Genomic DNA, 57,671 nt, shown 5'->3' with positions numbered 1-57,671 from the left:
AACCAAGCCCAAGCCAATAAGACCATTCACTTAAGCGGTTTTGCTTGAGCTCCCCCCTTTTTCTAAGGGGAAAGCAAAATCGATCCCTTAAGTGAACGTCATTAGCCAAAGCCTAGGTATTTTGCTTAACCCGGCCTGAACTGTTGATGGCAACGGATACAAGCATCTTCGACTGCCTTATACGACGCACGGATACGATCTTCCTGCCCGGTTTGCGCCGCAGCTTTTAAAGCGTTGCTCTGCTGCTGCATATTGTCTGCGGCGGCATGAAAATCAGCAGAGTCCGATTTTTGCTTGGCATCAGACTGATTATTTACCGTGAATTCTGCAAAATAAGCCCATGGTTTTGTTGATTTTTCTTGCAGCTTAATTGCTTCTTGCAACACGCTATCCGCTTTATAAGGCTTCGCCCCTGTCAACATGGCATTAATCGCCTCACGCGATTTAAGCATTTCTTTGAAAGTCGCTTTTCTAAGGGAAACCGGGGAGTGAGGATCGCCGCGCTGGCACGCGGTTAAAGCCAGTAATGTGAGTAAAACAAGTGTAAATCGTTGCATAGCAGCCAAATCATCAAGAGCAAAAGGGGAGCATGATACTCCCCTTTGCCCGACTCAAAATACGCATAAATAATTGAAAATGAGCTTGGAAGCAGGCTTGGCGCAATTTCACCAGCCCACTCAATACATCCATAGGGCATGATCTATCATCATGCCCACATACCCTTAATCAGTAATGGTTAAATCAAGGCTTCCCGCTTTTACCTTAATTGTTTTAACACTGCTTACGGCTTTTTGCGGTGCAACACTGCCTTCTAAACGACTGATTTTTCTAAACTCTGCCTTCAAGCCCTCAGCCGTTAACTCAAGCACCGTGTAACCCTGTGCATCGGTATCGGCATATTTAATCCATGGATTATTCACTACTGGTGCGGTGCCTGCAGTCTGATTGGCAAAGGGATTGAGGCGTTTCACCACTTCGGCGGCAGGCACTTGTGCCGTGGTGATGCCCATTGCGCTGGCCAGCTGCTGGGCAATCATGCCATACAGTGTTTGCGCCGCCACCGAGCGCCCTGCGGCTGCAAGCGCGGCAATTTGCCCGCCAATCACCGTGCCCATATTGCCTGCCAGCGTTTCGTTAAAGGTATTCACTGCCGTCGCCGACAGGCCCGCCGTAGCTGTCACCGCTGCCGCTGGCAATTTACCCGCCGCAATCGCGCCCTTCACTGCTGCAGCAATCGCAGCGGTATTGCTTAAATCTGTAAGCCCCGCTTGCATGGCCACGCCTGCCGAGATCATTTGAATGGCAATCCCTTCTGCTGCGGCTTCCGAAGTAAACACGAGCGGCTGCACCGCGGCAAAGCTCTTGTCGCTAACCGCTTTTACAAAGTAGCTATAAAAAGAATCGCTACTGATGCCTGCGGTGACTAAATCGATCATCACCGGCTTGCCGCTGGCGTAATCGTCATACACTTGCCCGGCGTAGAAAGAATGAATATCGCCAGTAATCGCCACCACGTTTTTGATTTGATTGCTGCTCAAAAACTGCATCAGGGCTTTGCGCTCGGCGTTGTAGCCATCCCACTGATCGGCGTTCAGGATAATTTCGGTCTGGAAATCTTTAGGCGCGGCCGTGAGTGATTTGCCGTTTACACACATTTTAAGCAGCGATACTTCATTGCCCCACAGCTTCCAAGTGGCGGTTGAAGCCTTCATGGTGCTTTGCCACCAATCACGCTGGGTTTTGCCGAGAATAGACACTAGGGCCAGCTCATCACCCGATGGTTTAGCTGCGGCTATTTTTTGCGCTTCAGCGCCTGCCAGTACGGCGGTCGGCACCATATAGCGCGAACCAATCGAGCTGCCCGCAGCGGCTTCAGGAATCACATGGTCGGCGCGGTAAAGACGCTGATCGGTCATCACCAGATGCAGCAATTTACCAAAACGGAAATCCCGGTAAAGACGGATGTTCTGGAAGCCTTTATCCGTGATATCAAACTTTACATCGGCAGGCATAAATTCAAACCACGCCTGATTGGCGCTGCGGCGGCGCTCAGTTTCGTGCTTATTATCAGCTTTACCCGTTTTGGCATCGAAGCTGCCATTATCGTAAGTGGTGGAGTCCCCCCAACAATCATCAGAAAATTCGTGATCATCCCAGATTGCAATCATGGCAAAGCGCTCGTGCACCGACTGCAAGCGGGCATCTGAGCGATATTGCTTATAAAGCGTGCGGTAATCGGCCGTGGTATTGGCAAAGCGTGCGCCATCTTTACCATTTTTGAACGGGCCATCGGGTAGCTTAATCGCTGTGTGAGCAGCCTCTACTGCGCCCTTTTGGAAATCTTCACCGACGGTTTCGTAGATGTAGTCACCCAAATGCACTACAAAATCCAGCTCTTCACTGGCCAGAGAAGTAAAACCTGCCCAGTGATTAATACTCCAGTCCTGGCAGGATAAATAAGCAAAGCGCAGCTTGTTCACATCCGCATCCACCGCAGGAGCCGTCTTAAAGCGCCCAACACGGCTGATACTGCTGCCTGCAATAAACTGGTAGAAATAGGTCGTCGCAGGTTTTAAACCCTCAACCTTGTGGCGAATCGTGTGATCCCAATCGGCTTTTGCGCTTAGTGTGACCTCATGCACTATCGTACCTGCCAGCGGCTTATTGCTGCCCAGAAGCGCTGACTGATCGCTGCTGCTGATCACAAGGCGCACCGCAATATCCGCAGCCTTGGCAGAAACCACATCATCCGCATCGGCCGGCACAACACGGGTCCACAGCATAATGCTATTAGCAGCCGGATCGCCCGAAGCAATACTTTGCGGGAATTTACAAGGAAGGGAAGGAGTCAGTGGCAAGACAGCATCATCATCGCTGCTGTTACACCCTACAAGCAACGCAGGGCCTACAGTTGAAACAGTAACAAAGCCGGTCCACTTTAAAAACTGACGACGATTCATGCTGCGCATCCAAAAGAGTAAGGTGTGCAACATAGCCCAACAGTATGACAATCAAATTAAAACAATTGTTTTATATATAAAGCCAGTCATCATTTGTTGCCATTAAGGCACTTGAGTATCACCCACAATAAGCCGCGGATTCAGATCGTATTGCACAGGAATATCCTGCAATACCTTTCCCTTTTGATGCATTAAAATAATTCGCGCAGCCAATATACCTTGGGCACGGTAATCCCCTACTGTTCCTACGCTGCAATGATAAGGAATAAAAGCCTCAATACTGCAAATCGTTGCAATACGCGCATCATTAAGTGCCTGCATTAACTCCGGTGCAACTGAAATCAGATAACTATCTGCCGGAATAAAAACGACGCTCTCTTTAGCGACTTGCTGCAAACGGGCCAATTCAGTTTTAAGCAGCGCTTTATCAGGGTTGATTCGCCATGTTTCTAATGTCCATTGATAATCTGCCGCCACAGCCTTTAACTGCTCTCCAATTAATTGCGTATTTCTCTCTCGGGGATTCACTGGCAGCAACATTTTGCTGCCTTTAGGCAAAAACTTTCGGGCATTACTGATTTGCAGTGGCAGAAAAACCATATTACTCACCCCAGCCACCATTTTATTCTCTTCTTTAACGACAGAGACAATCCCCGCACCAATCGGATCTGAAACCACATTAAAAATCAATGGCTTGCGCCCAGATAAAAAGCTTTTACTCATTAATGTCGCTGTCGTACCAAAGCTGTATACATAATCATATGATGCAAGATGAGGCGCTAATTGGGTCCGTAACATCGTCGCTAATTTTGTCCGGTCCTGATTTGCATCAAAAACGACAATCACGGTTTTGAAACCCAGCTTTTTTAGCTCATCACGAAAGCCCTGCTCAGCGGCGGTTTCACCCCGCCACAGTACCATCGCAATTTTAAGTGCATGGGCAGAAACGGGCACCAGCATCAAGCAGCAACAAAACAAAATTCGCATCATCACAGGCACCCGAAAAAGCGCTTACACTCCAACCAACTTAGACCATATCCACCACATCACCCACCTGCACTTAATATTAAGTCAAGCACGACTTCCCCTGACCCCGTACGTTTTATCATGCAAAAAAAACCGCTCAGACTTTCATCTGAGCGGCTGATTCTGAGTTAAGCAAGTTACAAGGTCACTAGGACGCTGTCTGAATATTGCTGATTTTGTACACGTCCCCGGCCTTGCGGGATGGATGACAGCAATTTGCGGGTGTAATCGGCAGTAGGATTAAGATAAATGGCATCCGCATCGGCCTGCTCCACCACTTCGCCCTTATTCATCACCATCACCTGATCTGAAATATGCTTCACCACGGCCAGATCATGCGAAATAAATAAGTAAGACAATTTAAATTCATCTTGCAGATCTTGCAGCAAATTCAATACCTGCGCCTGCACCGATACATCCAAGGCAGAGACCGATTCATCACAAATCAGAATTTCCGGCTTCATCGTTAGGCAACGTGCGATGGCAATCCGCTGGCGCTGGCCACCCGAGAATTCATGCGGATATTTCGCCAGCGAATTCCATGGCAGGCACACTTTATTCAGTAAATCACGCGCCAATTTAATGCGCTCACTGTCATTTGCACCAATGCTGTGCAATTTCATGGGCTCGGTCAAAATTTGCTCAACCGTAAAGCGCGGATTTAAAGACGCATAGGGGTTTTGGAAAATAATCTGAATACGGCGTTTGTATTCATTAAATTCACGCGGGCTCATGGCAAATAAATCTTTGCCATTAAAAAACGCTTGGCCGCTAGTGGCTTGATGCAAGCGCACCAGAGTTAAACCTACCGTGGTCTTACCCGAGCCCGACTCACCCACAATACCCAGCGTTTTGCCACGCGCCAATTTAAATGACACATCTTTCGCAGCATGGAAAACACGCTTACCAAACAGGCCTTCACGCGATTCAAAAGATTTACCGAGGCCTTTCACCTCCAGCACAATCTCATCATCCGCTTTATAACCGCGCTCCCGATTTGCAGGCTCGGCATAGCCACCCGGTTTTAGGAAATCATCGATTACGGCAAGGCGCTCTGGGCGGCGATCCAAGTGCGGGCGGCAAGCCAGCAGCGCCTTGGTATAGCTATCTTTAGGCGCGTCAAAAATTTGCTCAACCGTACCCGCTTCACGGATTTCACCGTGACGCATCACCACTACATCATGGGCAAACTCGCCCACGAGACCCAAATCATGGGTAATAAACAGCACCGACATGCCGTGCTTTTTTTGCAGATCAGCAATCAGTTGCAGAATTTGCTTTTGAATCGTCACATCCAGCGCCGTGGTCGGTTCGTCTGCAATCAAAAGCTTTGGCTCGCAAGCAATCGCCATCGCGATCATCACGCGCTGCTGCTGCCCGCCCGACAATTCGTGCGGATAGTTTTTGGCTTTCTTTGCCGGATCAGGCAAGCCTACTTCGGTCAGCAACTCTACTGCGCGCTTTGCCGCTTCACGGCGACCTAAGCCAGCGTGCAGCATCAGGGTTTCTGCCACCTGATCGCCCACGGTAAACACCGGATTTAAAGAGCTCATTGGCTCTTGGAAAATCATGGCAATATCTTTACCGCGCATTTTGCGTAATTCGCTGCCGCTTAAGCCCAGCAGATTACGTCCTTCAAATAGAATCTGGCTGTCTTTGCTGACTTCGGTATTGTTGGGCGGCAACAACTGCATAATCGCCATCGAAGTGACAGACTTACCCGAGCCCGACTCGCCCACCAAAGCCACGGTGCGGTGCTTAGGGATATCAAAGCTCACACCCTTGATCGCGTTAAAACGCTCGCCGTCTTCCTGGCGGAAATTAACCACTAAATTACGTACAGACAGCAGTGTTTCAGTATTTTGGGACATGTCGCGCTTCCTTATTTCACTTTTGGATCAAGCGCATCGCGCAATGCATCCACCAACAGGCTAAACGCCGTCACCAGGACAGACATCGCAATCGTGACCGCCACCATTTGCCACCAGAAGCCTTGCACCAGCTCAGCCGGTGATTCAGCCAGCATCGAGCCTAGGCTTACCTGACGCACACCCACACCAAAACCTAAGAAAGACAAAATCGCTTCGTACTTAATCAGCGCAACCGTCATCAAAGAGAACTGCACCAGAAGTAAATGGCTGATGTTTGGCAGAATATGCACAAACATCCGGCGTGAATGTGAAGCGCCAATGGCATTGGCTGCCTGCACATACTCACGGTTTTTCAGCTTCATATATTCGGCCCGTACAAGGCGGTAAGTCCCTGTCCAGCTGGTCAGTGCCATCACGGTAATAATCGTAGTGATACCGCGGCCAGAAACTGCAGCGAAAGACAGCAGCAAAAGCATATCAGGCACAGAAGTAAAGATACTGTAAAACCAGGTTAAGAAGTCATCAACCTTGCCACCAAAATAACCTGACACCGCGCCAAGGGCTGTACCTATAGATAAGGCCAGAATGGCACCAAAAATACCAACAAAAATCGAGGTTGATGTGCCTTTAATGGTTTTTTCAATCACATCACGGCCACGTAAATCCGCACCAAAAGGCAAAGTTTCACGCTTAGGCGGGCTGTTATCTGCATACTTGCCCACATTTTTTTGCGCCGCAGCCAGCTCTGCGCCAATTGGGTCTTCTGCGGGCAGCATGGTTTGAATTTCTTTTCCTGCTGCTGCCACCGAATGTTTGCTAGGCGGCAGTTGCTCATCTTTGCTCTTGCTAATCCATGAAGGCGGCGCGTAAGGCACAGCCACTTCATCGGCCCAATGGCTGGCCACCACATTGACCCAGCCACCCACGGCAATCAGTAAATAAGCCACCACAACCCACAGCGCAATAAAACCCACCTTATTACGCTTAAGCCGCTGCCAGCCTAATGCCCACAAACTTTTAGAAGCCGTTTCTGTCTGCAGACCCGGCATTGCTTCAACAATTGCATTCATTTCCATACTCCGGGTTTATTTAAGCTGAACACGTGGATCGATTAATTTGTAAACCAGATCGGCCAGCAAATTAAAAATCATCGTGGCGATTGCAATATAAATGGTTACCGCTTTAATAACCGGGAAGTCACTTTTATTCACGGCCAGTAATACTTCATTACCCATACCCGGAATACCAAAGAAGCTTTCCAGAATCAGCGCACCCATCATTAAAAAGGGCAGCGACATCATGACCGTAGTCACCACTGGAATCATGGCATTACGCAATACATGCTTAAGCATGATTTTTTGCTCGGATAAGCCTTTAGCACGCGCAGTACGCACATAATCATTATTCATTTCTTCAATAAAGAAGCTGCGATAAAAACGAATATCCGGGCCAATTGAAACCAGCAAGCCCATTAATAATGGCAAAGGTACGTAAATCAATAAATTAGTAAACAGAGAATCACCCCAGCCCCGCACGGGAAACCAAGCTAATTCATAAGCCAATACATACTGCCCTACCACGATATACACTAGGGCACTAATCGACATGGCCACCGTGCACGCAATCGTCACCACGCGATCTGTTAATCCACCACGGAAATAAGCCACAATGGCAGCCAATGGAATAGACACTAATAAACTCACCACCAGCAAGGAGCCAGTTAAGGTAAGCGATGGCCCAATCCGGCTGGCAATCATATTTGAGACGGGCTGCTGTGTAGACCATGACGTACCAAAATCTAATGTCAGCACCTGCTTTACAAAGATAAAAAATTGCTCAGGCAAACTCTTATCTAAGCCCAGCTGGCTGCGAATATTATTTAATACTTCTTCGGTTAAATGTTTCCCCCCAAGAATCAGGCTTGGGTCTCCCCCTACGACAGAGAATAAGAAAAACACCAGCAGCATCACCCCGAATATCGTCGGGATCATTTGTAAAACACGGCGAATAATATAGGCAAGCATTATTTTTCCTTGGCCACAAAGCGATCAGTATTGGTCATCATTTTTTAATATCCAGATAGCGCCACAGGGTATTAAATTGTGGGTGAGGTTTATATCCCTTGATCCATTGATGCGTCAGATAGTTGTTAAATCGCGTATCGCCCATCACCCAAGGCGTATCCGCCATCATGATTTTATTCATCTGATCATAAAGCGCATTACGCTCCGGGCTGTCACCTAATTTTTGTGATGCCTCATAAAGCTTGTCGTAGCTAGGCGATTTGTAGCAGGCATAATTTTCGCTGCCAATATTTTTGCCATAAAGCATCATCGTGAAGTTATCACCATCAGGATAATCAGCCAGCCATGCTGCACCATCCATGCCATAAGTGCAGGTACGCAATGATTTAACCTGCTCATTCCATTGCATTTGTCTGAATGCTACTTTTACTTTGATCGAATCAAAGGCTTTTTGCCAGTATTCATTCCATTGTTTATCAGTACCGGTTGTACCCGTAATGAAATCAATTTCAAATGGCAAGCCACTTGGCAACAGGCGTTTGCCATCCTTGCCAATTTTATAGCCAAATTCATCCAGCAAAGCATTTGCTAAAGCAGGGTTATATTCAAACGCCGCTTTAAAATTCGGATTATGCCCAGCCACATTGGGTGGAATAATATACTGTGCTTTAACGGCCTGATTACGACGGATATTACGAATGGTGTCGCTTGTATTAAAAGACATAGCAATGGCACGGCGTAAAGCAATTTTATCCTTGCTTAAACCACCCACCACAGGGTTTTGCATATTAAATACGTAATAGGTAATTTCTTCACTCAAATCACGGTAAAGTTTAATGCCCCGCTTCTTTAAATCAGGCTTCAAATCCACACGCCATGGGTCGTTAGGATCTAATAACAAGGAGCCACGTACAAGCGGTTGCGGCAAGCTACTCAAATCTAAATCACCATTTCTGAAAGCCAGCCATTTCGGTTGCTCTTCCTGAATAATAGAAACTTCAACACGGCCAATTTCAGGCATCGTTTTACCATTCATTTCTTTGGCGATTAGCTGATCAACTTCATTATCACCGGGTTTGTAATCGATGACTTTTTTTCTGTAATTTGGATTGGCCGCCAACGAGATATGTGTACCGGGTTTCCATTCAGTTACCATATAAGGGCCCGTGCCTACCGGGTGAGACATCGTATTATCCGCATAGGCTTCCATCACTTCGCGTGCTACAGCACCCATATGCGGCATGGCCAGCACATACTGCAAAGCCGGGTATGGCTCTTTTAAAGTGAGCTGCAGGGTGTAACGATCAAGGGTTTTAATACCCTCAACTGTTTTATCGTAATCAAGTTTGCCATTTTTGGCCGATTTTACCCACTCATCTAAGCCAATAAACTTGCCTGCAATCAAATAGCCTGTCGGCGACCCCGTTACCGGATCAACCAGACGTTTAAGCGAATAAGCATAATCTGCAGCGGTTAATTCACGTTTTTGCCCTTTAAATACGGCATCAGGGGCAAAGTAAATCCCTTTTTTAATATGTAGGGTTAATACTTTGCCGTCTTCACTGAGCTGAGGCATTTCTGTCAGCGTATTCGGGACAAGCTTTACCGGCCTTGCCATAAAGTCATAGGAGAGCATTGGATCAAATACATTTTCTGTAATTGAGCTGGAATACACATCTGATATTTTGCCTGGGTCAAAGCCTGTTTCTGGCGCAGGGAATGCGACACGCAATACTTTATTCATATCCGCCGCCAATACTGGCTGGCTAAATAGCGCCCCCGCTATGGCGATGCTTAATAGTTTTTTCATCACCGTCTCCTCATTTAATTCTGTATATGGCTGTAATTAATGCATTTATTGTTTTGAATAAAAGCATTCACCTCAATCTAAATCTTGCTCAGCGGGCTATTGTTTAGCCGTTTTAGCCGCCGCGTCACGCTGGCCGGTAATTTCCTGAAAAAAAGCATCGGCATTAGGCTTGCGGCCGATAAACGCTTCTACTAATTCCATCGCCGGACGCTGGCCACCGTTTTCTAAGATCAATTCGCGGTAACGCTTGCCCTGCTTCACATCCATCACATTGCTGCCGTAAGCCGACAACATATCCAGCGCTAAAACTTCAGACCACATATAGCCGTAATAGCCTGCCGCATAGCCACCCACGATATGCCCAAAGGTGCCGGGGAATTCTGTACCTGCTACATAGCCCAGCGGTGTTTTGCTTTCCATGGCTTGCCATACTGCCTGCGGGTCCCCGGCATCTGCTGCAGCCAAGGCCATATCGTAAGCGGAGTACAGCACTTGGCGGGCATATTTGAGGCCACGGCCAAAGCGGCGTGCTTCATCCATTTTGGCGATTAACTTAGGATCAATGGGTTTGCAGCTTGGGCATGTATCGTTAAACAAGGCTTCAGCCTCAGGCCGACGCGCCCATTCTTCGTACATTTGTGATGGCGCTTCAACAAAATCACGCTTCACCGATGTACCTGCCTGCATGGTGTAACGTGTTTTAGACAGCACGCCGTGCATCACATGGCCAAACTCATGGAAGAGCGTTTCTAATTCATCCTGATTAAAGCCTTCACGACTAAAATTGGTGACTAAAACGCTGACCGGCGTTTGCCCGCTTAAAGTACTTACACCGCGAACAGGAAATGCCGCCGCGTGCTTATATTTGCCATCACGCGGGAAGAGATCAAGGTAAAAGCTGGAGAGGTATTTTTTGCTGCTGCGATCAAATACATCGTAAGCACGGACTTCTTTGTGCCATGTTTTTAATTGAGCATTCGGGCGGAAATCAACACCATAGAGCGTGCCGGTGACATTCATCATCCAGGCAATGGTCGGCTCAGTAGGGAACTGTTCACGCACTTGCTTTTGATCGAGCTGATAGCGGCTAGCTTTGAGCTGCTCTTCGTAAAACTGCACATCCCAGCGTTTCAGCACGCTATCAGCCTTGCCGGTAAAGCGGGTTTTTTCCTGGCGCAGCTCTTCGATATCTGATTTTTCTAAATCAGCAACTCGAGATTGCACATCGGCCAGAAAGGTATTAACCGCTTCTGGCGTGGCGGCCATTTTATTGCGGATTGCAAATGCGGCATAGCTTGGGTAGCCGGTAAGTTGTGCAATTTGTTTTCTTAATTCAACCACTTCTTTAAGGATTTGCAAATTGGCCGCACCGCCAATTTTCATCCGGCCACTGTAATAGCGCTCACGGGTCGCTTCGTTTTCTGCATAGCCCATCACGGCATCAATTTCGGGATAATCAAAGCCCAATACATACTGACCTGCCGCATCTTTTTTTGCAGACTCTAAAAAGCGGGCCGAAACACCTTTTAATTCAGCGGCAGTAAAGCTAATTCTGGCTTGGTTATCACGCATATTGCGCGAAAAATCCTGTTGCAGCTTTTCTATTTTATTAAAAATAGCGGCTAATTCTGTACGTTTTTCTTTAGATAAATTAACGCCTCGGTCTTCAAAATTGCTCAGCAAATCTGCCTGGGCTTCCGCATCAATGGCATCTTTTGGTTTTAAAGCTTTAAAACGGCTATATAAAGCCTCGCTTTGTAATACATCACTGATCAGAGCAGACAATTTTAAATTGCATGCATCAGCCGCAGCACGCACAGGCGCTAAAGGGCTGACTTCAGAAAGTAAACCAGCCGGTCCACCGAAGCGATCCATATCCTGATTAATTCTATTCCATTCACCCAATGTATTCGCCGCATTGACTTTAGCCAAAGGCAGTTTTTCTAAAGCAGCAATTTTTACTTTGGCATGGGAAATTGTTTGCTGACACTGGCGTGCAATATCGGCCGCATCAGGCAAAAGCAATGCGCCACCCTGCGCTGCAAATAGCGGTGCAGAAGAAAACAATACTGCGAGGCTCATGGCTATTTTTTTCAATTCATTCCCCAGCAAAGGTTAATTGGATATTACTTTGCAATTATTTTTTGATCTGCAGACGTAGCAAAACGGGCACACGCAAATGCCTGCTGCCATTTAGTTTTATCTTTTTTTTGGGTTAACGCAGAAGAGCTGGGCGCATATCGCCCAGCTTTAAATTACTTTATAAACTGCTCATGCCCGACAATACCAATCTTTTTCACACCTAAGCGCTGCGAGCTGGCCAGAACCAATGCCACAGATTCATAATTTGCATCTTTGTCAGGACGAATATGAAACTCTGGTTGCACAGCCTTGCTTGCTGCATCGGACAGATTTTTTTCTAAAGCAGCACGATCAGCCAAAGGAACACCAGCCCATGAAATGACATTATTGCTACCAATATCAATCTGAACTATTTCAGGCTTTTCTGTTGATTTAGAAGGTGAATTAACGGGCATATCCAGTTTTACGGCATGCGTTTGAATTGGGATAGTGATAATCAGCATAATCAGCAAAACCAACATCACGTCAATCAATGGCGTGGTATTGATTTCCATCATCATATCATCGTCATTACCACCGATTTGCATTCCCATAATCGTTCTCCACAGCGCATTTGCTTTTTATATCTGATGATTCAGTGAATCAGGCCAGTGATTTGAATAAATAAAACCACGGCCTAACCCATCGACAGCCATTAATTCCTGGCAGGCGGCTCGGTAATAAAGGCTATTTTTACAATCCCCGCCCTTTGCACTGCTAAAACAATCCGGCCTACCGAGCTATATTTAGAAGACATATCGCCGCGAATATGGACTTCCGGCTGCGGGTCCATTTTTGCAACTTTAACCAAACGAGCCAGTAATTCTTCATCTGACTTAATCTGGGTGATATTCCAATAAATATTGCTTTTATCATCCACGCCTAAAACAATGTTTTCTGGCTTGGTTTGCGTCGGAATATTGACCTCTTTAGGCAAAGTCAATTTAATCGTTTGCGTTACAACTGGAATAGTAATCAAAAAGATGATGAGCAGTACCAACATCACATCAACCAATGGTGTGGTGTTGATCGCAGACATGACCTCATCTTCATCGTGGCTGGAAGCCCTTTGTCCTGGCCGCAGATATCTCATAATGATTACTTAGGTGTGCTGAGCAAATTGGTGTGCAAACGGGCTGCTACGGTGTGAACCATTTCAACGACCAGCTTGTTACGACGCACTAACCAGTTGTAACCCAGTACCGCAGGCACGGCTACAGCCAGACCAATCGCAGTCATGATCAAAGACTCACCCACTGGGCCAGCTACTTTATCGATCGATGCCTGACCAGAAATACCAATGGCTGTCAGCGCGTGGTAAATACCCCAAACAGTACCGAACAAACCTACGAAAGGAGCAGTCGAGCCTACCGTTGCGATAACCGACATGCCGGCTTGCATTTTGCTGCTGGCGTGATCAGCGGCATCGTAAGTAGCCATCGAAACCCAAGTATTCAGGTCTACGTTTTTGCTTAACTCACCATTGTGCTCGCTGGCAGCCTGAGCACCTGCATGGGCTACCGAGCTGTAAATACCATCGTCTTTCAACGCTTTAGCCTTAGTCAGCAGCTCCGGGCCACGCGCTTTCAACAAATCACGGCCTAATTTAATCAGGCGGCGCTGATCAAGAATTTTAACAATACCCACATACCAGGTAGCAGCGGACATGGTCAGCAAAATCACTAAAGTACCTTTTGCAACGATATCGCCCTGTGCCCATAAAGCATCAATACCGTATGGGTTGGCGACAGCTGTCGTGGTATTTGCAAGCACTGGCAAAGCACACGCTGCAGCAGCGGCTGCGAACATAAAGAATTGGCGGGAGAACTTAGCCATGATTTACTTACTCCGTAATAAAAAGTGAGGGACTTACTTATTCTTCAGCAGATGCTGTAAAACCAAACTCTTGTTCAAGAGTTGCTTCACCCGATGCAGCTTTACAAACATGTTCTTTTAAAGCTTGTCTAATTGAAGCTTGAAACTGATTGCGATACCCCATAGGGATACTGCTTGCGTATTTAATATTGGTAATATCGCTCAGCTTACCTTCGGCATTAACCTTAAACCAAACGGTAACCACGCCACCAATACCATCCGCATCAGCTTTACGAGGATATTCTGGCTTGCCTAATTTAGAACAATTGCCAATGGCTGAAATCGGCCCTGCAGGCGCAGCAACAGGTGCAGCAGTTGCCTGAGGCACAGCAGGAGCAGAAGGTGCTTTTGCTTCTGAGGTAGCCTGAATCGTGTTTGTTGACTGGGTAGTCGGTGCAACCACTGGCGGAGGAACATAGGCCGGCTGCTGTTGCGGCGGCGGCGGTGCGGTATCCTTCACCACTTTTTCAATTTTTGGGGGTGGCGGCGGCGGTGGCGGTGGCGGCTCACTGATCACAGCAACTTCAACCTTCTGCTGAATCACCTTAACCAAATCTTTGCCCAAGCCGGTAACCAGCGCATAGACAACGAGCACATGCAAGGCAGCCACTCCCGCTAAGCCCACTGCACGACGATCACGTGCATTCTGGCCAAAAGCTTCCACGATGCTCTCCTTTAAATAGATTCACGAAATAACTTAATAAAACAATTAAGCAGCTACACCACTAAGATACGCTAGTAGAAAATTAATTTTTACTAGGGTTTACTCTAACTTTTAAAATAAAAATCTTAATTACCGGCCTTTTTTATGGGCTAATTTCTTTTATTAATAACTCAAAAGAAAAAACATAAAAATATCAAAGACCATTTATTCTAACCAACAAAAAAATGAGCTAAACATCAGCTAAAAAATAGCCATTTAAAATGACCACTTGCTAGCAACAAATACAATATCACAAGCAAGTAGTCATTTATAAGCTTTTACTTTATATCCTTATGCCAAAACACAGAGATATTCAGCAGGTTTCATACCCATTATTTAAATGAGTATTGAGCACCAACAGAGAAGAAACGACCGCGAACGTTGTACAGTTCTGCGAAGCCCATTTGTGAATGGTTATTCGTCTCTACATTACGCAAGCTAAACGGAGGCATATTGTCGAATACGTTTTTCACACCCGCATCCAGCTTCAAACCTTTAAATCCTGTGTAAGTAACAGAAAGATCTGTTTCAGTGTAACTAGGCACAGTCGGGATACCTGCAGGTACTTTCAGCGAATCTGTTTCACGAATATCAGTATCTAAGAAATCACCCGTAGTACGAACTGCTAATGCACTAGACCACACGCCATAATCAGCCTCGGCACGGAAAGTATTACGCCAAATTGGTGACGCATAAATTCCCTTCAGATTTTCCCACTCGCCAGAAACCTTGGTCTGACGCTGTTCTAGGTAATAAGTAGCTGAGTCACTGAATGTGTATGTTCCAAACGAAGTTGGGAAACGTAAGCGACCTTCGACATCAATCCCTGACGATTCAAACTTACTAATATTCTGTAGGTTCGTAAATACAAGTAAGCGACCATCCTTATCATAGCCAATCTTCTTTGCTTGTAACGCCTCTAAAACCGATGGTTTCCCGATCGTGTCTTCTTTTTGAATCTTCCACCAATCAACAGAGCCCGAGAAAATACCAACATCGGCAACAACACCTACGTTAAATGACGTCCCAGTTTCAGGAGTCAAGTTTTTATTACTACCGCTCACTTCATAAGCTGTAATCGCGCAGTTAGCTGGCTCACCAAGAGCCAAACATTCATCTGCAGTTTTGATATCCATTGCACCTTGATCCACACCACCATTTAATTGCTTAAGCGTTGGCATGCGGAAACTTTTTGCGTACGAAGCACGCAATAAAAGCTCCTTGAGTGGCTGGAATCGAATAGAAACTTTAGGTGATGCCTTAGACTCTGAGGAAGAGTTCTCTGATGAATAAGAGTCGTAACGCACCGCCCCCTGCACCTCTAAAGTGCTATGAATAGGCAAGGAAATTTCTGCAAAAAGTGCTTTATTATCTCTGCTTGCGTTCACACCAGCTTGTGCGATGCTCCCCACAACCAGACCTGCCTGAGTCAATGGATCAGGCGTATCTTTTAAAACTTCTTTCGTATATGACGCACCCACGGCAAACGCAACTTTCCCACCAGGCAAAGCTAAAGGGGTTTCACCACTAATTTTACTATCCACAAAATAGAGAGCATTACTTGCGTCACGTGTTGCTTTGACTTTTAGGCTATCCACTAAGGCTGGATTATTAGTTGTAACCGTTGCATCAATCAAACCGTTGGTAAGTGCGTCATCCCACTTATTTGCATCAAAATAATTACTATTCAGGCTATAAACTTGGCTCAAACCATGACCAGCAGCCACACTCCAATCAAAGCCAGCAACCGACCCTTCTAAGCCCATTACAAACTGACTCAATGAAGCCTGGCGATCTGTAATCCGTGGACCACCTTGCATAAAGCGTCCAGCATAGCTACTACCATCTGGCAGCTTAAAGAAATCTGGAACAGGGTGCGCTTCAAAATGATCCGTGCTGGTTGAGTAAAAACCTTGGATATAAGCCGTAGTCGTGTCAGAAACACGCAAACGAGCCACGCCCATCCCACTCATTCGATCCGCGCCATTAAATGACGTTAAAAGACTCGAACCAAAGTCATATCGGCAACGACCATCTACCAGTAAATCAGCAGGACAAGGCTTGACTTGTTCGCCAGTAAAGCGCCCTTTAGAATCCAGTTTATTACCATATGGCGAGTAAGAACTACGGCCATCTGGCCCGCCAAAACGACGGAAGTCTGCACTCTTAGTTAAATCGCGATCAGCACGATAAATAGGATCGCGCTTAAAAACATCAAAGCTGGCAAGCACATTAAAGCCATCTTCTTCGTAATCACCAAAACCAGCACTCATCCCTACGCTGGTTTCATTTGCATCACCGCGACTTGAAATGCCGGTTTTGGCACGGAGATCGCCACCCTGATAATTCTTCTTGGTTATAAAGTTAATTACACCTGCCACAGCATCAGCGCCGTAAATGGCTGAGCCCCCATCTTTTAGAATTTCAACTCGTTCAATAGCACTCAGTGGAATCAAATTAATATCAACAGCAGCACCTGCACCTGAGCCATCAGCCATTGCATTCACAGGTAAGCGTCGACCGTTCAGCAGCACCAGCAAGTCGGTTTCACCCAGACCCCGCATTTTGACGTTTGCTCCACCAGAACCGCTAGGGCTGTTGCTTGAGATCTCACCTTGGTCAAAGGTATCAAGTGAAGAAACGCTTTTCAACAACTCATTAACAGTTGTTGCACCCGTTTTTTCAATCTGCTTACGCGAAATTGTTTCAACCGGTGCCGCTCCTTCTTTTTGAACACGCTTAATGCTTGATCCCGTTACTTCAACGCGCTCAACTTTATTTACTTTTTCTTCTGCATGAGCATTGATTGCTGCACCAGCACCGATTAAAGCGATCGCAACCGCTAATTGTTTCATCCGCATGAAAGCCCCCTGATATTTAGACTTACAAATGCTCACTAAGAAGTGAGATCCCTCGCTCTGCATTGCCGCTGTCTTTTGTCCGCGGCTTTCGCTAAGTAAAAATTACCATAGGCGAATATTGCGAATGTAACGATATGTAACCAAACCAAGGCATCGGGTGGCGGGGTTTAAAACAGATATTTTTTGAATGGGCTTGATGCAAATCAAGAATTAGACGGCAAGCTAGGGATAATCCCAACTTGAGTGACTTACAAGAAAAAACGCGGCAGTTTTATTTTTTACGGAAAAAGGATAGCAATACAACAAAATACTTATATCAATAAAATCAATAAGATAGATAAAAACACTTTCGCTAATTGTATGCTCACTCTTTTATATCAAAAGTTGATTGTAAGCCAAAGAGGCAAGTACCACTCATCAACAAGCCTCCCTTGACCCTTATTCAAAAGAAAATGCAAACATTTTTATGCTTTTTTTACAGGAAGACTTGTAATATTACCGTGCTTTCCCTGATGAAAAGTGGGTAAAAAAACCCAAGAATTCATATTTTATTGTCATTAATTATTTATACATTTATGTATCACTATCATCACATTTGAGTGATATCTACCACACTATTTACTTATTGCACTGCACAACAAAAGCAACAAGAAATATTCATGTAATATTTATAGGTAAACAATTACAAACAGCATCATTTCACAGCAATGTAAGAGGGCTTGCCCCACTTTACCAATGCCCACAGAGCCGATAAGGTTTGCGCTTCCCCCTTTACCTCAGGTTTATTTATGAGCCCAGTTCTTTCTTATCAATTAGAAAATGGCATTGCGACACTTTGTTTAAACAATGGCAAAGTCAATGCAATTTCTATGGATGTTATTGATGCATTTAACCGTGCTCTTGATCAGGCAGAGCTTGATCAGGCGGTTGTCATTATTACATCAGGGTCGGGTGTTTTATCTGCTGGCTATGATCTGAAAGTCATGACTTCAGGTTTAGAACATGCGCTGCCACTGGTCACTGCAGGATCCAAACTAAGCCGCCGTCTGCTGTCACACCCCTACCCGGTTATTGTGGCATGTCCTGGCCATGCCATTGCCAAGGGCGCATTTTTATTGCTGTCTGCTGATTATCGAATTGGTGTGGCTGGCCCGTTCAGTATTGGCCTAAATGAAGTACAAATTGGGATGACCATGCCCTACGCGGGCATCGCAATTGCCCGCAATCGCTTAGGCCAAGCCGCTTTTGAGCGCTCTGTCATTAATGGGGAAATGTTTAATCCGCAAGGCGCGTTGGACGCAGGATTTTTAGATTTATTGGTTGAGCCGGAAGCGCTTGCCAGCACCGCACTAGCCGCAGCAGAATCATTAAAAAAAATCAGCATGAAGGCACATAAAAATACCAAGCTAAAAGTACGCCATGACTTTTTAGCCACCTTAGATAAGGCTATTGAGCTGGATAAAGAAACCCTGAGTCTTGATTAAATCAGTCATGCGGCAAAAAACGCAGCCCGCGTTTTTTGCCTGCCCCTGCAAAATACACCTGAATTTCAGGCTCACCTGCTAGCCAGCCCAGCGCTCATCCAATTGAGCTCGCTTATACCAAGCCAGCAAATCAGCCACTTTACTGCCGCCATCTAAAGGGCCCCAAGACGCAAAGTCTTGCTCTGCAATCGGCATATAAGGCCCATGCTTCACCTCAAAAATCACCCCACCCGGATCCAAAGACAATACGGCATGCCATACACCCGCCGGTGTTTCCAACACCGCTGCATCTTCACCCAGAATCTGGCGGGCAATCACTTCACCTGCATCATTAAAATGCAGAACCAGAAATCTTCCGGCCAAAGGGTAAAGCAGCTCCCATGTGTGCGGATGCCTGTGAGGACGGACCAGCGTATCCGGCTCCATTGCAATGGCAAGACGCTGTATCGGATCAGCCAGCTCTTCATGCAGATTATGATTTGCACGGCGGCGGGCAGATGCCTGCGCTTTTGCGGACAAGCGGGTAAGATCAGCGGGAGACATGATTTTCATTCTGATTTACTCTGCAGCAGCCACAACGCGGATTAATACGGATTCACCCACCTGCACAATCTGCCCGGCACGAATTTTGCACGCTTTACGCAGCTCCTGATGCCCGTCAACCTGCACATCACCCGATGCAACAATCTGCTTACCTTGGCCGCCAGAGCTGGCCACGTTCGTAATTTTCAGCAAATTATGCAGCTCAATAAATTCATTACTGAGTTCAACTTCAAATTCTTGCATTTCAATTTCTCTTTTTAATACTTCAATAAGGGGCGGATGATACCAGCTTCTCCGCCTCCCGAAAAATCAGCTCAAGCTGTATTGCAAACCTGCACGCAAGCGCCGCACAATGCCTTGTAAATCCAGATCATGTCGGGCTTCTAATTTGGATGCCAAAAATAAAAGCTTGATCCAGTTCATTTTAAAATGCTCATCATTACTTGCAAAAACAATCACGTTATAGCTGTTAAATGCGCGGCAATACCAAACCCGGCCATTAAAGACTCGTTTTAATCTTTCGATATAAATATTTAGTTTGGGGTCTGTGCCCCATAAATTAATCACCAGCACACCTTTTTCTGATAAAGCCATACGGCAATGATCATAATAAGATTCTGTTGCCAGAACAGCAGGCAAGCCTTCATCATCATATGCATCCAGCATGATCACATCAGCTTCTGCACGGCCATGCGTTATATAATCTACGGCATCGGTTTGAATAATACTGAATCGTTCATTATCATCAGGAATGAAAAATTCATGGCGCAAAGCAATGACGTCTTCATTGATCTCAAGCGTGGTGATTTTGCTTTCAGGCAAATAACGGTAGCAATATTTGGGCAAAGAACCACCACCCAAACCGACAATTAATACCTGCTTTGGGTCAGGCGCAAAAAGCAAAAAACCCATCATTGTTTGTGAATAACCCAAAGCCAGTGAATATGGATCATCTAAATGCATTGCGCTTTGAATAGAGTTACCGTCAAAGCGCAAAGATTTACATCCATTCTCTAAAGTAAGATAAAGCGCTTTATCAAGCGATGCAGAAAAAGTCATTACAATATGCCTAAAGAATTAACTAACACGCACAAGCCATGGTTTGTATACCTGATTGAATGTCAGGACTATTCAATTTATACAGGAATCACCGTGAATGTAGAAAAACGCTATGCAGCTCATTTAAGCGGCAAAGGCGCACGCTATACACGCATTCGCCCGCCGCTAAAATTACTAGCTGTAATTGAGTTTGCCGATAGGGCCACAGCGGCCAGTACGGAATACACCATAAAACAATGGACGGCAAAGCAAAAACGCGCATTTGCCGCACAACATGCTGTGATCTGATTATAAAAACCGGCTATTCCTGTGCACTTTGTTCTGCCCGATCAGCAATATGGCTGGATCTGGCCAGTAACATCAGCAAACCAGCCAAAACCATTAATGCAGGGATAGAAAGCTTTAAACCAACCCCATGGTAATCTTTAAGATAAAGAGCAAACCCTGTTGCGATCAACATTGGCGCGGTAACGACACTGGATTTATTAATCCCCTCCAATGCCAGCACGGCAATCCCCGCAGCAATCAGCCCCAGAATAATTAAAGTGCCCATTTGCGGCATTAATTGCAGCTCATTGATTAACCAGCCGCCCCCCACTGCAATTAAAACAACTGGCAAGACTGCACTCCGTTTTTTTTCTAACATATTGACCCCTTGTTTACAGTGCTTTTGCTCCGGACCTTAGTAGTAAGACAAGCCCATTGCTTCCCGAACGTCCCGCATGGTGTCTCTGGCGAGATCTCTTGCGCGCTCACAGCCATCTGCCACAATGCTTTTCACTAAAGTCAGATCTTCCAGATAAGGCTGAGCACGCTCAAACATGGGTTTTTGCTCTGCAAGTACGCCATCAATCACCGGCTGCTTGCACTCCAAACAACCAATGCCCGCGCTCTTACAGCCTTCAACCACCCATTTTTGAGCTTCAGGTGATGAATAAACCTGATGCAACTTCCATACTGGGCAACGCTCAGGCTCTCCCGTATCTGTACGGCGGGCACGGGCTGGATCAGTAGGCATTTGCCGGATTTTCTTTGCCACAGTATCGGCACTTTCACGCAAATTAATTGTATTTCCGTAAGATTTGGACATCTTTTGCCCATCCAGCCCAGGCAAACGCGGCGCCTCAGTCAGCAGCGGCTGAGCTTCGGGCAGAATCATTTTTCCGCCGCCCTCTAAATAACCAAACAATCTTTCTCTGTCGCCATGGCTCAGATTTTGTGTTTCCTGCAGCAGCGAGCGCGCGGCCTCCAGCGCTTCAACATCACCATCCTGCTGATATCGTGTGCGTAATCCATCGTAAAGCTTGCCTTTTTTACCGCCAATTTTCTTAATAGCGGCTTCTGCTTTTTCTGCAAAGCCCACTTCTTTACCAAACACATGGTTAAAACGACGGGCCACATCACGGGTAATTTCTATATGCGGCACCTGATCCTCGCCAACCGGCACTAAATTACTGCGATAAAGTAAAATATCTGCAGCCTGCAATAGCGGGTAGCCTAAAAAGCCAAAGGTATCTAAGTCTTTATGGCTCAGCTTTTCGATCTGATCTTTATAGCTTGGGGCGCGCTCCAGCCAGGACAGCGGTGTAATCATGGAGAGTAAAAGCTGCAATTCCGCATGCTCCGGCACACGGCTTTGAATAAAGAGGGTGGCTTGTGCGGGATCTACACCAGCAGCAAGCCAATCAATCACCATATCCCATACACTTTTTTCAATGACACTTACATCATCATAATTTGTGGTTAATGCATGCCAGTCGGCCACCATAAACAGGCACTGGTATTCACTCTGTAACTGCACCCAATTTTTTAGTACACCATGATAATGACCAAGATGCAGCTTGCCAGTAGGGCGCATGCCAGAAAGAACACGGTCGGGGAACATCGCAAATCCTATAAAAAACAATCAAAAGACAGGGCAAAGCCCTGTCCGGCAGCGTTTAAAAGCGTTGTTTAAACAATAAAATGGATCAGGCGATAAGCCAGCGCCATAAATGGAGCCATAATGCCGCCAAGTACGCCCGTAGCCAGCAAACCAATCAAAATAAACATGCCATAGGGCTCAACAAGTGCCAGCTTTGCAGCAAGATGATTAGGTAATACTGACAGCAGTATTCGTCCGCCATCCAGCGGGGGCAGCGGAATTAAATTCAACACCATTAAAGATACATTAATGCTGATCCCCGCTTGCGACATATAAGCCAGCGGCAATTGAAACGAGCTGCCGTCTAAGCCTTCAGCCAGCTTAAAGAACAAGCCCCAGATAATCGCCATCACAAAATTAGCCACAGGCCCTGCAGCAGCCACCCACAACATATCCTGCTTAGGTTTTTTCAGCCGCCCAAAATCAACCGGCACAGGTTTGGCCCAGCCAAATAAAAATCCACCCGGCAAAATAAGAAAAATCAAAGGCAATAATATGGTCCCAACCGGATCAATATGCTTTAGCGGGTTAAACGTAACACGGCCCAGTAAATATGCAGTTGGATCGCCAAATTTTTTCGCCACATAGGCATGGGCCGCTTCATGTGCCGTAATGGCAAACAAAACTGGCAAAGCCCAAATGGCGATTTTCTGAATCAGATTTAATTCCATTCATAATCCTTATTAATATGCCATACAACCATGCAGATCCTTTATAAACCCAAAGGAGCCAAGCTGCCTTTACCAGCCCGCATCAGCTCGGCTGTATCACCAGATAAATCCACCACCGTTGTTGGCTCCATACCGCAATAACCCCCTTCAATCACCAGATCAACCTCGTGCTCCAGCCTGTCCCGAATTTCCCATGCATCGGTTAAAGCTTCGTCATCTCCTGGCAAAATCAGCGTGGATGACAATATGGGCTCGCCCAATTCTTCCAGCATTGCTAGGGCAATCGGATGATCAGGCACACGCAGGCCAATTGTGGATTTTTTAGGGTGCCAAACCCGGCGGGGCACTTCCTTAGTGGCCTCTAGAATAAAAGTATAGCTGCCGGGTGTTGTTGCCTTCAGGATTCGGTAAACACGATTATCCACTTTGGCGTAAGTGCCGATTTGCGATAAATCACTACAAACCAGGGTGAAGTGATGCTTATCATCCAGCTGGCGGATGCGTCTGATCCGCTCCAATGCATCTTTTGAATCCAGCTTACAGCCAATGGCATAACAGGAATCGGTTGGGTAAACCACCACCCCACCCTTACGAATAATATCGACCGCTTGTTTAATTAAGCGGGCTTGTGGGTTTTCTGCATGAATAGAAAAAAACTGAGACATTATTTAACCTGCTGAAATTGAAGAGGGCATCGTCTCTGGCGGCAACCAGCGATGCCAGACGGGCTGGCAATCCATCGGTAAATCAGGATTCAGACCGGGCTCGCGTGCGCCTTCACCGGTTGCGTGATAATCCGTACCACAGGAGGCCAAAAAGCCAAATTCCTGAGCCAGCCGGCCAAATCGCGCTGCATCAGGAATACCGTGGCAGCCAGAAACCACTTCAATGGCTTCGCCACCAAGACGTTTATATTCAGTGAGTAATACACGTAAAGTTTCATTGCCCATTTCATAACGGGCAGGATGAGCCAGTACAGCCACACCGCCTGCGCCGGTAATCCACTCAATTGCTTCGTGCAAACGCGCCCATTCGTGCTCAACAAAGCCTGGCTTGCCCCGCACTAAATAGCGCTTAAACACTGAGCCCATATCTTTGCACACACCCGTTTTGACCAGATGACGGGCGAAGTGAGCCCGGCTCAGGATTTCCGGGTTATCTGCATACTGACGTGCACCTTCTAAAGTGCCATGAATGCCCACCTTATCTAGCTCGGCAGCCATACGCTCTGCACGCTCACCTCGGCCGGAGCGCACACTGGCCAACCCAGCCAGCAGGGCTTCATTATGGCGATCAAAGCCAAGACCAACGATATGCAAAATATGCTTGCCCCAGCTCACCGAGATTTCTACGCCATTAATAAACTTCATTCCCAATTGCCGGGCTTCGTCTTCCGCCTCGGCAAGGCCGCGCGTTTCATCATGATCGGTGAGTGCAAATAATTGGCAACCCCGGTCAAATGCTTTACGCACCACGTCACGCGCAGGAAGCAGGCCATCGGAATGGTTTGAATGGCAATGCAGATCGACAGGGGTCATGCTTGTTCCTTACAAATACATCTGAATGAATACTTCAAAGCGCCATTAGCCGGCGAAAAACAAACTCATCACGCAGGAAACACGCCGGTCGAAAGATAGCGGTCCCCGCGATCACATACAATGGAAACAATCACTGCGTTTTCTACTTCTTGCGATAACTGCAAGGCTGCGGCCAAAGCCCCTCCCGATGAAATTCCGGCAAATATGCCTTCTTCTCTCGCCAAACGGCGTGTGGTTTCTTCGGCAAGTGCTTGGTTGACTTCCATCACCCGATCTAATTTCGAAAAATCACAAATAGCGGGGACGTACTCAACAGGCCATTTGCGAATACCCGGAATTTGCGCCCCATCGCAGGGCTGTACGCCCACAATCTGCACCGCAGGGTTTTGCTGTTTTAAATAACGCCCCGTACCCATAATCGTGCCGGTGGTGCCCATACTGGAAACAAAGTGGGTGATTAAACCCTGAGTATCCTGCCAAATCTCTGGCCCTGTGCTTTCAAAATGAGCCAGCGGATTATCACCATTGGCAAACTGATCAAGCACAATGCCCTGCCCTTTTTCCACCATTGTTTGCGCCAAATCACGGGCGCTTTCCATGCTTTCTTCCAAAATTACTTCCGCGCCGTAGGCTTTCATGCTTTGCACCCGCTCAATACTGGCGCTTTTTGGCATGATTAAAACCATTTTATAACCCATCACAGCAGCGGCCATTGCCAGTGCAATACCTGTATTTCCTGAGGTGGCTTCGATTAAAGTATCACCTGTTTTTATATCGCCCCGTAGCGCCGCGTGCCGAATCATGGATAATGCGGGCCGGTCTTTAACTGATCCAGCGGGGTTATTGCCTTCAAGCTTCACTAAAATAATATTGCTGGTATTGCCGGGCATCCGTTTCAAACGCACTAAAGGCGTGTGGCCGACAAAGTCTTCTAGATACTTAAACATGCAGGGCTCCGTTATTGAGCAGCTTGCCGGGCTTAAGTACGGCAGGCTGCATGGCCGATTATACCCGCCCCAGCCCGAGCAGCACTCAACAAGTAAGCCATGTTGGGTGCTTAAGGCCGTGTAAAAGACATAAACAACGTTAATTTGCTTTCAAGAACAGGAAATACATTATGAGCAGTTCATCCCGCGACGGCTTTACCTCTACCTTTGGTGTGCTTGTTGCCACCCTAGGCTCCGCCGTTGGCCTTGGCAACATCTGGAAATTTCCCTACCTCACCGGGACTAACGGTGGTGCAAGCTTTCTTTTGGTTTACATTATTGCCACACTTTTAGTGGGCTTACCTGTCATGATTACAGAAATCATGCTGGGCCGCGCATCCAGAGCCAATGCAATTACAACCTTTGAAAAGCTAGTCCCCAAAAACCAGGGGTTCTGGAAATTAACGGGCTACATGGGCGTCGCCGCCGCGGTACTCATTCTGGCCTTTTATACTGAAGTGGCTGGCTGGGTGTTTGCATATATTTTCAAAGCCTTATCCGGCCAATTAAGCTCGGTTGACCCAAGCCATACAAAAGCGGTTTTTGGTGAATTAGTGGCCAATCCACAGTCCGCATTAATCTGGCAGTGGCTTGTACTGGGTTTTACCGGCACCATTATTATGTGTGGCGTATCCAAAGGCATTGAAGCGGTCAGTAAAAAACTGATGCCCATATTGTTTTTGCTGCTAATTGCACTTTGTATTCGCAGCCTGACTTTACCCGGTGCAATGCATGGCCTTGAATTCTTATTTACCCCGGATTTTAGTAAAATTAATGCCGCTGTTATTTTAACGGCAGTAGGCCTTGCTTTCTTTAAACTATCCATCGGCATGGGTACCATGCTCACTTATGGTAGCTATTTCCGTGCTGAGCAAAATATTCCACTGACAGCTACCCGGGTGATGTTTGCCGATCTGACCGTCTCCCTGCTTGCCGGAATTGCAATTTTCCCTGCCGTATTTGCATTTGGCTTTGAGCCTGCTGCGGGCCCGTCGCTTGTATTTATTACGATTCCAGCGGTATTTCACAGCATGCCTGGCGGCAGCATTTTTATGGCGCTGTTTTTTATCCTGACAGCCATTGCCGCAACAGGTGCCATTCTTTCCATTTTAGAAGTGCCAGTTGCCATGCTGATTGAACGCTGCGACTGGAGCCGTAAAAAAGCCACGGCCATCAGCATTCTAATCATCGCCTTCTTTGGGCTGCCTGCCGCATTATCCCAATCACTGACCAGTAATTTGAAGTTTTTCGGCCTGAATACTTTTGATTTATTTGACTATATCAGCTCAAATATTCTTATGCCGGTAGGCGGCATTTTAATTTGCCTGTTTGCGGGTTGGTCCTATGGATTACCTAAACTAAAAGAAGCCCTTTCTAACAGTGGCACATTAAATAATTCAACACTCATCAAGGTATTATTTATTTTGCTGCGCTATATTGCGCCTTTATTAATCGGAATTATTCTTTTAAATGGTTTTGGCTGGATTTAAAAACCTGATAAAAAAAGCATCGCGTGGCAATCAAGCCAGCGATGCTTTTTTAGTTTAAGCGGGCCAGGTTATTTTTCTCACCAATAGCGCAATCATCAACGCCCCAAACGCCACAAAGGCTAAGCCCCACCCCAGAGTGCTGATGTGCGCAATAAAGCCGATCACAGGCGGCCCCATCAAAGCACCAATCGACCCCATCGTCGTGACGGCAGCCAAAGCCACAGCCCCTTGCCTTGCTGCTGCCATATAAACACACGGCGAAACAGCGGCCACACCCAAGCCCACCAGTGCAAAAGCAATGAGCGCAGGCAGTACGCCACCCACAGCCAACCCCAGCAACAAGCCCAGCCCGGCAACACTACTTCCTGACAGTAAGAGTGTTCGCTCACCCCAGCGCGCACGCCAGCCATCACCAAACCAGCGGGCCAAAAGCATTGCACCAGAAAAGCTGGCCAGACCAAGCGGCGCAATCCATTGCTCAGCTTGTAAGTCGTTGCGTAAATACAGCGCTGTCCAATCCACCATTGAGCCTTCAACAATGGTACCGAACAAAGCAGTCAAGCCTAGCAAAACGGCCATTCCTGTTGGCAGAGAAAAACGTTTCCCGCCCGCTGACATCGCCTCTGTGCGATCCGCCAGTAAACGGGGCGAAGCCCACAGTACAGCCCCCCAGATCAATACGGCCACAATACAAAGGTGCAGAGGCAACTCAGGAGAAATCCCAGTCATTAAAGATGCAAACAAAGCGGCGGCTAAGCCACCTAAGCTAAAGATGGCATGGAGTCTGGACATAATCGGCTTGCCGTTTTCTAACTCTACCACCACACCCTGCGCATTCATTGCCACATTCAGGCAGCTGTGCGCTACGCCCTCAAAAACCATAATCGCCAGAGCAAAACCATAGCTTGGCGCAAAAGCCAAAGCAGGCAACACCAGCGGCAAGGCCAGCCCTGCCCCTAGGCATACTTTTTTAGATCCAAAGCGCTGTAAGACTGCGGTCGTCACCGGAAAAGAAAACACAGCACCAAGGCCCGCGGCCAGAAGCAAAAAACCAAGCTGTGCCGGATCTAAATTGAGTTGTGATTTAATCGCGGGCAAACGAGAGGCCCAGCTACCATAGTTAAAACCGAGGGCAAAGAAGAGCGCGGCAACCGCATAGGTTGCCGTTTTTAAATGATGGCGAAGCATGTATTTACTCTGGCTGATCGTCGACGAGGGGCGGTAAATCAAAAACAGGCGCGATCGCTGTTTCTCCGCGTTCCAGATGATAAACGAAGGCCAGCAATTCGGCGATGGCACGATACAGTTGCGGGGGAATATGTTGATCTAAATCCACTTGCATCAGCATGGCCACCAGCTCTGGTGACTCATGCACAAACACGCCTGCTTCCTGAGCACGCTCAATAATACGCTCGGCCAATAAGCCCTTCCCCTTGGCAACAACTCGGGGCGAACTATTACCCTGCTGGTAAGCCAGAGCAACGGCTTGCTGACGTGTACTAACGGGGTGTTTACGTGACATTCACAGACCCGGCATTCACGACCTGGCTTGAGACGAGGGTGAGCCCTGCGGCCTCAAAACGATTTTGTAATGACTTGGTTTCAGCACGAATTTTATCTGCCGTTTCAGCAGAGGCTTCAAAACGTAAAGAAAACTCACCATTACGTAACACAGCAACAATACCCACATCACCTAAGTTTGGAAGCTGCAAATCCATTCTGGATTGCCAGCTGCGCTGCATTTCTTCTTGCCTACCACTGGCTTCACGCTCATTTTCCGGTGCCACTTCCCAACGCACAGCCTGCCCAGGCCAAGCTTGCCCATTCCAGACAACCGGACGCTGCTCCAAAACATCAAGTTGCTGCTGTACTAAATGCCGCAGAGCAGCACTGGCATCAGGCGCCAATGCCGGTTTCTCTGTGCCATTTTCTTTAGGGGAAATGAGCGCCGTATTTTTTTCAGCACCATCAGAAGATGCGGCAGTGTTATGCAAGGGCTCTTTAAGTAAGCCCGCCTGCGGCTCCTTGAGCAAAGCCTGCAAAGGTCGTTCGCCATTCACCCACTCAGCCTGATGCGACTCATAAAACAAGCCGCTATCGGCCAGCTTTTGCGCAAGTTTATCGGCCAGCTTTGCCGTATCTGGCACTCCCTCAAACAGCGGCTGGGCCTGATTCAAAACAGAAGCAAGGCCATCCTTGCCTGCCTCACCCTTAGCCAAAAGCGAGGACAGAAAACGTGCGCCTTGGCTAAGAGCCATCTCCTGAGGCAACGCAGGTTGTTGCGCAGCGCCACTATTAATCGAAAAAGTGAGCTTGGGATTGCTGGTCACCACGGTCAGATCCAGCTTTTCACCCGGCTCAGTATTTCTGGGCAAATTTAAATCAAGCAGCTGATCTTTTATCAGAACAGCAAAGCGCCCGTTAGGAAGCAGGCTGGCCACCGTCGCATGCACACGCTCCCCTACGGTATAGCGCACATCATCCGCAGAAATACGCGTTACTTCAGCCACACCCTCTTGCGCTTTAAGGTAGTGCTGAACAAGGCTGATTGGACTGGTGCCGGGCAACATGATTATCTTTGTGTACTGGATCGGTAGAGGGCCACGATTAAATCGGCCTCACCACGCGATATGCCGCATTGATGCGCGACACTATTTGAATCAGCCCCTAGTTTGGCCAAGCGTATTGCGTGACTATAAGGGCTTTCCTGGCTGGACTCTAAAACCAGCTCAGCCGGCTGGCTCCATTCGGCCTGTGTTGCCACAAGGCGCAATTTAAGCGCATCCATTTCAAACCGAAGCTGAGCAATTTCCTTTCGAAGCGCATCCGCTTCAAAAGAATCAGGGCTAACTCCTTTATGCGCAGAAGCTTTGCGCATAAACAGAAGCAATTCAGCCACGTAAAATAAAATTAATACGAGGCTGATATAAAGCAACTGTACCCAAGTGATGACGATGCCATTCATAAGACGATCTCCCCTGCCGGGGCTGGCAGGTCATTATTAGACGTCATACGCGCGTTGTAGTTTTCCGGTGTTATGCATATTTTGCAAAAGCGCAGCCAACTCCCCACGTTGGCTAATCGCCCTTTGCTCCAACTCTTGCACGTCTTGATTGCATTCTTGCAACAGCTCAGCGAGTTGTTGCTGCTCCAAGCTAGTTAACGCGCCCCATTGAATAATAGGCAAATTCGAGCTTAATTCTGCAAAAAATTGCGACTGCAACAACATATTATCCCAATCTTCCGCCTTAGCGGCTGAAAGCATTTTTGTTGTGCACGCTTTCAAATCTGCATACACAGAAAAATCAGATACGCCCATAACTTAAAAGACTCCGGTCTTGTTCATCCCGCTCTGGGGCCGACACGGCTGATTCTACTTTACTAAACCCAATAGACAACCAAGCATCTTTCAGCTGATCAAGTAAACCCAGCATCTCATCCAAACGCTCAGGCGTATTATTGATATTAGCTTGCAGCAATTCAAAGCTGATGTAGTCGTACAAGGCATCCAAGTTTTCTGCCAACTCTCCGCCATTTTCCTTATCCAGAGCCAAACGCAGGCCGTCTTCAATAATCGCAATCGCTTTTGAAATGGCCGCACCTTTTTGCGCGATCAAACCTTGCTGCATATAGATTTTACCCAGCTGAATCGCTTTAATTGCCCCCTCATAGAGCAGCACAATTAATTGATGGGGGCTGGCAGACTCAACCACGGTATCTAAACTTGTTTGCCCATAGGCAGAAAGCGCTTTTTTGACAGCACTCATAAGAATAACTCTCTAAAATATGGCAATAAATACAAAAACAAACATCCGTGACACTATTTATTGGAGCCAGTAAAAGCACATACGAATAGGTGATCGGCCACTTAGACTACAAACCCACTGATGCAGTTTATTTGGGCAGATTAGCAAGCTGCGCCGTCAAATTGCTACTGGTATTTCGCATCGTGGCTATCGCAATATCCATCGCAGTAAACTGCTTTCTATACAGCGCCTCAGTGGCATCATACTGGCGATTCATCCTGACCCGTTTTTCTCCAAGCTGAGCGATACTGGCATTCACGCCATCCGTTTGCTTTGCAACCAGACCAGTACGATCCTTGACCATGCCATCAAGCAATTTATCTAATGCAAAAGCAACCCCGCGATTAAAGGATACAGAGCCATAATCCCCTGCCGTACTGGCAGTCACAATCAGACTTAACCCTTCACTCGCACCTGTCCCCGTTAAGGATTGCCCGGTACCCTTCGCTTTTTCACCACCAATCAGCCCCTCCACATCCGCACCTGCGGTGTAAGTATACCCAACCGTCGGGCCTGAAGGCGTATCCGAATAACCCCCAACCACAATGCCTAAAGTAGCAGCGGTGGTACTTGTTGCCGCATCGCCAACCCCGGTAATTTTAATTTTGGAAGCGCTGCCATAAAGACCTGAAGACAAGTCAAATTTACTTGTTGACTCGTTAAACGCTACACCAACCGTTTTTCCACCCCTTACCAGAGACTCATCGCTATTAATTTTTGACTGCATTTCAGCCGCCAAATCAGCCATCGTGGCATAGCTTCCTTTTGACAAGGTAACAGGCTGGCTGATCACCCCATCCACAGATACCATCAATGTTTTATTATTATCATCAATGGTAATTGGCTTGGGTGCAGAACTAATTGCCAAAGCCATTGAGTCTTTTTGCGTTGTTGGCGGAGCACCCGCAATCACTCTTTCCCGGCTGATATCAAAGTTTTTATTCAGCTTATTGTATTCCACCTTTACCGTATCGCTACCGGAGGTAAACAAAGTGGAATCTGCTTCAATTTTTGACTTAATTTGAGCCGCTAGGCTTTCCGTTGTGTAATCGTTATTATCAAGTGCCAGGCTGGCACTTACGCCGCCCAATGTAACATTTTTAGTGTTATTGCTTGAATCAACTTTAAAAAATGATAATGCAGAGCCGCTATATTTAGCCTGAGTTGCTGGTGTTGTCACCTCAATCGCATATTTACCCGATTGAGTTGCAAGTGAGCCGGATAAAAAAGTAATTTGATTGCTGCTGGCCACACCATTTACAGTAAACAGATTGGCTACATCGCCAGGATGGCTGGAAATAGCGGCTTGTAATTTAGCCTCATTCAGTGATAAATCGCCTTTAGGCGTTGCACCACCCACAATAGTGCCTTTCGCATCCGTCTGATAGCCCGTAAATGACACACCAATATCACTGAGTGATTTAAAATAACTGCCCTCACCCTGCATTTCATTCACAACTGAGCGCATTTGGTTTTGTATGGCACGAATAGCAGAATCGCCATTGAGCGGGGCGGCTTTAGCCGACGTTGTTGCATTTCCCGGCGTATAGCTGGACACATCTTTAAGCGTCTTATTTAATTCGTTATATGCCTTAATAAAACCTTTAATGGAATCTTTAAGGCCAGATAAATCAGCACCAATCGTAATCGTCGTTGGCGCCAGGGTTGTAGCCCCTGTACTGGTTGGGGATGATACCTTGGTTAAATTAATGGTTAAACCTTGGATGGCATCCGATACCGAATTTGTGGGTTTACTGACATTAATCCCGTCAATTTTAAACTTTGCGTCTTTTGCCGCCTGTGTTTCAATTAAATTTCGTGCTCCGGCCGGATCATAAGCTAGGGCAGAAAGGCCCGCTGTATCTGTACTGTTGCCATCAGAATCGGTAACCGTTAATTTAATTGAATTCTCAGCACCAGAGTCTTTACTCGTTAAAACTAAACGGCTGCCCGTACCATCATTCAGGATACTGGCACTGACCCCTTTATTCGCTAAATTAATAGCATCACGTACGCCAGCTAAACTATTGTTTTTATCTGTAATATCAATTGAAAAAGCCGCTTTTTTAGCATTGGCAGTAAAAGTATCATCGCCAGTTGCATCTGTGCCATGTGAATCTACTGTACCAAACTGCAAAGTCAGCGTGCCTGTTCCCAAACCGGTGTTAATACTACTGAACGCATTAGAAGTCAGCTTCTGATTTTGTGCCAGCTGAGAAACTTCCAAGCTATAGGATCCTGGCTGAGCAAGACTATTAGAATTAACCGTTGCAATCGACGAATCAGCCAGCGTGGCGGTCGTGCTTCTGAACGTTTGTACGCTTGAAAGACCTTTTAAAGAAGTCTGAAAAGCGGCCAAAGCACTTTTTACAGAGCCATAGGCGGATATCTTGGCTTGATATGACGCTTCTTTCAGCAATAAAGTTTGTAATGGTGCTTTTTCAGCAGTCATTAATTTATCGATCAGGCCGTTCAGATCCATTCCTGATCCTGAGCCTAAAGAAGCAATAGAAGCCATGATGCCCTCCCTTTTAATTTATCTATTCATCAGAGCGGCGAAATTACGCACGATCTTTTATCAGTAAGCCCTGAAAACGATCTATTGCTTTAGCAATTGAAATCGCCTCTTCACTTGGAAACTGCCGTATCACTTCTTTTGTTTTTGTATCAATCAGTTTCACCACAGGTAATTTTGTTTCTTCTTCAACGGAAAACTGCAAAGAATCCGAAAACCCCTGCACAGCCTGGTTTAATTTTTCAACAGCTTGTTTGACATCTTTGCTATCCGGAGCAGGCTTCAACGCCTGCACTGCATCAGGGCTAACCTTAACAGGCTCAGCACTGGCAACCTTTGCCTGATCGCTAGGAGGCGCATCATGAAAGCGCTCACTAATACTTTTTGCCGCAGCAGGCGTTACAAGCGACGATGTAGATTGGATATCCATGACACACCTTCCTGTAGAAACGCCCCGACAACACGAGTTTGCCGGGGCCTTAACTCATTGAGCTTAATGCATATTAACCGCGTAACAGACTCAGAACTTGGTTAGGCAATGCATTCGCCTGACCCAACATTGCCGTACCCGCTTGTTGCAAGACCTGAGCACGAGTCAGCGCAGCTGTTTCACTTGCGAAGTCTGCATCTCTGATCCGGCTGCGTGCTGCACTCATATTTTCTGACGTTGTAGCCAGATTATTAATCGTAGCAGTGAAGCGGCTTTGCAGCGCACCAAACTTAGCACGTTGGTCATTTACTGTCGACAAAGCGTCATCAACAACACGCAGCGCCTGGTTAGAGCCTTCAACAGTTGAAATGTCAAGCTTTTCAACCGTTTTTAATGTGGATGCATAAGCAGCACCACTGGTTAATGCAGTTGTTGCAGAAGAGCCACCTACAGCCAACACACCAGATGCAAAAGAAGCACCGCTAGTCGTTACAGAGTAAGAGTTAGTGGAGTTCAATACGATCTGACCACCGAAGGTCACTACACCCGAACCTGCTGCAGTAGTAGAAATAGCCCCTGCTTGGCCACTTGCCATATACTGAATCGCACCGCTCGAGTTGGTTGTATCCATATCCCATTTCGTGACCGCGCCACCAAACCCACTGACATTGCTTGGATCATTGCTCAGCGCAATATTAGAGCCATCCGTTGCGATCAGTTTTAGTGCGTATTGAGTTGTCTGGCTAGAATCTTGGAATGTAGACAATTCAGCCGTAATACCTGTCTTAGAAGACTTAGCATTAAAGGCTTGGATGGCTTGAGAATACTCATCGGCCTCAATCTTGCCGTTGTTATCCAGATCGTTCACGTTAAACGATACAGATTCAAATGTGCTGCTCTTGGATGCGGCCGTTAAGCTGTAAGTACCGGAGGCCAGACCTAAGTTAACTTCAGTACGTGCAGAGGCGGTTACACCTGTCCCTGCGGCATTGATTTTATTGGCAATATCTTTTGCCATATCCGTGCCGGAAACAGAAATACTTGTTCCATTAATACTGAATGAGCCAGATGACGTCACCGCTGCACCATCCACATTCACTGTGCCCGTCGCTCCGGCGGTTACAGCCGTAGAGCCGGAAACAGAATTGGTGGTGGCTAAATTACCTGTACCGTTACCCACACCCATTTGGTAAGTACCATATTGGTTTGTGCGTAAGTTTGCAGTATTAGCAGTAATGGTTTGATTGGTATTTGCACCAACTTGGTAAGTTGCTGCAGTAAAGCTACCGTCAAACAATTTCTGACCGTTGAACTCGGTAGAGGTTGCAAAGCGATCCAGCTCGGAGACGAGCTGTGTCACTTCAGAGTTGATCGCCAAGCGGTCATTGGATGTGTTTGTGGCATTGGCAGATTGCACGGCCAATTCACGTACACGTTGCAAAATATCACCCATTTGACTCAGCGCGCCTTCACCGGTTTGCGCAAGCGATACGCCATCGTTGGCATTACGCTTGGCTTGGTCCATCCCCTTGATCTGGGAAGTGAAGCGCTCGGAAATCGCCAGACCCGCTGCATCGTCCTTGGCACTATTAATACGCAGACCCGAGGACAAGCGTTGCAGAGAGTTGGTTAAGCTCATTTGCGAGGTACTTAAATTACGCTGCGCATTGAGTGATGGTACGTTAGTGTTAATGACTTGAGACATGGTACTTCCCCTTGCTTGTCCTAGAATCGGTGCTTAGTGTTTCAGGCATATAAGTAAGCCCTTGTATGCTTTATCGGAAGTGCCTCGATAAACTTGAGGATTATTTGTAATCTTTTTTTCCTCAAGCGAAAGCCTAAGCTGACAACCATGCCGCACGCCATTTATCTAGGTTAACCCCATCCAGCATCCAGTCTTTTAATACGGCTTCTTTTAATGCCCGGCCACTGCCAGCGCTCGCTTCAGGATCAGATAAATGATCATGGATGGCATCCACCCAGTCCTTGTGCTTATTTCTCACCCGGGTTACCGGCAAGCTGCCGCGATAAGGAGCAATATCTGTACAAATCACCGGAAAGCCACAAGCACCGTATTCCAGCAGGCGCAAATTACTCTTGCACTGATTAAATATATTTTGCTCTAAAGGAGCCAAAGCCAAATCTAAATTTAAGCTGGCCAGCTTTGCCGCATAAAGGCCGATCGGCACACCCGCATGAAACTCATGCACAAAGGGGCGCAGCTTATCCGGGCACATCCCAAAAAACACCCACTCCACCTCATTGGCGAGCGCCTTCACCACACTTTCGATTAACTCCAGATCGCCAGTATGGCTTGCTCCGCCGGCCCAGCCCACACGCGGCTTTTTACCCTGATTGCGCTCAGAGTGCAGATCACCCCAGATCGGCACAGGCAAATAATTATTCACCACGTGCATCACCGGATGCATGCCCTCATAAGCATTCGCCAGCTCTTCTGTGGATACCGTAAACCGATCAACAAAGGTCAGCGCCTTGCGCAAAGACTTCACCACATCTTTAGGCATGTGCGTGCGGTGAGCACTTTTAATGGGCACATTGGGCAAATAATCATCCAGCTCGTAAACCTTAAAGGACGGAGAACACGCTTTAGATAACCTTAAGAAATCAAGTTGCTGAGTCGAAATTTGCCGCTGAAACACCATCACATCCGGCGCCAGCTTGGCCAGCTCAAAAGCAGGGAAAAGCTCAAATGCAATGGCCCCCGCTATTTTTTGCGCCTCCAGCATCGCAGCAAAAGGCTGCAAAATACGATACTGCCCGCAGCCGGTCTGATCCGCTGGATGGCAAAGCACCGTTGGCAAAGGCTTCCAGCTTAATGGCCGCCAAGATAATAGCGAGCGGTGCTCTAATTCAAAACCATTGCCACTGAGCGTTAAGTTTTTATTGTATGCAGGATCGTTGCCAATCTCTGGCAGCCACTTGCGGTACATCGCCACTTGCTCGCCCTCAAAGCGCAATTGCTTGGCCGCGGCTTTATCAGGATTAATTTGCGACTGGCTCACACTGCCCTCGTGCATCACTACCGAGTAAGGCGTCCAGACAATCGAATAACCCAGTGTTTTTACTTTCAGGCATAAATCCACATCATTGTATGAAACCTTAAAATCAAGCTCATCCATCCCGCCAGCCTGCTCATACACCGATTTGCGCACCATCATGCACGCTGCGGTAACCACAGAATATTGCTGATCTAACTGCAAACGGTGCATATAGCCGGATTCTTCTAATGAAGCCCCAATGCAGGGATGATCAGCCGGCCCGCGCAAGCCCAGCACAACCCCGGCATGCTGAACCAAGCCATTCGGGTACAATAACTTCGCACCTACAATACCCACTTCAGGTCGCATGGCATGATGCAATAGCTCTTCCAGCCATGAATTCTGAATAATGGCTGTATCGTTATTAAGCAGCACAAGATAATCACCGTTGGCCTGGCCCACTGCGGCATTATTAATGGCAGAAAAATTAAACGCATGCGGATATTCAAACACCCGCAAACGATAACTCAGTAATAATTCAAGCTGCTCAAGATAAGGGAGTACCAGCGGATCATCACTATTATTATCAATAATAATAATTTCATAATTCGGATAACTGGTTTTTTCTAAAATAGATTCAATGCAACGCTGCAGCATAGGCAGCTGATTTTTAGTCGGAATAATAATACTGACCAATGGGCGCTCTGGCAGCGCATACTTCACCCGCAGCGCCCCCTCTACCCGGCCATTAGCTAAAATTTCAGCCCTGATATTCTGGCGCTGCAAGTGCAAATCAATTAAATCCGAAAAAGCTTTATAACGCCGAGGATTCGATAATTGCCGTGACTCATTAATTTGCAAATGCGTTAATACTTCAGGAATATGGCCAATTGCGCCTGACCCTTCCTGCTCATAGCAATGTAATAAAAGAGCCAGCTGCTCCGCGCCCCAGCCTTCCATTTCAGCATAAACATCAGAAAAATCAGCCACGGACCTGAGCAATAAAAAGCCATCCGCATAGGGAATACTGCGTAATAAATTGATATCAAAATCAGGTTTAAAACGGGGGCAGGCTGGGCGACCGTCTGCATTCATTACATCATCATCAAAATAAACCAGCTTCCATTCAGGGTGATCAACCAGCTGATGCATGGCCAATAACAAACCGCTCATGGTTAACTGATCACCCGCCTCCAATACTCCTAGCCAGCCACCATCATCCTGATGGGCCAACGTATTTAAAATGGCAGAATAAAAACCATCTTTTACCTGAATCCACTCGATGCCGGATTCCGGCATTGGATTAGCCGAGCTGGAGCAAACAAGCAGTTTCACATTGGCATAAAACTGGCGTGAAACACTATTAATGGTTTCAATCAGGCCATTTTTATTTGCAAAGCGATCAACAATACAAATTTTAACTTCAGGCAAAGCAACCGCTTCTGCATGCAAATCAAATAACTTAGCTTCAGGAATGCACAACTCCTGCTTAGATAACCAGTGCAAATATTCTTCACTACTATTGGGGAAGCGTGGATTAGGCACATTGCCCTGATAACCCGAATCAACCGTCAATAAGCCCTGATGATAAGCAATTAAGGGGAAAATCCGCTCAATTGCATGCGCGAGCGTGCCATTGGTCTGCCCTGATTCGGGCTCAAAATCTTCTTCAGAAATATTCAGGGCGTTAAATGAATTAAAAATCCGCCCACGGCACCAGAACATAGAGCCGCCCGGAAACTCATACGCCATTTCATCTAAATTAAACCCAAGGCGCGCCGCTAATTCCCGCAACAAACTAATATTACCACCCGGCGTATAATGTGCATGAACCAGCACCCCCGCCCCGGTCACAATCCCCACCTCTGGGCGGGTATTAAATAAATCAAAAATAGCCTGCACGCCTTCTTTTGAAGGCAATAAAGAAATTAATAACTCTTCACGCCATTTTTGCACCAGCTCCGGATCTAAATGGGGGGATTTCTTGGTATGTAATTTACATACAAAATCGTAATCAGCCAGATTCTCGTGCTGCAAAAGACCAAACAAGGGGCCAATATCACGCCCTCTGTTTGCGGTGATATATAATTTTGCATCCGAAAAATGAAGCGCGAGCAAATCGCTGACAATATGTTTATTTTCAGCCGTAGTAGTTACAAAGAAATCAAAGGGGAACGGAATGTTTTTTAATAACTCACGAATATCATCCCACTGCTCCACATAATATAAATGCAAAGCCACCGCAATACGTAAGGGCCCATTTTTCTTCAGTAATCCCTGCTGCCGATATTCATGATCAAGGCCAACCTGCAGCGCCATATTTTGTGCCAACTGCAATTCTAAACGATCAAATAATTCAAACCGGGCCGCAGACAAAACGGGATCTAAACAAATTTGGGGCAGAACAGCTGCACGATCGTAGGCCGCTTCCAGCGAATGAACAAATGTTTCATCCGCATGGTAAAGCCGTGTTGCCGTACGCCCAAAAAGACCACGCCACTCGCGAAAGGCACGATCGTCCATTAATCGCTGAATATCTCTTTGATAAGAAGGCGCATCCGACCATACATACAGTGACGTAGGCATGGTGGCTTCAATATCTAAAGCAAACTCGCATGCTCTCCAGGCTGCTGGTGCAAAGCGCACCACAGGCTTACCCATCGCAGCAGCTTCAAATAATGCAGTGGGCGAAGTAAAAGGCACTGCATCTAGGTAAACATCGCAGGCCGTGTAAGCCGCCACTAGGCTTTCTTCAAACAAATGACCAATGCAATGCACACGCCCGGCAAATTTGGCAGAAAATTCAGCCCAGGGTGCAGTCGGATCTGGGCCCACCAAAATTAAATGCGCTCTAGGATTATTTTCAAGCACAGGGGCAAGTAAATCCGCAAGGCAAATACCTTCAATGGGCAGGTATTTATAAGGCGAACCACAAGACATTAATACAAAAGCATCTTTATCAATTGCGCATTCCGCACGAATATCACGTACTACGGCTTTCTCAAGTCTTTGAAAATCCAAAGGAATAGGAATCCAGCCGATGTTTTCTTTAGCAATACCACGGCGGCTATTCAGCAGGGCAGCCGACATACTTAAAACAATATTTGATACCGTCGCCCCCAGCCAGAATGTGTGGGCCGCATGGTCCTGAAAAATAACCGGCGGAGGTGCTTTCATACCTGCCAGTGCGGCATTGGCCAATACATCATGAGGATGAATCAGTAATACCACCCGATCAGCATCATTTATTCTTTGGCGCAAATGACTTGCACGCTCTAAAAGAGTGGGTGAATTTAATACAACAATGGTGAGCCTTCCCTCTTCGGAAAGAGCTTGTAATTGCACGGGAACAGGATCAATTTGCTGAGTTAATACTAAAGTATGGTGAGAATTTTTATCCAGCTCAATCCAGCGCCATGCAATACGGCTGTGCCCGCCACTTGCTGAAACATTGGTCATGATGGTTAAAATACGGCGCTGCTTGCGAGGGGCAGAAACCCCGTTTTTTAATACTGGCAGATGGCCTGATACGCCCGCAATCAGCTGTTCAAGCTCGCTGCTGGCAAATAAGCCCATACTGTGATGCCAGGCAAACATAGCCAAATCCTGTGCCTGACGTAATACTTGCTCGTATTTTTTATTTAAAAGTAAGGATTTTATTTCTTTAATATCGCGTTCAAATTTAAGCAGGTTTTCAGAAACTTGCGATTCAAATGACATAAGTACCACCATAAATTATTATTGAATCGCCAGTGGCCACAAGCCGCGATCAAAATGAGCAAAAGACTAGCTGTAAAGGGCAATATTCTGAAAGAAATGGGTGACATGATGGCAGACAAAGCGTACCTGATCATGGTTCATTTCATTAAACATCGGCAATCTTAATAAGCGCATGGAAACATCAATCGTGACATTTAAATCACCATGCGCCCGCCCGAGGCGCATCCCCGCAGGAGAATTATGCAAGGGTACATAATGAAAAACAGCATTAATCCCCTGCTTAGTTAAATAGTGAATCAAGTTTTTACGCTCAATTTCATTTTTACATAAGACGTAAAAAATATGGCCAATTGAGCGATGACCATCACGCACATAGGGCAATACCAAATGCCCTGTATCTGCCAGCGGCTGTAAAAGCTGCATGTATTTTTCATATAAAGCACGGCGGTTGGAATTAATTCGTTTCGCCTGCTCTAATTGGGCAAACAAAAAAGCGGCCGTTAATTCACTGGGTAGAAATGAGGAGCCAATATCTACCCAGGTATATTTATCAACCTGCCCCTGAAAAAATGCTTTCCGATTTGTGCCTTTATGCCAGATTATTTCTGCACGCTCGATCAATTCAGGATTATTAATCAGCAGTGCACCGCCTTCTCCGCTGATAATATTTTTTGTCTCATGAAAACTAAGGCAGCCCAAGTCACCAATCGTACCCAGCGCCCTGCTCTCATCAAAAGCCAAGATAGCCTGAGCAGCGTCTTCAATCAGTTTAATATTATATTTTTTGCATAGTGCTTCTAATGCCTGCATAGCGCAGGGCTGGCCTGCATAATGCACGGCAACAATGGCTTTAGTGCGATCTGTAATCGCCGCCTCAACCAGGCTTTCATCCAGATTTAAAGTATCTGGGCGAATATCCACAAATACGGGTGTCGCTCCGCGCAACACAAAGGCATTCGCGGTAGAAACAAAGGTAAATGAAGGCATAATCACCTCATCCCCCGGCCCTACATCTGCCAAAATTGCACTCATTTCAAGCGCTGCTGTACAAGACTGTGTAAGCAGCACTTTTTTGCAGTGTAATTCTGTTTCAAGCCATGCCTGACAACGCCGGGTAAATTGGCCATCTCCGGAAATAGAGCCATTAATCACCGCCTGGGCAATATAAAACAACTCTTTGCCAACAATAAAAGGCTTGGCAAAAGGAATGGGTAACAGACTCATTTTTTTATTTTCCTGAAGATGCCAAAGAGTTTATATCCCAAATAATCATCGTGCAGCATATCTGTATTCAGCGCCTGCAGGCCTTGCAGCGGTTTACCGCTTAATTGCTGGTATACAGCGGCCACTGTGTCTTCCGGATAAGTTTGAATCCGGTCAAGCTCGGTAATATAGGTTTCTAGGAAACACACTTCAAAACCGGCCTTAAGTAATAAAGCGCTTAAGGTATCAGGCGTAAAATAGCTCCAATGCCCATGACATACATTTGAATTTTTCGCGCCTTCGATACGCAGCAACAGGCTATTGAAATTGGGCACCTGAACAATTAAATAGCCAGGGTCAGCCAATTGGCTACTGACTATGGATAAAAATGGCAAGGGGTCTGCGATATGCTCCAAGACATCCAAAACAACAATTGCATCAAAAGGCATTTCATCTGCAGGCAACGCCTCTGGGTATTCCCCCTGTATAACGGTAAACCCCTTAGTTTGCGATAATGCCACCGCGTCAGCATTAATCTCGACACCCATCATTTGCCAGCCTAATTCCTGAGCGGCTTCAAGCAAAACGCCATTTGATGAGCCAATTTCCAAACCCTTACCCTGCCCAATCAACTGGTGCATCCGGCCAGCCACATACCGGGCCTTTTCACGCTCCAAAAAAGCATAAGTATCCGTTTGCTTTTGCAATAAATGACACTGCGCTGAAGAACTGTTCTCATAACGCAAACGCTCTTGCTCTGGGGTAATAACTTCACAGCTATAAATAAAACCACACCCCCCGCAGGCTAATAAATGCATTCCATGCGCTGTCATGACTAATCCTGCATTTTGATGCAGCGCCCCGCATTGAGGGCAATCACGCTGATAGGTAAGCCCCGGCAAAAAATCTCCCGCTGAGTCTAATAATGCAGCAAAAGTTTCTTTTTCTGCTTGCCGCAACAATCCAACTGCAGATGCTAAAGCAGATCGAGTTCCGGGAATTAACGCCGCATCAAAGCGGTTTTTATCAAGATCAATCAAGGCAACACCCTAATATGGTTACAGCATTTTTCACAAGCCATTAAGCGAAGAGAAATTCAGTTTAAATATTAATTATTATTTTTCTTTCTTTTTCGCTCTATTCACTCAATGAGTTCTCAATGGCTTTTTCCAACCATGCGCTTGTGCTGATCCCCGCTGCAGCAGCTGCCTCAGCTATTTGTTGCTTAAGCACGGGATCAACCCCCTCTAACTGGCCATAATATCTTTTCCTGATACTTCCACCCCGCACACCCTGATGAGGTACATCAATATTCATATAAGGCATTGAGGGCGCAACGGCAAAATCGATAATATAAAAACAATTTCCCAATACCCAGCTTAAATGAACATCAGAGGCTGTTTCCGGAAGCAATGCCAGTGGTGGCTCTAAAGCCCACAACTTATTATTACAAATAGCCATTTTTCCATACTCATGCTCTTTCAGCCACGGAGCAATCCCTTCATCCCCCAATACAACCCTGCCACCCACCTTCACCACACGAGACATTTCACTAATGGCCGCTTTCATATCTGAAAACAAATTGATGCCTCCAAAATGATATGCGGCATCAAAATAATCATCCTCAAAGGGCAGCATGGACGCATTAGAAACACTCAGATAAATATTCTTCAGGTCAAATTCATCTGATACCGTATTTTTTAATATCCGAGCTGTAGCAGCAACCATTAAATCAGAGATATCTTGGGCATAAACCTCCCCTTTTTCACCCACTTTAGGAAGCACGCTCAAAATATCATTACCCAAACCGCAGCCAGTGATCAATACCCGATCACCTTTTTTCAAATTTAATTTATCAAGCAGTGCACTTCTGAATATTGATTCATCAACATTAAAAGTTTCAAATAACCAAGAAAGAAAATTATCATAGGCTTGCTCAGAATGATCTCTGCTGTACATTACCTGAGATATTTTATCTCCGCCTGACAATAGATTTTCATCAATAAACACCGGGATTTTATTAATCATATCCGCATTAAGAAATGGGTAGCAGCCCCCCTGCAAGCTGCTTAAACCAGCATCTGAGATGAATAGTTTTTCTTTTGATAATGGACAGCAATATTGACCAATCGACATAAATACCCCTTTATAGCAGACAATCGCTGATACTTTCAGCGAGATAAATATTCAGATACAGAATTAAATTCCTGAAATGTAAACCCTAAGATTTCTTTTTCCTCAGCAGTCAGAGAAACATCAGGCATAATCTTGGGAATATTGATTTGCTGCTTAAAAAATGGAATATTATATAAATGGTTCACTGCCCTGCGCTCTGAGCCTGTGCTGTTAAACCCACCTGAATGAAAAACCATACAATCCAAAATAATAAAAGAGCCCGCCTTTGCTTCAATTTGCACTGCATTATTTTTTATAAAATGTGCTGATGGGAAAGCCTCTGCCTTATGAGATGCCGGCAATAAAAAGGTGGACCCATTTTCACAAGTAAAGTCATCAACACAAAACAGGGCATTAATGGCAATCGGCATGGAGGAAACAAAATGCTGATAAGGAATATCCCTGTGCCACGCAGCTTGATTATAAGTTTCCCCTGGCGGATTAATAACGCCATTCTGCTGATTAAGAATAAACTTCCCCATAATTAATTTTTTAATGACGGGTAATAAATTTTTATTCAGCGCCAAGCGGAGAAACGCTTCATCACCATGAGTCAAAGGGGCCCGAATAGTATTGTACTCATTCGCAGCCCTCAGCTTTTCCTCACCCTGATTTTTAATATATTCAGCACGGGTATGGTTAAACACTTCAGATAAATTATTTAACTCTGAAGAAGAATAACCAGAATCAATCACGCCATAGCCAAGCATTCTGATCTGCTCAACGACCTCATCAATCACGGAATCAGATTGATTCTGAATAAGAATGCCGTACGATACCTCTGGTATATTATTTTTTGCCATCATTGATGATATCTCATTTGCTGAATAGGCTAAGCAAGCACCAGCTTTGCTAAACCAAAGCCTGTGGCGCCATAGTGATTGCCGTTATAAATCATGTACCACTCTTTACCGTACTGAAATACGCAGGGATAGGTTTGCTCAAACGATTCCCATTCTTCAGCATTTCCCTGCCAGCTAAAATATTCATCATGCCTTTGCCAGTGAATGCCATCATTTGATTCTGCATAACCAATTGAATATTGAGCAGCAGTGCGAATTGAATACCACATGCGCCAGAGATGGCCATCATGGCAAACACAAGGACGTGTCAGCGCAATTTCGCCCGGCAATAAATCCAAACAAACCACACCTTCTCTTTGCCATAATTGACCATCTGTTGAGCTGGCATATTTTAAAACATGCTGCATTCCTCCCTGATTAACACCCCAGGTCAGCGTAGAGCCATACCACATATGCCATTTTTGATTTGCATCACGTAAAACCCAAGGATAAGACAATGAATAAGGATCATGCTCATGGCGATCAAGAATAGGAGCAAGTTTAGGGCGTTTAAAAACACCATCCAAAGTGCCTGTAGCAATACCAATACTGTTACGCCATGGCACGGTTACTGCTAAATTCCAGCCAATATAATAGAGCCACAATTCATGGTTAACAGGTGTAATACAGCCCAAAGATATTCCACTATCATCATAGCTACCTGCTTCCCCTGGCAATAAAACAGGGGATTCTGCTATGGCAATAATCTTACCCAGCCCTTCATCATCAGGCAGCCAATCCAGCCATGCCACGCCTGCACAATTTTGTGTATTACGGTAATTAAAATAAATACGGACGCGCCCATCGGCAAGCACTATTGGCATTGGATTAGCCGCATGACTATGCAGCCAATCCCTTTGTTGTTTAGGCTCAAACAAGCGTCCTATTCTTTGCCATACTTGCTTAGTCATTCAATAACAACCTTGAAAAACCGCCGCGCGCCTTCGCTTACTTCTGAGCGGGCGCCTTTGGCAAAGCCATCTTCAGTCATATTTCGGGTAACCAATGCAGCTGCACCAATCATACAATCGTCTGCAATGGTTAAATTATTAGACAGCGTGGCATTCACGCCGATAAATTGATGATCACCAATATGACAACAACCTGAAATAACTGCATGCGAAGCAATAAACACATGGCTACCAATTTCAGAATGATGGCCAATGTGGTTCCCACTCCAGAGCACCACATTATCGCCAAGCTTGACAAAGGGTTGCACGGTATTGTCTTCAAAAATAAAGCAATGCTCGCCTAATTCAACATTTCGCCAGACAAATGCCCGTGAGCTGATATAGCTGGCAGGTGTATAACCCATTTTTTTTGCCTGATTAAAAAAACGCTCTCTGACCCGGTTAAGCTGCCCATAGGTGATGGCAGCGTAAAAGCTGTGCTCTGCAGGATTAAATTTTTCAGCAATTTCATCCGTGGCAATCACAGGCAGGCCAAATTTTTGCTCGCACTGCAGATAAGGGCGATCGACACAAAAAGCCACGACTTGGTAATTAGAATCGTGCGTAAAATACTCATACGCAATATCTGCAAACAAGCCATCACCAAATAAAACCAGATTGCGCTTCATTGCTAGCCCCCTTTCCTGACCAGAATGGTAAATTCATAAAGATCATAATCATGCAGTAAAGCCACATTTCTGGAAAAATTTCTTTTGCAGTAATCAAAAAAACGGCATGGATCGCCATAATATAAATGAGGTTTCATTTTTTCCTGATCTGAATAAAGAGTCAGGCAATTAAATGAAAACCCAAGGCGACTTTCCTGATGAAGCTGATTAATCATATTAAATACAAACACTTCCCAATCCTGCACGGCAACATCCTGCTTTACGCTCAGCAGGCCACTTGCCACGGCATAATCAGCCTGCCGCCCCGCCTGATCAGCACAAAGAAACGCTACACCCGTCTTATCGGCAAATTTTGCTTTAGCATTAGAAATCATTTCTGTGGAGAGATCATACCCAAGATAATCAAGCTCTGCCCCTTCCGCACGCAGGTACTCAAGCAAGGCACCGTAGCCACACCCCATATCATTCAGGCTATATGGCTGATTGCCTGTGATCTGCAAAAGTTGCTTAAAGCGCAATCGTTGGGATGCCTCGCCATTCCAATCCACACCTGCCGGTGTAGCGCCAAAAGTTTGGGCACGCTGGCTGTAATATTGCGCCACCCTGGTTTTTATTTCTTCGCTCATGCTGGCTCACTTTGTATTAAAAATTGCGCCGCACCCTCTCCGCAATTAAACAACAAATCTAAAATACTCACGCCATGCACAAAATCACCATATAACTGAGGATACTCAGGGTAATGAGCATATGTCATATATTGCAAACGAATATTTGCCTTTTCAAATTGATCAATATCAATATAATTTGAAGCAGATGGCCCAGAGATATAATCAGTGGCCTGAAATGACTGACATAAATGAACCAGATTTTCTGTTCTGCCTGCAACTTTAGGAAACTGACCAGACCACATAATGGGCGTATCAATACTCAGCCACTGGCAAATTTTGGTTAAAAATAAATAATTTATCTCTGAAAGCATCAGCAGATGCGATGCTTCTTCGTAAAGGGATTGAATTCCAGATGCATATTCAGTAAAAAATGGCGCGCGACGATAGTTGTTATTAATTGATTTCCAGTGAGATTCAGCCCAGCTATGTTCACTGACTTCTGTTTCATCAATTCGCTGCTCGTATTTGCCTTTCACCTTAACGGGGATGGTTAACCACTGTAAACCCTGAGCGGTTTTAATCAGATTACGGTTGCGCCAATCACGCCGGGTATATTGCATATCATCATACAAAACAAAAACATCGGCCTGACGAATTAAATCAAAATACCCTTTCCACGGAATATAATTTGACTGAACGATTACAATTTTTTTTTCAGGGATACTCATAAAACCCTTCAGAGGCAAAAGAGTTATTTTAGATTTAATTCTTTAAATGACTTTTAAGCATCATAGAGCAAAAAAAATGGCGGCACCAGTAGTGCCGCCATTTTTGCAAGCTTTACGAAATATAGAAATTAGGCATTAAGACTTTTCAGGTAAGCCGAAAACTCCTCACCCACTTCACTGTGCTTCATGCCATAAGCCATGGTCGCTTTTAAATAGCCCAGCTTGGAGCCGCAATCATAGCGGGTGCCTACAATCTTATGAGCAAGAATGTGCTGTTCTTGCATCAAAGCAAAGATGCCATCAGTCAGCTGGATTTCACCCCCCTTACCCGGCTGCACATGCTGCAAATGATGAAAAATACGTGGCGTTAAGATATAGCGGCCCACCACAGCCAGATTAGACGGTGCTTCTTCTGGCTTTGGTTTTTCAACGATATTGGTGATTTTTAAGCGGTTATTGCCATCTTGTACTTCAACAATACCGTAAGAGCCGGTATCTTGCTGCGGCACTTGCTCCACGCCCAAGATAGAGCAGTGGGTATCGCTGAACACATCAACCATCCGTTTCATTTCACTGGTTGCGCCACCGTCGATTAAGTCGTCAGCCAAAATCACTGCAAACGGCTCATCCCCTACTACAGGTTTGGCGCAAAGTACGGCGTGTCCTAAACCCAGTGCTTCTGGCTGGCGAATGTAGATGCAGCTCACTGACTTGGGAATAATGCCACGCAGGATTTCCAGCAGTGCTTGCTTATTTTTTGCTTCCAGCTCGGCTTCTAATTCGTAGGCTTTATCAAAGTGATCTTCGATGCTGCGCTTATTACGGCCAGTAATAAAAATCATTTCTGTAATGCCTGCCGCCAGCGCTTCTTCCACCGCATACTGAATCAGCGGCTTATCCACCACCGGCATCATTTCTTTCGGGCTGGCTTTGGTAGCAGGCAGAAAACGGGTGCCCATGCCCGCGACGGGGAATACGGCCTTGCGTACTTTTTGCATTTGAGAATCCTGATATGAAGTAGAGAGTAAGCCTAATCTAAGCGCGGCCCCCAGCACCTGATCGGCCTGGCGCTGCAGAAGCGGATCCGGCCACTGGGATACGGCAGAGCGCCCAAGCCCTAGCGCATCAGCGAGGCGGGTTTGGGTACCAAAGAGTTTGATTGCTTCAGACTTTTGCATGCCGCAATGTTTATATAAATAAACATTCACGTCAATCAAAAAGATGCCTTTCACTAATGTTTAATATTATAAACAAGCTCTAAGCCTGAGCTTCCAGCATTCGCAGCAATGCCGCCTCATCCAAAACAGACACCCCTAAATCTTGCGCCTTTGCCAACTTACTGCCTGCATCGCTACCCGCCACCACAAAGTGGGTTTTTTTTGAAACACTACCAGATACCTTCCCCCCAGCGGCTTCAATCAGATCCTTCGCCGCATCGCGCGATAAAGTAGGCAATGTCCCGGTTAACACCAGTGTTTTATCTTTAAATACCCCAGCAACTGATTCAACAACACTCGGCAACTGCTTTTCCAAATCGGCGCACCAAAGGGCCAAGCGTTGTAATGCTGCACGCCGCCCCTCTTCATCCAGCCAAGTCAGCAAGGCTTTGGCCACATCACTGGGTAAAAAGGTAAGTGTCAGCCAATCGGCCTCAGCCAAGGCAGTTAAGCTGGGGACTCGCTCAGCCAATTGGCCACTGCGCACAGTCGATAATTTAGGTACGGCCAGATGCGCATAAAGTGTGGCTGGCTGTAGTTTTTCGTGCAGCAAGCCACTTGGGGCGTGCTCATCTTTTGGGCTAACCCCCGCAGCAAGCAAAGCATCAAGCGCGAGCTGATTTTTAGGCTCAGCAAAAAATTCACTAATCGCCACAGCGACGGTGTCACCAATATCTGGCAAAGATCGCAGCAGCGGCGCAGGGGCATGGCGAATAAGGGCCAGACTACCCAGCCAATCAGCCAGTGTTTTGGCGGTTGACTCACCCACATGGCGAATACCCAGCGCAAACAGAAAACGAGCCAGCAGCGGCGTTTTACTTGCCGCAATGCCTTCTAACAAATTTTCCGCCCATTTGGTCGCAAGGCGGCCCTGAGCAATGCTTTCCGCACTCACGCCTGCAGCTTCATCTGCGGCGGCTTTCATATTCTGAAAATCGACCAGCGTTAAGGCATATAGATCAGCCAATGACTTTACATAGCCCAAATCAACCAAGCTCTCTACATAACGCTCACCAAGACCTTCGATATCCATCATACGGCGGCCAGCAAAGTGGCGAATTGCTTCTTTACGTTGCGCAGAGCAGCTTAAGCCGCCCGAGCAGCGAGCAATCGCCTCACCCTCTTCACGCACCACATGCGAGCCACAGACCGGGCAAGCTTTGGGCAGTGAAAACACAGGGTAAAACGGCTCTTGCGCGGGCGAGAATAAGTCTGTGCCCAGCACGTCTTTCATAGGGCGGCGCTCCAGCACCACACTCACCACTTCCGGGATCACATCTCCGGCGCGGCGCACAGCAACGGTATCACCCACCCGCACATCTTTGCGCCTTGCTTCATCTTCATTATGCAGCGTGGCATTGGTTACGGTAACGCCACCAACAAACACGGGCTGCAAACGCGCCACGGGCGTGATTGCACCGGTGCGCCCTACTTGCACATCAATCGCTTCCACAATGGTTAAGGCTTCTTGAGCGGGAAATTTATGCGCTACGGCCCAGCGTGGCTCACGGGTTCTGAAACCCAGCTCTTTTTGCAGCGCCATATTGTTGACTTTGTAAACCACGCCGTCGATATCAAAAGGCAAGTTGTCTCGGATGTCCGCCACATGGGCATGAAATTCGGCCAGCCCCGCACCACCTTGCAATACCGCCCGCTCAGCACAAACCGGAAAACCCAAGACTGCCAGCGCATCCAGCACGGCCGAATGTGTAGCCGGTTGCGGCCAGCCTTCAACCACACCCAAGCCATAGGCAAAGAAAGATAAGGGTCTCGCAGCGGCGATTGCAGGATCGAGCTGACGCACAGCTCCAGCAGCGGTGTTTCTTGGATTGACAAAGGTTTTATCGCCAGCAGCCAATTGGCGCTCGTTCAGGCGATCAAAATCGTCGCGGCGCATATACACCTCGCCCCTCACCTCCAGCTGCGCAGGCAAAATTTCACCTTGTAAACGCAGTGGGATCTGCAAAATAGTACGAATATTTTGCGTGACATCCTCACCCGTCGCGCCATCACCCCGCGTAGCAGCTTGCACCAGCACACCGTTTTCATAACGCAAACTAATGGCGAGACCATCAAATTTCAGCTCTGCTGCATATTCAATCGCAGCGGCACTTGGGGGCAAATCCAGCTCTTTACGTACGCTGGCATCAAAAGCCAGTGCACCCGCAGGGGTCACATCGGTTTCGGTGCGTATCGACAACATGGCAATGGTGTGGGTCACTGAATCAAACTGGGGCAAAGGCTTGCCCCCCACCCTCAGCGTAGGTGAATCGGGCGTCGCTAATTCGGGGTGAGCGATTTCCAGCGCCTGCAGCTCACGAAACAGGCGGTCGTACTCCGCATCGGGCACCGTGGGCGCATCAAGCACATAGTATTCATGGGCATATTGGTGAAGTTGTTTGCGCAGAGATTGCGCCTGTTCTGGCAATGTCATCATTTTTTTCGTGGTTATGTGCAGATTTTCAGATTAAGGCGGGATTAAGCTTGAATGAGTAAACTGAAACTTGAGTTCATTTTTTCAGGGCGCATGGCAGCATTATATTGCTAATTACAGAGGCGCAAGCAATCTGCGCCTCTGTATAAATAGGACCAGAAGAAAATCACCACAATTATTGAGTAAAAATCGAAATCCCCATTCCTTGAAACGGTCCCAGCGGGGTATTTTCTTGTTCGAACTGCTCAATACTGGGCGTGCCGCTCCATAGTTTATAAACAAGGCGCTCATTTTGAATAATGTAGATCACATCAAAATGCCAGCCGGAAATCATTGTTTTGCGTTCAAAATTTAAAAAATCCGCCCAAAAATTGCCATAGCGCTTTTTCGTCATGCTTTTTTGCTCAATTTCATAAGCAAAGCACGATGTTTGCGCGGCAATACACGCCTGTATTTGCGGCGCGAGCAGTCGCGGCTCACCTGCGCCACTCAATGCCAAACGGCGCATTAAATCGGCATAGCTGAGCACAACAATATTGGGTGTTTTCAGCGGATCCAGTCCCATATCATGCAATTGCTGCAGGCTGGTGGTTTCAAGCGTCATACTTTTAAAAGCCAGCTCTGCCGTTTGATAATCGGGCCAGGGAGTACGGCTAATTTGCTCTGAATCGGGCAGAAGGGCAGCACAGGATGTCAGGACTACACAGGCAATCGCACAGCTTATTTGAGCGTGTTTCATACACCCTCCGACAGCGCAACAGCGATATACACATATCGGCACTCTAGTCGAAAAATGCAGCACAACCTGCCTGTTTATGGCTAAAAGTAGCAATGCCGCTGACAAGCAGCGGCATCGTAGTAAAACTAATCACTCACACAGCAAACAACAATCAGGCAAACAAACGCAAAGCCGCCACCGAGCCTGGCGCTATACCTCTGTCGTCCATTTTTGCGTACAAAACGCCCAGCTGTTTGCGAATATTATCCAGGCTTGCCTCAGTTAAAGGCTTACCATTATCGTCAACCAGCTCACCAGAGAGCGCCACAGACAGATGCTGGGCAAATTCGGCAAAGTAATCAAACACTGAAACACCACCAGCCACCCTTGGCACATCAAACAGCAGTGTCAGGCCGCTTGATGTATTCCCCAACGGGGAATGATCGTGATTAGATAAAGTAAATAATGTTTTACCTGAATCACTACGATAATGAAATGCGCCTTCAGGACTGCGGACCAGACCCGCGTTTTCTGCCAGTAATCGCACTCGCTCCATGGGAAATGGCCGGCTGCCTGCCATCACATTCAAGCCAATCAGCACATCGACCCCAGCACAAAACTCATCCAGATTCGTTGCAGCACTTAACTTTGCCGAGCGCTGAGGAAAAGTAACGACAGCCTCGTGTTCATCTGCAAATTGTTGCACTGACATACAAAACGCATTGAGCTGCTCTGAGCTTAACGCGCCCTGACGATCTGCCAGCTGCAAGCCAACCTTTAATTCTTTATATCGTGAACGCGACCCAGGCACACAGGCTTCCCAGCGGCGATCCTGCAAGAGCCCCATGACCTGCACACGCTTAGAGCCCCTGAACACGGGCAGCTCAAGTGCAGCAATGGGCTCGATTGCATGAATTTCTGCTACAAAATCCAGCGCAGGATCAAGCAAACTGCTGGTCAGCGCGTCATGATCATCCCCCACTGGCGCGGCAGTCTGAACAGAGACTTCCGGCAAAATGGTTACAGGGGCCGGTGCAGGGGCCGGTGCAGGGGCTGGGGCTGGGGCTGGCGGAGCAACCTTGGGCTCTGCATATGCGGCAGGGGGTGGGGCTGGCTGCACGGGTAAATCGTCTTCTTCAAACGCTGGCTCAGCAAATTGTGGCTCAAAGCGATCAACCACTGGCTCGGCACGCTCCAGCGAGGGCTCCATGCGTGCAGCTTCACCGCTTCGGACCATGTTTTTAGGCACATCAAGCAGTGCATCGCTTTCATTGCGCGCAAATGCTTTTGAAGCCTGCTTACGATAGCGATATTCCTGCCACCAATTGAAGGCATAGACAGTGGCGACAATCACGCCACCCACAATCAGCGATCCTAGTTGCAAATCGGTCATTCTTATGGTCTCTTGGCAGATCGATCAATCATCGGTTATTCCATTTTTATATATGCAAGCTAATAATCACATAGCAAAAATAGGCAAACCAAACGCTTATCGCTCTGGCCTATTATTCAGTGTTAATTAGGTATGCAGCCAGAAAAAACACCCCCGGCCACAACACGCTGCTTTCACAAACACCACCGGCACCATTCCGTCTCAACCCCTAGGAGAAGAAAACAGAGATCCGGATGCTTGTTTTTTGACTTAAATCGCTTACAACCCTATTCATCCAATGCCCAAGCAGCACAAAAAACATATGCCTTCACAAAAAATGAGATAAAGCCTGAAGCAAAAGAGTAAGGATACCAGACTTAAGAGACACAGTACCCCCTTCAAGCCCCATCGTAGCTCATTTTCACCGTACTTTTTACCCAAGCACGGCCGCACTATTTGCATTAAAACCCTGACAACTGTGCTCAATGCCGCACAAACGTCCGGCAACAATGATATTTAAATGAATGGCGGCTGATTTAATGACTGATTGCAATCCAGAGGGCCTACACCAACCCAGAAAAAATTAAATCATTGCAATCAATATGTTATAAATAAATTTCAAGCCACCGGCACCATAAACAATGTACTTTATTTAAGAGCCCCGCTCAGATCACCCAATCATCTTGTACGGTAATTCAATACTTCGGTGCGTTCTCATTGAAATAATGACATAAAAACGTAAACAATTAAAAATACCGGCCAGATGATACTCAACCCGCAAAAAATCAAACAATCCATTTGCTTCAGAAAGCGAATCAGCAAGCCGCAGCCCGCATTGTGTTACACAACTGCACAAAGACAATATAAGACAGAAGCTCCGGCCTGCAAATGAAAAAAATATTGCATTTAATTACTCATAGCCCATTTCATTTTTAGAAAATGCTTATACAACACAGGCAATCAAGCAATTAAATACTCTATATAATCAAATCCTTTTCTTGAAAATCACAGAGATCAGCATAAATAATCCAAGCAATATAGCCCCCGCCAGCACACCTGCCATTGCATTCAAAACAGAGGGCAATATTGCAGACAACAACCAATCCACCCCCGGCACCTGGGCACCCATTTCTGCCCAGTGATGAATCAAATCATGAGCGGGCGTAAAGCCATGGGTCAAAATCCCGCCACCCACCATAAACATCGCTATTGTTCCTACGATGGTCAGCGTTCTCATCAAGTAAGGCGCGCCCAACAAACAAGCCGTACCCAGCTTGCGCTGCAAATAGACCAGCCCACCCTGCCCCTGCTTTTTACAAAGCGCCAAGCCAATATCGTCCAGCCTAACAATCCCTGCTACTAGGCCATAAACGCCCACGGTCATCACCAGCGCAATTAAAGCCAGTACAGTGAGTTGTGATAAAAATGGTGCAGTGGCAACGGTTCCTAATGAAATCACGATAATTTCTGCCGAAAGTACAAAATCAGTGCGAATAGCCCCCTTTATCTTGTCTTTTTCATAAGCAAGCAAATCAACAACCACCCCATCATCCGTTGCAGGATGCGAAACCTCAGCCGCCTTTGCATGGTGCAAAAAAGAATGAGCCAGTTTTTCAAAGCCTTCAAAACAAAGATAGGCCCCGCCCAGCATGAGCAGAGGCGTAATCAGCCCCGGCACAACCGCGCTGATTGCCAGCGCAGCCGGCACCAGAATAAGTTTATTAATCAGCGAGCCTTTTGCCACCGCCCAAACCACAGGCAGCTCACGCTCGGCCCGCACACCAGAGACTTGCTCGGCATTCAGCGCCAAATCATCCCCTAAAACGCCTGCTGTTTTTTTAGCCGCGACTTTAGTCATCAGCGCGACATCATCTAAAACAGCAGCAATATCATCAAGCAATACTAAAAGACTGGTTCCGGCCATTGGGCGCTATCTCGTTTATTTAAAGTGAAATTACAAAACATTCAGCGGTATTTTTATGTAGCGCTGTCCATCTGCCTCAGCAGGAGGAAAGTGACCTGCCCGAATATTGATTTGAATCGAAGGTAAAATCAATTGTGGCATATCGAGCGTTTTGTCTCTTGCCTGCCGCATCGCAATAAACTCAGCCTTGCCGATCCCCTGGTGCACATGAATATTGCACTCACGCTGCTCGGCAACACTGCTTTGCCAAGCCACGGCAGATCGCCCTGCGGGTACATAATCATGACAGACAAACACACGGGTTGTGTCTGGCAGCGCCAGCAGCTGCTGAATAGAATCATAAAGTACCGCAGCATCGCCCCCTGGAAAATCACAGCGTGCAGAGCCTACATCCGGCATAAACAGGGTATCGCCCACAAACAAAGCATCACCCATCAAAAAAGCAATGTCCGCAGGTGTATGGCCAGGCACAAATAAAACTTCCGCATTTAATGTGCCAATCTGAAACACATCCCCAGCCGCAAACAACACATCAAACTGACTGCCATCCACGGCAAAATCTGCTTCCATACCAAAGACCGGTTTAAAAATCCCTTGCACCTGATTAATGTGCTGGCCAATCGCAATTTTCCCGCCAAGCTTGTCTTTTAAGTAGGCGGCCGCTGACAGATGATCTGCGTGAGCATGCGTCTCAAGAATCCAATCTACTTTTAAATCGTTCGCCCTTACAAACTCAATCAATTTATCTGCGCTTATACAGGATGAGCGCCCAGATTTGGCATCGTAATCCAGCACCGTATCGATCAGAGCCGCGCGACCTCCCTGCTGATCAAACACGATATAACTAATGGTTGAGGTATTCGGGTCGTAAAAAGCTTCAACTTGAGGTTGTTGCATTTTCTTGCTCCACAATAATTATGTTTGCAAATATTATATATAAAACTATAATGTGTCAAAACATGAACCATCAGTGAACACACCATGACCCCACAACAAATTCTTGCCATGCGCCAAGCCGCGAATAGCGCAACCCGTGTTTTAAAAGTAATGGCCAATGAAGACCGCCTGCTACTGCTTTGCCAGATGGTTGACAGCGAAAAATGCGTTTCTGATTTTGAAACCCTGCTTGATATTCGCCAGCCTACGCTATCGCAGCAGCTTACTGTTTTACGCAAAGAGGGCTTGGTCAATACTCGCCGGGATGGCAAACGAATTTATTACAGCCTTGCCAGTGCCGAAGTACAGCAAATGCTGGAAGTGCTCTACGCCCTTTACTGCCCAATCGACATCAAGGAGACACCGGATGCAAATTGACTGGATTCATTTCACACCATGGAGCGCCTTATTTGGTGGCGCATTGCTGGGCCTAGCCAGCGGCTTACTGGCCCTCTTAGCAGGAAAAATCGCAGGCATTAGCGGCATTCTGGGCGGTTTACTCAGCGCCTCTGCCGACATGGCCTGGCGTGTGTTTTTCTTAGTTGGCATATTGCTGACTCCCCTACTTTGGCTTGCCTTTAAAACACCAGCCGAGATTCAAATCAGCGCAAGCACCCCTGTTATTATCTTAGCCGGATTATTAGTGGGTATCGGCACCCGCTATGGCAATGGCTGTACCAGTGGCCACGGCGTTTGCGGCTTATCGCGATTCTCTGTCCGGTCGCTCGCTGCCGTTGCCAGCTTTATGGGCGCAGGGTTTATCACCGTATTTCTATCTCATCACCTGCTTTGAGAGATCAAATGTTAAAGATCATTGCTTTATTTTCTGGGCTACTGTTCAGCCTTGGACTGATTGTTTCTGGCATGGTTAACCCAGCTAAAGTCATTGGCTTTCTTGATTTGGCCGGCCACTGGGATCCAAGCCTAGCGCTAGTCATGGCTGGCGCCATTGCGACTGCAACGCCCTTTTTCATCTGGGCCAAAGCCCGTAAGCAAACCTTACTGACCCATGAAAAAATGTCTCTGCCTGCAAGTAAGATCATTGATCGCCCGTTGATTGCAGGCAGCATTCTTTTTGGCATAGGCTGGGGGCTGGCTGGTATTTGCCCGGGACCTGGCCTTGTTGCGCTGGCCATGGGCGAAGTTAAGGCGTTTATCTTTGTGATATCCATGCTTATCGGCATGTTTATTTTTAATCTGTTACCCAAAAAGTCATGAAGGCCGTCCGATCTCTGGCAAAATTTTTCCCGATTGTGCAATGGCTGCCCCAGTACCAGAAAAAAACGTTTGCCGGAGATTTAAGCGCCAGCCTGATTGTTGCCGTGCTTCTTATTCCCCAAAGCCTTGCTTACGCCTTGCTGGCGGGTCTTCCGCCGCAAGCCGGAATTTATGCCAGTATTTTACCGCTAGTGGTTTATGCATTTTTTGCCAGCAGCATGGTGCAATCTGTTGGCCCCATGGCCATCAGCGCCGTAATGACCGCCAGCGCCTTAGCCCCACTGGCCGCACTGGGTTCAGT

Annotated in this window: 54 protein-coding genes (2 of these 54 running past the window's edge); 8 read left to right on the top strand and 46 right to left on the bottom strand. The window is 46.8% G+C overall.

Features of this window, described 5'->3' with window-relative positions; translation table 11 throughout:
- A protein-coding gene (locus tag DYD62_RS08405) for a GNAT family N-acetyltransferase (RefSeq protein WP_115226910.1) crosses the window boundary here: on the top strand, positions 1-20 show its 3' end. Its footprint begins 1,120 nt before the window's first position; the window shows 20 of its 1,140 coding nt (coding positions 1,121-1,140); the start codon falls outside the window, past its left edge; its stop codon occupies positions 18-20.
- Between the two features lie 105 nt (positions 21-125).
- On the opposite strand, the gene DYD62_RS08400 is transcribed toward DYD62_RS08405, so the two are convergent.
- From DYD62_RS08400 to DYD62_RS08340, 13 genes are all read right to left on the bottom strand, one after another.
- On the bottom strand, positions 126-557 hold the full coding sequence (locus DYD62_RS08400; protein WP_132038614.1) for a c-type cytochrome: 432 nt from the start codon (positions 555-557) through the stop codon (positions 126-128).
- 165 nt (positions 558-722) lie between these two features.
- The gene (locus DYD62_RS08395; protein ID WP_115228246.1) at positions 723-2,960 is read right to left on the bottom strand and encodes an alkaline phosphatase D family protein; all 2,238 of its coding nucleotides are present in this window, start codon (positions 2,958-2,960) and stop codon (positions 723-725) included.
- Between the two features lie 102 nt (positions 2,961-3,062).
- The gene (locus tag DYD62_RS08390) at positions 3,063-3,950 is read right to left on the bottom strand and encodes an ABC transporter substrate-binding protein (protein WP_207916322.1); all 888 of its coding nucleotides are present in this window, start codon (positions 3,948-3,950) and stop codon (positions 3,063-3,065) included.
- Between the two features lie 173 nt (positions 3,951-4,123).
- A complete protein-coding gene (locus tag DYD62_RS08385) occupies positions 4,124-5,857 on the bottom strand; it encodes an ABC transporter ATP-binding protein (protein WP_115226908.1) in 1,734 nt (577 codons plus the stop codon).
- An 11-nt stretch (positions 5,858-5,868) separates the two neighbouring features.
- Positions 5,869-6,927: an ABC transporter permease gene (locus tag DYD62_RS08380; protein ID WP_115226907.1), complete on the bottom strand. Its 1,059-nt coding sequence runs from the start codon at positions 6,925-6,927 to the stop codon at positions 5,869-5,871.
- Between the two features lie 15 nt (positions 6,928-6,942).
- Positions 6,943-7,881, bottom strand: a complete 939-nt coding sequence (locus DYD62_RS08375; RefSeq protein ID WP_115226906.1) for an ABC transporter permease — start codon at positions 7,879-7,881, stop codon at positions 6,943-6,945.
- Between the two features lie 37 nt (positions 7,882-7,918).
- Entirely contained in the window at positions 7,919-9,691 is a 1,773-nt protein-coding gene (locus DYD62_RS08370) for an ABC transporter substrate-binding protein (protein WP_115226905.1), read from the bottom strand.
- A 96-nt stretch (positions 9,692-9,787) separates the two neighbouring features.
- On the bottom strand, positions 9,788-11,773 hold the full coding sequence (locus tag DYD62_RS08365; RefSeq protein ID WP_115226904.1) for a M3 family metallopeptidase: 1,986 nt from the start codon (positions 11,771-11,773) through the stop codon (positions 9,788-9,790).
- Between the two features lie 173 nt (positions 11,774-11,946).
- Complete coding sequence (locus tag DYD62_RS08360; RefSeq protein ID WP_115226903.1) at positions 11,947-12,366, bottom strand: ExbD/TolR family protein; 420 nt, start codon at positions 12,364-12,366, stop codon at positions 11,947-11,949.
- 101 nt (positions 12,367-12,467) lie between these two features.
- Complete coding sequence (locus DYD62_RS08355) at positions 12,468-12,851, bottom strand: ExbD/TolR family protein (protein WP_207916319.1); 384 nt, start codon at positions 12,849-12,851, stop codon at positions 12,468-12,470.
- 59 nt (positions 12,852-12,910) lie between these two features.
- On the bottom strand, positions 12,911-13,648 hold the full coding sequence (locus DYD62_RS08350; protein WP_115226902.1) for a MotA/TolQ/ExbB proton channel family protein: 738 nt from the start codon (positions 13,646-13,648) through the stop codon (positions 12,911-12,913).
- Positions 13,649-13,685: 37 nt separating this feature from the next.
- Positions 13,686-14,351, bottom strand: coding sequence for an energy transducer TonB (locus DYD62_RS08345; RefSeq protein ID WP_205836378.1), 666 nt, complete (start codon positions 14,349-14,351; stop codon positions 13,686-13,688).
- A 371-nt stretch (positions 14,352-14,722) separates the two neighbouring features.
- Positions 14,723-17,251 (bottom strand): TonB-dependent receptor, encoded by a 2,529-nt coding sequence (locus tag DYD62_RS08340; protein ID WP_165928604.1) that lies wholly within the window; start codon positions 17,249-17,251, stop codon positions 14,723-14,725.
- A 788-nt stretch (positions 17,252-18,039) separates the two neighbouring features.
- Here DYD62_RS08340 and DYD62_RS08335 point away from each other — a divergent pair.
- Entirely contained in the window at positions 18,040-18,735 is a 696-nt protein-coding gene (locus DYD62_RS08335) for a crotonase/enoyl-CoA hydratase family protein (RefSeq protein WP_115226899.1), read from the top strand.
- A 78-nt stretch (positions 18,736-18,813) separates the two neighbouring features.
- On the opposite strand, the gene DYD62_RS08330 is transcribed toward DYD62_RS08335, so the two are convergent.
- The 3 genes from DYD62_RS08330 to DYD62_RS08320 form a co-directional block, all read right to left on the bottom strand.
- Complete coding sequence (locus DYD62_RS08330) at positions 18,814-19,278, bottom strand: WbuC family cupin fold metalloprotein (RefSeq protein WP_233702890.1); 465 nt, start codon at positions 19,276-19,278, stop codon at positions 18,814-18,816.
- A gap of 15 nt (positions 19,279-19,293) precedes the next feature.
- On the bottom strand, positions 19,294-19,521 hold the full coding sequence (locus DYD62_RS08325) for an RNA-binding S4 domain-containing protein (protein ID WP_115226897.1): 228 nt from the start codon (positions 19,519-19,521) through the stop codon (positions 19,294-19,296).
- A gap of 66 nt (positions 19,522-19,587) precedes the next feature.
- Positions 19,588-20,337, bottom strand: a complete 750-nt coding sequence (locus DYD62_RS08320; RefSeq protein ID WP_115226896.1) for a fused MFS/spermidine synthase — start codon at positions 20,335-20,337, stop codon at positions 19,588-19,590.
- Between the two features lie 6 nt (positions 20,338-20,343).
- On the opposite strand from DYD62_RS08320, the gene DYD62_RS08315 reads away from it, so the two are divergent.
- Positions 20,344-20,625 carry a GIY-YIG nuclease family protein gene (locus DYD62_RS08315; RefSeq protein ID WP_115226895.1) on the top strand — a complete coding sequence of 94 codons (282 nt, stop codon included), beginning with the start codon at positions 20,344-20,346 and terminating at the stop codon, positions 20,623-20,625.
- A gap of 13 nt (positions 20,626-20,638) precedes the next feature.
- Here DYD62_RS08315 and DYD62_RS08310 read toward each other — a convergent pair whose 3' ends face one another.
- The 6 genes from DYD62_RS08310 to cysM form a co-directional block, all read right to left on the bottom strand.
- Complete coding sequence (locus tag DYD62_RS08310; protein ID WP_115226894.1) at positions 20,639-20,983, bottom strand: hypothetical protein; 345 nt, start codon at positions 20,981-20,983, stop codon at positions 20,639-20,641.
- A 36-nt stretch (positions 20,984-21,019) separates the two neighbouring features.
- Positions 21,020-22,222: a tryptophan--tRNA ligase gene (locus DYD62_RS08305; protein ID WP_115226893.1), complete on the bottom strand. Its 1,203-nt coding sequence runs from the start codon at positions 22,220-22,222 to the stop codon at positions 21,020-21,022.
- A 68-nt stretch (positions 22,223-22,290) separates the two neighbouring features.
- The gene (locus DYD62_RS08300; RefSeq protein ID WP_115226892.1) at positions 22,291-22,932 is read right to left on the bottom strand and encodes a site-2 protease family protein; all 642 of its coding nucleotides are present in this window, start codon (positions 22,930-22,932) and stop codon (positions 22,291-22,293) included.
- Between the two features lie 41 nt (positions 22,933-22,973).
- Complete coding sequence (locus tag DYD62_RS08295; RefSeq protein ID WP_115226891.1) at positions 22,974-23,597, bottom strand: L-threonylcarbamoyladenylate synthase; 624 nt, start codon at positions 23,595-23,597, stop codon at positions 22,974-22,976.
- Between the two features lie 3 nt (positions 23,598-23,600).
- Positions 23,601-24,470: a 3',5'-nucleoside bisphosphate phosphatase gene (locus DYD62_RS08290; RefSeq protein WP_115226890.1), complete on the bottom strand. Its 870-nt coding sequence runs from the start codon at positions 24,468-24,470 to the stop codon at positions 23,601-23,603.
- A 68-nt stretch (positions 24,471-24,538) separates the two neighbouring features.
- Positions 24,539-25,417 carry a cysteine synthase CysM gene (gene cysM / locus DYD62_RS08285; RefSeq protein ID WP_115226889.1) on the bottom strand — a complete coding sequence of 293 codons (879 nt, stop codon included), beginning with the start codon at positions 25,415-25,417 and terminating at the stop codon, positions 24,539-24,541.
- 170 nt (positions 25,418-25,587) lie between these two features.
- On the opposite strand from cysM, the gene DYD62_RS08280 reads away from it, so the two are divergent.
- Positions 25,588-26,946: a sodium-dependent transporter gene (locus DYD62_RS08280; protein WP_115226888.1), complete on the top strand. Its 1,359-nt coding sequence runs from the start codon at positions 25,588-25,590 to the stop codon at positions 26,944-26,946.
- Between the two features lie 54 nt (positions 26,947-27,000).
- On the opposite strand, the gene DYD62_RS08275 is transcribed toward DYD62_RS08280, so the two are convergent.
- The 24 genes from DYD62_RS08275 to DYD62_RS08160 form a co-directional block, all read right to left on the bottom strand.
- A complete protein-coding gene (locus DYD62_RS08275) occupies positions 27,001-28,134 on the bottom strand; it encodes an MFS transporter (protein ID WP_115226887.1) in 1,134 nt (377 codons plus the stop codon).
- Positions 28,135-28,138: 4 nt separating this feature from the next.
- Positions 28,139-28,468: an EscU/YscU/HrcU family type III secretion system export apparatus switch protein gene (locus tag DYD62_RS08270; RefSeq protein WP_115226886.1), complete on the bottom strand. Its 330-nt coding sequence runs from the start codon at positions 28,466-28,468 to the stop codon at positions 28,139-28,141.
- Entirely contained in the window at positions 28,458-29,516 is a 1,059-nt protein-coding gene (gene fliK, locus DYD62_RS08265) for a flagellar hook-length control protein FliK (protein ID WP_115226885.1), read from the bottom strand. The genes DYD62_RS08270 and fliK overlap by 11 nt, the downstream gene beginning before the upstream one ends.
- 2 nt (positions 29,517-29,518) lie before the next feature.
- Positions 29,519-29,911, bottom strand: coding sequence for a DUF2802 domain-containing protein (locus tag DYD62_RS08260; RefSeq protein WP_099398482.1), 393 nt, complete (start codon positions 29,909-29,911; stop codon positions 29,519-29,521).
- A gap of 36 nt (positions 29,912-29,947) precedes the next feature.
- Positions 29,948-30,265: a flagellar protein FliT gene (locus DYD62_RS08255; RefSeq protein ID WP_099398481.1), complete on the bottom strand. Its 318-nt coding sequence runs from the start codon at positions 30,263-30,265 to the stop codon at positions 29,948-29,950.
- A complete protein-coding gene (fliS, locus tag DYD62_RS08250) occupies positions 30,252-30,713 on the bottom strand; it encodes a flagellar export chaperone FliS (protein WP_115226884.1) in 462 nt (153 codons plus the stop codon). The genes DYD62_RS08255 and fliS overlap by 14 nt, the downstream gene beginning before the upstream one ends.
- Before the next feature lie 127 nt (positions 30,714-30,840).
- Positions 30,841-33,270 carry a flagellar filament capping protein FliD gene (fliD, locus tag DYD62_RS08245; RefSeq protein ID WP_115226883.1) on the bottom strand — a complete coding sequence of 810 codons (2,430 nt, stop codon included), beginning with the start codon at positions 33,268-33,270 and terminating at the stop codon, positions 30,841-30,843.
- A 43-nt stretch (positions 33,271-33,313) separates the two neighbouring features.
- Positions 33,314-33,697, bottom strand: coding sequence for a flagellar protein FlaG (locus tag DYD62_RS08240; RefSeq protein ID WP_115226882.1), 384 nt, complete (start codon positions 33,695-33,697; stop codon positions 33,314-33,316).
- A gap of 73 nt (positions 33,698-33,770) precedes the next feature.
- Complete coding sequence (locus tag DYD62_RS08235) at positions 33,771-35,402, bottom strand: flagellin N-terminal helical domain-containing protein (protein ID WP_115226881.1); 1,632 nt, start codon at positions 35,400-35,402, stop codon at positions 33,771-33,773.
- A gap of 133 nt (positions 35,403-35,535) precedes the next feature.
- Positions 35,536-40,416, bottom strand: a complete 4,881-nt coding sequence (locus DYD62_RS08230) for a rhamnan synthesis F family protein (RefSeq protein WP_165928603.1) — start codon at positions 40,414-40,416, stop codon at positions 35,536-35,538.
- 66 nt (positions 40,417-40,482) lie between these two features.
- Entirely contained in the window at positions 40,483-41,640 is a 1,158-nt protein-coding gene (gene rffA, locus DYD62_RS08225) for a dTDP-4-amino-4,6-dideoxygalactose transaminase (RefSeq protein WP_115226879.1), read from the bottom strand.
- Positions 41,637-42,659, bottom strand: coding sequence for a class I SAM-dependent methyltransferase (locus DYD62_RS08220; protein ID WP_233702889.1), 1,023 nt, complete (start codon positions 42,657-42,659; stop codon positions 41,637-41,639). The genes rffA and DYD62_RS08220 overlap by 4 nt, the downstream gene beginning before the upstream one ends.
- A 97-nt stretch (positions 42,660-42,756) precedes the next feature.
- Positions 42,757-43,755, bottom strand: a complete 999-nt coding sequence (locus DYD62_RS08215; RefSeq protein WP_115226878.1) for a class I SAM-dependent methyltransferase — start codon at positions 43,753-43,755, stop codon at positions 42,757-42,759.
- A 35-nt stretch (positions 43,756-43,790) separates the two neighbouring features.
- Positions 43,791-44,600 carry a phytanoyl-CoA dioxygenase family protein gene (locus DYD62_RS08210; RefSeq protein WP_207916317.1) on the bottom strand — a complete coding sequence of 270 codons (810 nt, stop codon included), beginning with the start codon at positions 44,598-44,600 and terminating at the stop codon, positions 43,791-43,793.
- A 26-nt stretch (positions 44,601-44,626) separates the two neighbouring features.
- Entirely contained in the window at positions 44,627-45,547 is a 921-nt protein-coding gene (locus DYD62_RS08205) for a glycoside hydrolase family protein (protein ID WP_115226877.1), read from the bottom strand.
- The gene (locus DYD62_RS08200; protein ID WP_115226876.1) at positions 45,544-46,215 is read right to left on the bottom strand and encodes an acetyltransferase; all 672 of its coding nucleotides are present in this window, start codon (positions 46,213-46,215) and stop codon (positions 45,544-45,546) included. Before DYD62_RS08200 ends, DYD62_RS08205 begins: the two co-directional genes overlap by 4 nt.
- 2 nt (positions 46,216-46,217) lie before the next feature.
- Positions 46,218-46,841, bottom strand: coding sequence for a class I SAM-dependent methyltransferase (locus DYD62_RS08195; protein ID WP_115226875.1), 624 nt, complete (start codon positions 46,839-46,841; stop codon positions 46,218-46,220).
- Entirely contained in the window at positions 46,838-47,551 is a 714-nt protein-coding gene (locus DYD62_RS08190) for a WbqC family protein (RefSeq protein ID WP_115226874.1), read from the bottom strand. Before DYD62_RS08190 ends, DYD62_RS08195 begins: the two co-directional genes overlap by 4 nt.
- Positions 47,552-47,679: 128 nt before the next feature.
- Positions 47,680-48,549, bottom strand: coding sequence for a UTP--glucose-1-phosphate uridylyltransferase GalU (gene galU, locus DYD62_RS08185; RefSeq protein ID WP_115228242.1), 870 nt, complete (start codon positions 48,547-48,549; stop codon positions 47,680-47,682).
- 259 nt (positions 48,550-48,808) lie between these two features.
- Positions 48,809-51,205, bottom strand: a complete 2,397-nt coding sequence (gene ligA, locus DYD62_RS08180; protein WP_115226873.1) for an NAD-dependent DNA ligase LigA — start codon at positions 51,203-51,205, stop codon at positions 48,809-48,811.
- Between the two features lie 172 nt (positions 51,206-51,377).
- Positions 51,378-51,941 (bottom strand): hypothetical protein, encoded by a 564-nt coding sequence (locus DYD62_RS08175; protein WP_115226872.1) that lies wholly within the window; start codon positions 51,939-51,941, stop codon positions 51,378-51,380.
- A gap of 151 nt (positions 51,942-52,092) precedes the next feature.
- Positions 52,093-53,313 carry a cell division protein ZipA C-terminal FtsZ-binding domain-containing protein gene (locus DYD62_RS08170; protein WP_115226871.1) on the bottom strand — a complete coding sequence of 407 codons (1,221 nt, stop codon included), beginning with the start codon at positions 53,311-53,313 and terminating at the stop codon, positions 52,093-52,095.
- 964 nt (positions 53,314-54,277) lie between these two features.
- Positions 54,278-55,216 (bottom strand): DUF808 domain-containing protein, encoded by a 939-nt coding sequence (locus DYD62_RS08165; RefSeq protein ID WP_115226870.1) that lies wholly within the window; start codon positions 55,214-55,216, stop codon positions 54,278-54,280.
- Positions 55,217-55,246: 30 nt separating this feature from the next.
- Positions 55,247-56,113, bottom strand: coding sequence for an MBL fold metallo-hydrolase (locus DYD62_RS08160; RefSeq protein ID WP_115226869.1), 867 nt, complete (start codon positions 56,111-56,113; stop codon positions 55,247-55,249).
- A gap of 84 nt (positions 56,114-56,197) precedes the next feature.
- Here DYD62_RS08160 and DYD62_RS08155 point away from each other — a divergent pair, with 84 nt between their 5' ends.
- The 4 genes in view from DYD62_RS08155 to DYD62_RS08140 are tightly spaced (at most 8 nt apart) and all read left to right on the top strand, a layout consistent with a single transcriptional unit that may run on beyond the window.
- Positions 56,198-56,530, top strand: a complete 333-nt coding sequence (locus DYD62_RS08155; protein ID WP_115226868.1) for an ArsR/SmtB family transcription factor — start codon at positions 56,198-56,200, stop codon at positions 56,528-56,530.
- The gene (locus tag DYD62_RS08150) at positions 56,520-56,945 is read left to right on the top strand and encodes a YeeE/YedE family protein (protein WP_115226867.1); all 426 of its coding nucleotides are present in this window, start codon (positions 56,520-56,522) and stop codon (positions 56,943-56,945) included. Before DYD62_RS08155 ends, DYD62_RS08150 begins: the two co-directional genes overlap by 11 nt.
- A gap of 8 nt (positions 56,946-56,953) precedes the next feature.
- Positions 56,954-57,370, top strand: coding sequence for a DUF6691 family protein (locus DYD62_RS08145; protein ID WP_115226866.1), 417 nt, complete (start codon positions 56,954-56,956; stop codon positions 57,368-57,370).
- Positions 57,367-57,671, top strand: the 5' end (the start) of a protein-coding gene (locus DYD62_RS08140) for a SulP family inorganic anion transporter (RefSeq protein ID WP_115226865.1). The gene runs 1,390 nt beyond the window's last position; the window shows 305 of its 1,695 coding nt (coding positions 1-305); its start codon is at positions 57,367-57,369; the stop codon falls past the right edge of the window. Before DYD62_RS08145 ends, DYD62_RS08140 begins: the two co-directional genes overlap by 4 nt.

Source organism: Iodobacter fluviatilis (genome assembly GCF_900451195.1).
In the GTDB taxonomy this organism is placed as follows: Bacteria; Pseudomonadota; Gammaproteobacteria; order Burkholderiales; family Chitinibacteraceae; genus Iodobacter; species Iodobacter fluviatilis.
Note: the sequence above shows the minus strand (reverse complement) of the source record. Positions and strands in the feature narration are given on the sequence as shown.

Bases quoted from the DNA above. Each gene is read 5' to 3' on its own strand.
- DYD62_RS08400 (WP_132038614.1), bottom strand. From the start codon at position 557: ATGCAACGATTTACACTTGTTTTACTCACATTACTGGCTTTAACCGCG.
- DYD62_RS08395 (WP_115228246.1), bottom strand. From the start codon at position 2,960: ATGAATCGTCGTCAGTTTTTAAAGTGGACCGGCTTTGTTACTGTTTCA.
- DYD62_RS08390 (WP_207916322.1), bottom strand. From the start codon at position 3,950: ATGATGCGAATTTTGTTTTGTTGCTGCTTGATGCTGGTGCCCGTTTCT.
- DYD62_RS08385 (WP_115226908.1), bottom strand. From the start codon at position 5,857: ATGTCCCAAAATACTGAAACACTGCTGTCTGTACGTAATTTAGTGGTT.
- DYD62_RS08380 (WP_115226907.1), bottom strand. From the start codon at position 6,927: ATGAATGCAATTGTTGAAGCAATGCCGGGTCTGCAGACAGAAACGGCT.
- DYD62_RS08375 (WP_115226906.1), bottom strand. From the start codon at position 7,881: ATGCTTGCCTATATTATTCGCCGTGTTTTACAAATGATCCCGACGATA.
- DYD62_RS08370 (WP_115226905.1), bottom strand. From the start codon at position 9,691: ATGAAAAAACTATTAAGCATCGCCATAGCGGGGGCGCTATTTAGCCAG.
- DYD62_RS08365 (WP_115226904.1), bottom strand. From the start codon at position 11,773: ATGAGCCTCGCAGTATTGTTTTCTTCTGCACCGCTATTTGCAGCGCAG.
- DYD62_RS08360 (WP_115226903.1), bottom strand. From the start codon at position 12,366: ATGGGAATGCAAATCGGTGGTAATGACGATGATATGATGATGGAAATC.
- DYD62_RS08355 (WP_207916319.1), bottom strand. From the start codon at position 12,851: ATGTCTGCGATCAACACCACACCATTGGTTGATGTGATGTTGGTACTG.
- DYD62_RS08350 (WP_115226902.1), bottom strand. From the start codon at position 13,648: ATGGCTAAGTTCTCCCGCCAATTCTTTATGTTCGCAGCCGCTGCTGCA.
- DYD62_RS08340 (WP_165928604.1), bottom strand. From the start codon at position 17,251: ATGCGGATGAAACAATTAGCGGTTGCGATCGCTTTAATCGGTGCTGGT.
- DYD62_RS08335 (WP_115226899.1), top strand. From the start codon at position 18,040: ATGAGCCCAGTTCTTTCTTATCAATTAGAAAATGGCATTGCGACACTT.
- DYD62_RS08330 (WP_233702890.1), bottom strand. From the start codon at position 19,278: ATGTCTCCCGCTGATCTTACCCGCTTGTCCGCAAAAGCGCAGGCATCT.
- DYD62_RS08325 (WP_115226897.1), bottom strand. From the start codon at position 19,521: ATGCAAGAATTTGAAGTTGAACTCAGTAATGAATTTATTGAGCTGCAT.
- DYD62_RS08320 (WP_115226896.1), bottom strand. From the start codon at position 20,337: ATGACTTTTTCTGCATCGCTTGATAAAGCGCTTTATCTTACTTTAGAG.
- DYD62_RS08315 (WP_115226895.1), top strand. From the start codon at position 20,344: ATGCCTAAAGAATTAACTAACACGCACAAGCCATGGTTTGTATACCTG.
- DYD62_RS08310 (WP_115226894.1), bottom strand. From the start codon at position 20,983: ATGTTAGAAAAAAAACGGAGTGCAGTCTTGCCAGTTGTTTTAATTGCA.
- DYD62_RS08305 (WP_115226893.1), bottom strand. From the start codon at position 22,222: ATGTTCCCCGACCGTGTTCTTTCTGGCATGCGCCCTACTGGCAAGCTG.
- DYD62_RS08300 (WP_115226892.1), bottom strand. From the start codon at position 22,932: ATGGAATTAAATCTGATTCAGAAAATCGCCATTTGGGCTTTGCCAGTT.
- DYD62_RS08295 (WP_115226891.1), bottom strand. From the start codon at position 23,597: ATGTCTCAGTTTTTTTCTATTCATGCAGAAAACCCACAAGCCCGCTTA.
- DYD62_RS08290 (WP_115226890.1), bottom strand. From the start codon at position 24,470: ATGACCCCTGTCGATCTGCATTGCCATTCAAACCATTCCGATGGCCTG.
- cysM (WP_115226889.1), bottom strand. From the start codon at position 25,417: ATGTTTAAGTATCTAGAAGACTTTGTCGGCCACACGCCTTTAGTGCGT.
- DYD62_RS08280 (WP_115226888.1), top strand. From the start codon at position 25,588: ATGAGCAGTTCATCCCGCGACGGCTTTACCTCTACCTTTGGTGTGCTT.
- DYD62_RS08275 (WP_115226887.1), bottom strand. From the start codon at position 28,134: ATGCTTCGCCATCATTTAAAAACGGCAACCTATGCGGTTGCCGCGCTC.
- DYD62_RS08270 (WP_115226886.1), bottom strand. From the start codon at position 28,468: ATGTCACGTAAACACCCCGTTAGTACACGTCAGCAAGCCGTTGCTCTG.
- fliK (WP_115226885.1), bottom strand. From the start codon at position 29,516: ATGTTGCCCGGCACCAGTCCAATCAGCCTTGTTCAGCACTACCTTAAA.
- DYD62_RS08260 (WP_099398482.1), bottom strand. From the start codon at position 29,911: ATGAATGGCATCGTCATCACTTGGGTACAGTTGCTTTATATCAGCCTC.
- DYD62_RS08255 (WP_099398481.1), bottom strand. From the start codon at position 30,265: ATGGGCGTATCTGATTTTTCTGTGTATGCAGATTTGAAAGCGTGCACA.
- fliS (WP_115226884.1), bottom strand. From the start codon at position 30,713: ATGAGTGCTGTCAAAAAAGCGCTTTCTGCCTATGGGCAAACAAGTTTA.
- fliD (WP_115226883.1), bottom strand. From the start codon at position 33,270: ATGGCTTCTATTGCTTCTTTAGGCTCAGGATCAGGAATGGATCTGAAC.
- DYD62_RS08240 (WP_115226882.1), bottom strand. From the start codon at position 33,697: ATGGATATCCAATCTACATCGTCGCTTGTAACGCCTGCTGCGGCAAAA.
- DYD62_RS08235 (WP_115226881.1), bottom strand. From the start codon at position 35,402: ATGTCTCAAGTCATTAACACTAACGTACCATCACTCAATGCGCAGCGT.
- DYD62_RS08230 (WP_165928603.1), bottom strand. From the start codon at position 40,416: ATGTCATTTGAATCGCAAGTTTCTGAAAACCTGCTTAAATTTGAACGC.
- rffA (WP_115226879.1), bottom strand. From the start codon at position 41,640: ATGAGTCTGTTACCCATTCCTTTTGCCAAGCCTTTTATTGTTGGCAAA.
- DYD62_RS08215 (WP_115226878.1), bottom strand. From the start codon at position 43,755: ATGTCGATTGGTCAATATTGCTGTCCATTATCAAAAGAAAAACTATTC.
- DYD62_RS08210 (WP_207916317.1), bottom strand. From the start codon at position 44,600: ATGATGGCAAAAAATAATATACCAGAGGTATCGTACGGCATTCTTATT.
- DYD62_RS08205 (WP_115226877.1), bottom strand. From the start codon at position 45,547: ATGACTAAGCAAGTATGGCAAAGAATAGGACGCTTGTTTGAGCCTAAA.
- DYD62_RS08200 (WP_115226876.1), bottom strand. From the start codon at position 46,215: ATGAAGCGCAATCTGGTTTTATTTGGTGATGGCTTGTTTGCAGATATT.
- DYD62_RS08195 (WP_115226875.1), bottom strand. From the start codon at position 46,841: ATGAGCGAAGAAATAAAAACCAGGGTGGCGCAATATTACAGCCAGCGT.
- DYD62_RS08190 (WP_115226874.1), bottom strand. From the start codon at position 47,551: ATGAGTATCCCTGAAAAAAAAATTGTAATCGTTCAGTCAAATTATATT.
- galU (WP_115228242.1), bottom strand. From the start codon at position 48,549: ATGCAAAAAGTACGCAAGGCCGTATTCCCCGTCGCGGGCATGGGCACC.
- ligA (WP_115226873.1), bottom strand. From the start codon at position 51,205: ATGATGACATTGCCAGAACAGGCGCAATCTCTGCGCAAACAACTTCAC.
- DYD62_RS08175 (WP_115226872.1), bottom strand. From the start codon at position 51,941: ATGAAACACGCTCAAATAAGCTGTGCGATTGCCTGTGTAGTCCTGACA.
- DYD62_RS08170 (WP_115226871.1), bottom strand. From the start codon at position 53,313: ATGACCGATTTGCAACTAGGATCGCTGATTGTGGGTGGCGTGATTGTC.
- DYD62_RS08165 (WP_115226870.1), bottom strand. From the start codon at position 55,216: ATGGCCGGAACCAGTCTTTTAGTATTGCTTGATGATATTGCTGCTGTT.
- DYD62_RS08160 (WP_115226869.1), bottom strand. From the start codon at position 56,113: ATGCAACAACCTCAAGTTGAAGCTTTTTACGACCCGAATACCTCAACC.
- DYD62_RS08155 (WP_115226868.1), top strand. From the start codon at position 56,198: ATGACCCCACAACAAATTCTTGCCATGCGCCAAGCCGCGAATAGCGCA.
- DYD62_RS08150 (WP_115226867.1), top strand. From the start codon at position 56,520: ATGCAAATTGACTGGATTCATTTCACACCATGGAGCGCCTTATTTGGT.
- DYD62_RS08145 (WP_115226866.1), top strand. From the start codon at position 56,954: ATGTTAAAGATCATTGCTTTATTTTCTGGGCTACTGTTCAGCCTTGGA.